The organism is Sphingopyxis sp. 550A, assembly GCF_053569535.1.
Genome location: NZ_CM131615.1, coordinates 1,441,571 through 1,497,119 on the forward strand (window position 1 = coordinate 1,441,571; position 55,549 = coordinate 1,497,119).

General features: G+C 66.1%; 57 protein-coding genes, 1 tRNA gene and 1 pseudogene (2 of these 59 cut by a window edge). 37 read left to right on the forward strand and 22 right to left on the reverse strand.

From position 1 onward, the window contains the following. The 5 genes in view from ACVENA_RS06940 to ACVENA_RS06960 are tightly spaced (at most 17 nt apart) and all read left to right on the forward strand, a layout consistent with a single transcriptional unit that may run on beyond the window. Positions 1-507: the end of an alpha/beta hydrolase gene (locus tag ACVENA_RS06940; RefSeq protein WP_449328174.1), read on the forward strand. The gene continues 525 nt to the left of window position 1, outside the view; 507 of the gene's 1,032 nt are visible here — the last part of the coding sequence; the start codon falls outside the window, past its left edge; it ends in the stop codon at positions 505-507. Beyond that, a complete protein-coding gene (locus tag ACVENA_RS06945; protein WP_449328175.1) occupies positions 507-1,724 on the forward strand; it encodes an MFS transporter in 1,218 nt (405 codons plus the stop codon). Before ACVENA_RS06940 ends, ACVENA_RS06945 begins: the two co-directional genes overlap by 1 nt. Next, entirely contained in the window at positions 1,721-3,244 is a 1,524-nt protein-coding gene (gene treA, locus ACVENA_RS06950; RefSeq protein ID WP_449328176.1) for an alpha,alpha-trehalase TreA, read from the forward strand. Before ACVENA_RS06945 ends, treA begins: the two co-directional genes overlap by 4 nt. Then, positions 3,234-4,607, forward strand: coding sequence for an alpha/beta hydrolase family protein (locus tag ACVENA_RS06955; protein ID WP_449328177.1), 1,374 nt, complete (start codon positions 3,234-3,236; stop codon positions 4,605-4,607). The genes treA and ACVENA_RS06955 overlap by 11 nt, the downstream gene beginning before the upstream one ends. Before the next feature lie 17 nt (positions 4,608-4,624). Continuing rightward, the gene (locus ACVENA_RS06960) at positions 4,625-6,838 is read left to right on the forward strand and encodes a glycoside hydrolase family 3 N-terminal domain-containing protein (RefSeq protein ID WP_449328178.1); all 2,214 of its coding nucleotides are present in this window, start codon (positions 4,625-4,627) and stop codon (positions 6,836-6,838) included. 8 nt (positions 6,839-6,846) lie between these two features. Here ACVENA_RS06960 and rodA read toward each other — a convergent pair whose 3' ends face one another. From rodA to ACVENA_RS06985, 5 genes are read right to left on the reverse strand one after another with little or no spacing between them, the layout of a single operon-like run. Next, positions 6,847-7,953 (reverse strand): rod shape-determining protein RodA, encoded by a 1,107-nt coding sequence (gene rodA, locus ACVENA_RS06965; protein WP_257549508.1) that lies wholly within the window; start codon positions 7,951-7,953, stop codon positions 6,847-6,849. After that, positions 7,950-9,857 (reverse strand): penicillin-binding protein 2, encoded by a 1,908-nt coding sequence (gene mrdA, locus ACVENA_RS06970; protein WP_257549510.1) that lies wholly within the window; start codon positions 9,855-9,857, stop codon positions 7,950-7,952. The genes rodA and mrdA overlap by 4 nt, the downstream gene beginning before the upstream one ends. Before the next feature lie 9 nt (positions 9,858-9,866). Continuing rightward, positions 9,867-10,388 carry a rod shape-determining protein MreD gene (locus ACVENA_RS06975; protein ID WP_257549513.1) on the reverse strand — a complete coding sequence of 174 codons (522 nt, stop codon included), beginning with the start codon at positions 10,386-10,388 and terminating at the stop codon, positions 9,867-9,869. Then, entirely contained in the window at positions 10,385-11,290 is a 906-nt protein-coding gene (mreC, locus tag ACVENA_RS06980) for a rod shape-determining protein MreC (protein ID WP_449328179.1), read from the reverse strand. Before mreC ends, ACVENA_RS06975 begins: the two co-directional genes overlap by 4 nt. A gap of 17 nt (positions 11,291-11,307) precedes the next feature. Further along, a complete protein-coding gene (locus tag ACVENA_RS06985) occupies positions 11,308-12,354 on the reverse strand; it encodes a rod shape-determining protein (protein ID WP_093508848.1) in 1,047 nt (348 codons plus the stop codon). A 196-nt stretch (positions 12,355-12,550) separates the two neighbouring features. Here ACVENA_RS06985 and mutL point away from each other — a divergent pair, with 196 nt between their 5' ends. Further along, positions 12,551-14,368, forward strand: a complete 1,818-nt coding sequence (mutL, locus tag ACVENA_RS06990) for a DNA mismatch repair endonuclease MutL (RefSeq protein WP_449328180.1) — start codon at positions 12,551-12,553, stop codon at positions 14,366-14,368. Between the two features lie 340 nt (positions 14,369-14,708). Here the strand turns inward: mutL and ACVENA_RS06995 are convergent, their stop codons facing one another. Further along, the gene (locus tag ACVENA_RS06995) at positions 14,709-15,035 is read right to left on the reverse strand and encodes a nuclear transport factor 2 family protein (RefSeq protein WP_449328181.1); all 327 of its coding nucleotides are present in this window, start codon (positions 15,033-15,035) and stop codon (positions 14,709-14,711) included. A 109-nt stretch (positions 15,036-15,144) separates the two neighbouring features. On the opposite strand from ACVENA_RS06995, the gene ACVENA_RS07000 reads away from it, so the two are divergent. Further along, a complete protein-coding gene (locus ACVENA_RS07000) occupies positions 15,145-15,462 on the forward strand; it encodes a winged helix-turn-helix transcriptional regulator (RefSeq protein ID WP_449328182.1) in 318 nt (105 codons plus the stop codon). A gap of 4 nt (positions 15,463-15,466) precedes the next feature. After that, a complete protein-coding gene (locus ACVENA_RS07005) occupies positions 15,467-16,000 on the forward strand; it encodes a hypothetical protein (RefSeq protein ID WP_449328183.1) in 534 nt (177 codons plus the stop codon). Positions 16,001-16,057: 57 nt separating this feature from the next. On the opposite strand, the gene ACVENA_RS07010 is transcribed toward ACVENA_RS07005, so the two are convergent. From ACVENA_RS07010 to ACVENA_RS07020, 3 genes are read right to left on the reverse strand one after another with little or no spacing between them, the layout of a single operon-like run. After that, the gene (locus ACVENA_RS07010) at positions 16,058-16,516 is read right to left on the reverse strand and encodes a MaoC family dehydratase (protein ID WP_449328184.1); all 459 of its coding nucleotides are present in this window, start codon (positions 16,514-16,516) and stop codon (positions 16,058-16,060) included. Between the two features lie 13 nt (positions 16,517-16,529). Further along, a complete protein-coding gene (locus tag ACVENA_RS07015; RefSeq protein ID WP_449328185.1) occupies positions 16,530-18,101 on the reverse strand; it encodes an alkaline phosphatase D family protein in 1,572 nt (523 codons plus the stop codon). A gap of 55 nt (positions 18,102-18,156) precedes the next feature. Next, on the reverse strand, positions 18,157-18,894 hold the full coding sequence (locus ACVENA_RS07020; protein ID WP_449328186.1) for a MauE/DoxX family redox-associated membrane protein: 738 nt from the start codon (positions 18,892-18,894) through the stop codon (positions 18,157-18,159). A 41-nt stretch (positions 18,895-18,935) separates the two neighbouring features. Here ACVENA_RS07020 and ACVENA_RS07025 point away from each other — a divergent pair, with 41 nt between their 5' ends. Further along, positions 18,936-19,337: a MerR family transcriptional regulator gene (locus ACVENA_RS07025; RefSeq protein ID WP_449328187.1), complete on the forward strand. Its 402-nt coding sequence runs from the start codon at positions 18,936-18,938 to the stop codon at positions 19,335-19,337. Positions 19,338-19,544: 207 nt separating this feature from the next. Here ACVENA_RS07025 and ACVENA_RS07030 read toward each other — a convergent pair whose 3' ends face one another. The 4 genes from ACVENA_RS07030 to ACVENA_RS07045 all read right to left on the reverse strand — a co-directional run bounded on the left by ACVENA_RS07030 (position 19,545) and on the right by ACVENA_RS07045 (position 22,270). Then, positions 19,545-20,381 (reverse strand): TraB/GumN family protein, encoded by an 837-nt coding sequence (locus tag ACVENA_RS07030; protein WP_449328188.1) that lies wholly within the window; start codon positions 20,379-20,381, stop codon positions 19,545-19,547. Positions 20,382-20,437: 56 nt separating this feature from the next. Next, positions 20,438-21,376, reverse strand: coding sequence for a TraB/GumN family protein (locus ACVENA_RS07035; RefSeq protein ID WP_449328189.1), 939 nt, complete (start codon positions 21,374-21,376; stop codon positions 20,438-20,440). A 62-nt stretch (positions 21,377-21,438) separates the two neighbouring features. Continuing rightward, positions 21,439-22,089, reverse strand: a complete 651-nt coding sequence (locus ACVENA_RS07040; RefSeq protein WP_449328190.1) for a hypothetical protein — start codon at positions 22,087-22,089, stop codon at positions 21,439-21,441. Further along, complete coding sequence (locus tag ACVENA_RS07045) at positions 22,070-22,270, reverse strand: helix-turn-helix transcriptional regulator (RefSeq protein ID WP_257549590.1); 201 nt, start codon at positions 22,268-22,270, stop codon at positions 22,070-22,072. Before ACVENA_RS07045 ends, ACVENA_RS07040 begins: the two co-directional genes overlap by 20 nt. 255 nt (positions 22,271-22,525) lie before the next feature. Between ACVENA_RS07045 and ACVENA_RS07050 the strand changes: the two genes are divergently transcribed. The 6 genes from ACVENA_RS07050 to ACVENA_RS07075 all read left to right on the forward strand — a co-directional run bounded on the left by ACVENA_RS07050 (position 22,526) and on the right by ACVENA_RS07075 (position 29,330). Then, positions 22,526-23,407 carry a glycine--tRNA ligase subunit alpha gene (locus tag ACVENA_RS07050; RefSeq protein WP_449328905.1) on the forward strand — a complete coding sequence of 294 codons (882 nt, stop codon included), beginning with the start codon at positions 22,526-22,528 and terminating at the stop codon, positions 23,405-23,407. Between the two features lie 116 nt (positions 23,408-23,523). Next, the gene (locus ACVENA_RS07055; protein WP_449328191.1) at positions 23,524-23,877 is read left to right on the forward strand and encodes an endonuclease domain-containing protein; all 354 of its coding nucleotides are present in this window, start codon (positions 23,524-23,526) and stop codon (positions 23,875-23,877) included. Then, positions 23,874-26,126, forward strand: a complete 2,253-nt coding sequence (glyS, locus tag ACVENA_RS07060) for a glycine--tRNA ligase subunit beta (RefSeq protein ID WP_449328192.1) — start codon at positions 23,874-23,876, stop codon at positions 26,124-26,126. The genes ACVENA_RS07055 and glyS overlap by 4 nt, the downstream gene beginning before the upstream one ends. 112 nt (positions 26,127-26,238) lie before the next feature. After that, on the forward strand, positions 26,239-28,896 hold the full coding sequence (gene ppdK, locus ACVENA_RS07065) for a pyruvate, phosphate dikinase (RefSeq protein WP_449328906.1): 2,658 nt from the start codon (positions 26,239-26,241) through the stop codon (positions 28,894-28,896). A gap of 54 nt (positions 28,897-28,950) precedes the next feature. Further along, positions 28,951-29,027, forward strand: a tRNA-Arg gene (locus ACVENA_RS07070). Between the two features lie 87 nt (positions 29,028-29,114). Then, positions 29,115-29,330, forward strand: coding sequence for a hypothetical protein (locus tag ACVENA_RS07075; RefSeq protein WP_449328193.1), 216 nt, complete (start codon positions 29,115-29,117; stop codon positions 29,328-29,330). A gap of 273 nt (positions 29,331-29,603) precedes the next feature. On the opposite strand, the pseudogene ACVENA_RS07080 reads toward ACVENA_RS07075, so the two are convergent. From ACVENA_RS07080 to ACVENA_RS07095, 4 genes and pseudogenes are all read right to left on the reverse strand, one after another. Next, positions 29,604-30,683, reverse strand: a pseudogene (locus ACVENA_RS07080) (recombinase family protein); the annotation flags it as partial. A gap of 18 nt (positions 30,684-30,701) precedes the next feature. Then, positions 30,702-30,953 (reverse strand): hypothetical protein, encoded by a 252-nt coding sequence (locus ACVENA_RS07085; RefSeq protein ID WP_449328194.1) that lies wholly within the window; start codon positions 30,951-30,953, stop codon positions 30,702-30,704. 124 nt (positions 30,954-31,077) lie between these two features. Then, the gene (locus ACVENA_RS07090) at positions 31,078-31,371 is read right to left on the reverse strand and encodes a type II toxin-antitoxin system RelE/ParE family toxin (RefSeq protein ID WP_449328195.1); all 294 of its coding nucleotides are present in this window, start codon (positions 31,369-31,371) and stop codon (positions 31,078-31,080) included. Then, the gene (locus tag ACVENA_RS07095) at positions 31,368-31,637 is read right to left on the reverse strand and encodes a CopG family ribbon-helix-helix protein (RefSeq protein ID WP_449328196.1); all 270 of its coding nucleotides are present in this window, start codon (positions 31,635-31,637) and stop codon (positions 31,368-31,370) included. Before ACVENA_RS07095 ends, ACVENA_RS07090 begins: the two co-directional genes overlap by 4 nt. A 332-nt stretch (positions 31,638-31,969) precedes the next feature. On the opposite strand from ACVENA_RS07095, the gene ACVENA_RS07100 reads away from it, so the two are divergent. The 12 genes from ACVENA_RS07100 to ACVENA_RS07155 all read left to right on the forward strand — a co-directional run bounded on the left by ACVENA_RS07100 (position 31,970) and on the right by ACVENA_RS07155 (position 42,064). Beyond that, complete coding sequence (locus ACVENA_RS07100; RefSeq protein ID WP_449328197.1) at positions 31,970-32,641, forward strand: DNA methyltransferase; 672 nt, start codon at positions 31,970-31,972, stop codon at positions 32,639-32,641. Positions 32,642-33,142: 501 nt separating this feature from the next. Continuing rightward, positions 33,143-33,409: a hypothetical protein gene (locus tag ACVENA_RS07105; protein ID WP_449328198.1), complete on the forward strand. Its 267-nt coding sequence runs from the start codon at positions 33,143-33,145 to the stop codon at positions 33,407-33,409. 142 nt (positions 33,410-33,551) lie between these two features. Next, the gene (locus tag ACVENA_RS07110) at positions 33,552-33,770 is read left to right on the forward strand and encodes a transcriptional regulator domain-containing protein (protein WP_449328907.1); all 219 of its coding nucleotides are present in this window, start codon (positions 33,552-33,554) and stop codon (positions 33,768-33,770) included. 61 nt (positions 33,771-33,831) lie between these two features. Further along, positions 33,832-34,329: a DUF2285 domain-containing protein gene (locus ACVENA_RS07115; RefSeq protein WP_449328908.1), complete on the forward strand. Its 498-nt coding sequence runs from the start codon at positions 33,832-33,834 to the stop codon at positions 34,327-34,329. Between the two features lie 130 nt (positions 34,330-34,459). Further along, entirely contained in the window at positions 34,460-34,726 is a 267-nt protein-coding gene (locus ACVENA_RS07120) for a helix-turn-helix transcriptional regulator (protein WP_066519125.1), read from the forward strand. Continuing rightward, the gene (locus ACVENA_RS07125) at positions 34,723-35,619 is read left to right on the forward strand and encodes a replication initiator protein A (protein WP_449328199.1); all 897 of its coding nucleotides are present in this window, start codon (positions 34,723-34,725) and stop codon (positions 35,617-35,619) included. Before ACVENA_RS07120 ends, ACVENA_RS07125 begins: the two co-directional genes overlap by 4 nt. Positions 35,620-35,852: 233 nt before the next feature. Beyond that, positions 35,853-36,371, forward strand: a complete 519-nt coding sequence (locus ACVENA_RS07130; RefSeq protein WP_449328200.1) for a DUF2840 domain-containing protein — start codon at positions 35,853-35,855, stop codon at positions 36,369-36,371. Beyond that, positions 36,368-36,925: a S26 family signal peptidase gene (locus ACVENA_RS07135; RefSeq protein WP_449328201.1), complete on the forward strand. Its 558-nt coding sequence runs from the start codon at positions 36,368-36,370 to the stop codon at positions 36,923-36,925. Before ACVENA_RS07130 ends, ACVENA_RS07135 begins: the two co-directional genes overlap by 4 nt. Beyond that, positions 36,922-37,638 carry a lytic transglycosylase domain-containing protein gene (locus tag ACVENA_RS07140; protein WP_449328202.1) on the forward strand — a complete coding sequence of 239 codons (717 nt, stop codon included), beginning with the start codon at positions 36,922-36,924 and terminating at the stop codon, positions 37,636-37,638. The genes ACVENA_RS07135 and ACVENA_RS07140 overlap by 4 nt, the downstream gene beginning before the upstream one ends. A 238-nt stretch (positions 37,639-37,876) precedes the next feature. Then, positions 37,877-39,637, forward strand: coding sequence for a relaxase/mobilization nuclease domain-containing protein (locus ACVENA_RS07145; RefSeq protein WP_449328203.1), 1,761 nt, complete (start codon positions 37,877-37,879; stop codon positions 39,635-39,637). 15 nt (positions 39,638-39,652) lie between these two features. After that, positions 39,653-41,626, forward strand: a complete 1,974-nt coding sequence (locus tag ACVENA_RS07150) for a conjugal transfer protein TraG (protein WP_449328204.1) — start codon at positions 39,653-39,655, stop codon at positions 41,624-41,626. A 9-nt stretch (positions 41,627-41,635) separates the two neighbouring features. After that, positions 41,636-42,064 carry a ribbon-helix-helix domain-containing protein gene (locus ACVENA_RS07155; RefSeq protein WP_449328205.1) on the forward strand — a complete coding sequence of 143 codons (429 nt, stop codon included), beginning with the start codon at positions 41,636-41,638 and terminating at the stop codon, positions 42,062-42,064. Between the two features lie 43 nt (positions 42,065-42,107). Here the strand turns inward: ACVENA_RS07155 and ACVENA_RS07160 are convergent, their stop codons facing one another. From ACVENA_RS07160 to ACVENA_RS07180, 5 genes are all read right to left on the reverse strand, one after another. Further along, positions 42,108-43,061, reverse strand: coding sequence for an O-methyltransferase (locus tag ACVENA_RS07160; protein WP_449328206.1), 954 nt, complete (start codon positions 43,059-43,061; stop codon positions 42,108-42,110). 1 nt (position 43,062) lies between these two features. Then, positions 43,063-44,412 carry an ATP-binding protein gene (locus ACVENA_RS07165; RefSeq protein ID WP_449328207.1) on the reverse strand — a complete coding sequence of 450 codons (1,350 nt, stop codon included), beginning with the start codon at positions 44,410-44,412 and terminating at the stop codon, positions 43,063-43,065. A 100-nt stretch (positions 44,413-44,512) separates the two neighbouring features. Then, a complete protein-coding gene (locus ACVENA_RS07170) occupies positions 44,513-45,421 on the reverse strand; it encodes an HNH endonuclease (RefSeq protein WP_449328208.1) in 909 nt (302 codons plus the stop codon). Continuing rightward, positions 45,418-45,810, reverse strand: a complete 393-nt coding sequence (locus ACVENA_RS07175) for a very short patch repair endonuclease (protein WP_449328209.1) — start codon at positions 45,808-45,810, stop codon at positions 45,418-45,420. Before ACVENA_RS07175 ends, ACVENA_RS07170 begins: the two co-directional genes overlap by 4 nt. A 44-nt stretch (positions 45,811-45,854) precedes the next feature. Next, a complete protein-coding gene (locus ACVENA_RS07180; protein ID WP_449328210.1) occupies positions 45,855-46,988 on the reverse strand; it encodes a DNA cytosine methyltransferase in 1,134 nt (377 codons plus the stop codon). Between the two features lie 330 nt (positions 46,989-47,318). On the opposite strand from ACVENA_RS07180, the gene trbB reads away from it, so the two are divergent. The 10 genes in view from trbB to ACVENA_RS07230 are tightly spaced (at most 35 nt apart) and all read left to right on the forward strand, a layout consistent with a single transcriptional unit that may run on beyond the window. Continuing rightward, positions 47,319-48,305 carry a P-type conjugative transfer ATPase TrbB gene (gene trbB, locus ACVENA_RS07185; RefSeq protein ID WP_449328211.1) on the forward strand — a complete coding sequence of 329 codons (987 nt, stop codon included), beginning with the start codon at positions 47,319-47,321 and terminating at the stop codon, positions 48,303-48,305. A gap of 35 nt (positions 48,306-48,340) precedes the next feature. Then, positions 48,341-48,652, forward strand: a complete 312-nt coding sequence (locus ACVENA_RS07190; protein WP_449328909.1) for a TrbC/VirB2 family protein — start codon at positions 48,341-48,343, stop codon at positions 48,650-48,652. Next, positions 48,649-48,930 (forward strand): VirB3 family type IV secretion system protein, encoded by a 282-nt coding sequence (locus ACVENA_RS07195; protein WP_449328212.1) that lies wholly within the window; start codon positions 48,649-48,651, stop codon positions 48,928-48,930. Before ACVENA_RS07190 ends, ACVENA_RS07195 begins: the two co-directional genes overlap by 4 nt. Beyond that, positions 48,927-51,371 carry a conjugal transfer protein TrbE gene (trbE, locus tag ACVENA_RS07200; RefSeq protein ID WP_449328213.1) on the forward strand — a complete coding sequence of 815 codons (2,445 nt, stop codon included), beginning with the start codon at positions 48,927-48,929 and terminating at the stop codon, positions 51,369-51,371. Before ACVENA_RS07195 ends, trbE begins: the two co-directional genes overlap by 4 nt. Next, on the forward strand, positions 51,368-52,087 hold the full coding sequence (gene trbJ, locus ACVENA_RS07205) for a P-type conjugative transfer protein TrbJ (protein WP_449328214.1): 720 nt from the start codon (positions 51,368-51,370) through the stop codon (positions 52,085-52,087). The genes trbE and trbJ overlap by 4 nt, the downstream gene beginning before the upstream one ends. Position 52,088: 1 nt before the next feature. Next, positions 52,089-52,331, forward strand: coding sequence for a putative entry exclusion protein TrbK-alt (gene trbK-alt / locus ACVENA_RS07210; protein ID WP_449328215.1), 243 nt, complete (start codon positions 52,089-52,091; stop codon positions 52,329-52,331). Continuing rightward, positions 52,331-53,638: a P-type conjugative transfer protein TrbL gene (gene trbL, locus ACVENA_RS07215; RefSeq protein ID WP_449328216.1), complete on the forward strand. Its 1,308-nt coding sequence runs from the start codon at positions 52,331-52,333 to the stop codon at positions 53,636-53,638. The genes trbK-alt and trbL overlap by 1 nt, the downstream gene beginning before the upstream one ends. A 6-nt stretch (positions 53,639-53,644) precedes the next feature. Further along, the gene (trbF, locus tag ACVENA_RS07220) at positions 53,645-54,328 is read left to right on the forward strand and encodes a conjugal transfer protein TrbF (protein ID WP_449328217.1); all 684 of its coding nucleotides are present in this window, start codon (positions 53,645-53,647) and stop codon (positions 54,326-54,328) included. Next, positions 54,325-55,329, forward strand: coding sequence for a P-type conjugative transfer protein TrbG (gene trbG, locus ACVENA_RS07225; protein ID WP_449328218.1), 1,005 nt, complete (start codon positions 54,325-54,327; stop codon positions 55,327-55,329). Before trbF ends, trbG begins: the two co-directional genes overlap by 4 nt. Further along, positions 55,326-55,549, forward strand: the 5' end (the start) of a protein-coding gene (locus ACVENA_RS07230; RefSeq protein WP_449328219.1) for a TrbI/VirB10 family protein. 1,024 nt of this gene lie beyond the right edge of the window; 224 of the gene's 1,248 nt are visible here — the first part of the coding sequence; its start codon is at positions 55,326-55,328; its stop codon lies off the right edge, out of view. Before trbG ends, ACVENA_RS07230 begins: the two co-directional genes overlap by 4 nt.

Genomic DNA, 55,549 nt, shown 5'->3' on the forward strand with positions numbered 1-55,549 from the left:
GAGAATATCGGCATCTACGGCTGCTCCGCGGGCGGCGTCATCACCGCGCAGGCGACCGCGTGGATACGCCGTCAGGGCTTGCCGCGCCCCGGCGCGATCGGCACCTTCTGCGGCACCGGCGCGCCCTATTCGGGGGATAGTCCCTATCTGGCCGGACCGATCACCGGCGGCGCGGCGCTGTCCGCACCCGCGCTGCCCGACGTGCTGCCGCTGGCCTATATGCAGGATGTCCCGGCGAGCGATGCCGCCGCCTATCCGCTCGCCTCGCCGGACGAGATCAAGGCGATGCCGCCGACGCTGCTGCTCGCGGGCGGACGCGATTTCGCGGTCAGCGCGCTGACGCTCGCCGACCGGCGGCTGACGGCGGCCGGAGTGCCGAGCGAACTTCATCTGTTCGATGGCCTGCCGCACGCCTTCTTCGTCTGGCCCGACATGCCCGAATCGATGGAAGCGTATCGGCTGATCACGTCCTTCTTCGACCGGCATCTGGGACGAAGCGCGCGTTGATGCGAACCCGCACCATCGCCTCGCTCGCGCTCACCTATGCGCTGCTCGGCCTGCTGATGAACAGCGTCGGAACTGTCATTCTGCAATCGATCGCCCAGTTCGGGATCAGCAAGCCAATGGGATCGACGCTCGAGGCGTGCAAGGATCTGTCGGTCGTCGCCGCTTCCTTCCTGCTCGTCGCCGCGGTTCCCGCCTTCGGCTATCGCCGCTCGCTGATTGCGGTGCTCGCGGCGATGGCGGCCGCGTGCCTGCTCGCCTCCTTCGCGACCGGCTTTGCGGCGATGCAGGCGCTGTTCGTGGCGACCGGGCTGGCGTTCGGCATCACCAAGATCGCGACCTATTCGGCGATCGGCCTCGTCGCGCGCGATCCTGCCGATCATGCCAGCATCACCGGCCTGATCGAGGGCGTGTTCATGGGCGGCGTGCTCGCGGGCGCGTGGATCTTCGGCTGGTTCATCGACGCGGGCGACTGGCTGCGCGTCTATTGGCTGCTCGCGGCGGTCTGCGTGCTCGCGGCCGTCCTCTGGCTCGGCGTCCGGCTCGACGAGAGCATGGTTCCCGTCGACAGCGAGGGGGCTTCGGTAACGGCGGGGTGGAAGGCGATGTTCGCGCTCGCCGCGCTTCCCGCGACCGCCGCGGTGCTCGCCGCATTGTTCCTCTATGTGCTGGTCGAGCAGGGGGTCGGCACCTGGCTGCCGACCTTCAACCGCGAGATATTGCATCTGCCCGCCGCGATGAGCGTCCGGATGTCGAGCCTTTTCGTGGCCTCGCTCGCGCTCGGGCGGCTGGCGTCGGGCGTCCTGCTCCGCCGTATCGACTGGCTGCCGGTGCTGCTCGCCTGCCTTGCGGCGCTGGCACTGCTCGTTGTTGCGGCGCTGCCGCTCGCCGAAGGGGTGCGGCCGCGCGCCGGGATCGGCTGGGCCAGCGCGCCCGCCGCCGCCTGGCTCTTTCCGTTGATCGGTTTCTTCCTCGCGCCCATCTATCCGACCGTCTGTTCGGTCGCCCTGAGCGCGCTGCCGCAGCAGCGCCACGCGGCGATGATCGGGCTGATCGTGATCTTCTCCGCGCTCGGCGGCACGATCGGCTCCTTCCTCGTCGGGCTGCTGTTCCAGATGCTGCCGGGGACGACCGCTTTCTATCTGCTGCTGCTCCCGATCGTGCTGGTCGCGCTCGCGCTGCCGCTGGTGCGGCGGCGCGTCGCGGGAGCGGCCGCATGATCGCCGTCGATACCCCCGCCGGATTGTTCGGGCCGCTGTTCGCGGCGGTGCAGGAATGCGGGCTGTTCCCCGATTCCAAGACGTTCGCCGACGCGCGCCCGCGCCGTGCGCCCGCCGCGATCCTCGCCGACTGGCACGCCGAGCGCCCGGAGGGCGGGGAGGGGCTGCGCCGCTTCGTCCTCGCCAATTTCGACCTGCCGCAGGACTGGGCCGACCCGCCGCTCGACCAGCGCCCGCTCGCCGCGCATATCGAAGCGCTGTGGCCGCTGCTGACCCGCGCCGCGAGCGAGCCGGCGCCTGGATCGTCCGAGCTCTGGCTCCCGCACTCCTATGTCGTTCCCGGCGGGCGCTTTCGCGAGCTTTATTATTGGGACAGCTATTTCACCATGCTCGGCCTCGCGCGTTCTGGGCAGCAGCAACTCGTCGAGAATATGATCGCCAATTTCGGCAGCCTGCTCGACCGCATCGGCCATATCCCGAATGGCACGCGCAGCTATTATGTCAGCCGCTCGCACCCGCCCTTCTTTCACCTGATGGCGGCCCTGTCGCGCGACGCCAGCGGCGAGGGCCGTCGCCGCCGGCTCGGCTGGATGGTGCGCGAACATGACTATTGGATGGACGGCGCGGCCGGCCTCGCGCCCGGGGCCGCGGTGCGCCGCGTCGTGCGGCTGGCCGATGGCGCGCTGCTCAACCGCTATTGGGACGACAGCGACCGCCCGCGCGACGAAAGCTGGCGCGAGGATGTCGCGCTCGCCGCCGAAGCCGAAGCGCGCGACGCCGGGATGCTGTGGCGCGACCTCCGCGCTGCGGCCGAAAGCGGCTGGGATTTCAGTTCGCGCTGGCTCGCGGACGGACGGAATCTCGGCTCGATCCGCACGACGCGGCTGGTTCCGGTCGATCTCAACGCGCTGCTTTTCGGGCTCGAACAGGCGATCGCGGCCGAAGCCGAGGGACTGGGCGACCAGGCCATGGCGGCCGATTATACCGCCCGCGCCGACGCCCGTGCGCGTGCCATCGCCGATCATCTGTGGCACGAAACGGGCGGCCATTATGCCGATTTCGACCTCGACAACGGCGCACCGTCGGACCGCCTGACCGCGGCGGCGGCGTTTCCGCTCTTCGCCGGGCTCGCGAGCGGCGAGCGCGCTTCGCGAACCGCAGCGGCGTTGCGGCGCCTGCTCCGGCCCGGCGGTCTGATGACGACGCTGTGCGACAGCGGCCAGCAATGGGATGCGCCGAACGGCTGGGCGCCGCTGCAATGGATCGCGATCACGGGCCTCCGCCGCTATGGCGAGACGGTGCTTGCCGATGCGATCGCCGATCGCTGGATCGCGATGGTCGAGGCGCATTATGCCGCGACCGGCCAGCTTCTCGAAAAATATGACGTCGTCGCCTGTTCGGCGGGTTCGGGCGGCGAATATGGCACCGAAACGGGGTTCGGCTGGACCAACGGGGTGACGCTGGAATTACTAGCGATCCGAGATAGGAAAGCAGGAAGGAGTGGAGGCGATGATGCGTAAAGGGATGGGACTATCGTTCGCGATGCGGTTGGCGCCCGCGCTGCTGGCCTTCGCCGCGCCTATGGCGCTTCATGCGGAGGAGACCCCGGCGGTCACGCTGACATCGGCGCAATCGGCGCTGGTCGCCAAGGCGGCGAAGCTCGGCGCCACCGACCTCAAGACACTTCCCGCACCGGACGGCGGCTTCGTCCTCGCGGGCAAGCTCGCAGACGACCAGTTCTCGGTCGCTTTCCCGGCGGGCTGGAAGGGCGGCGCCCTGCTTTTCGCGCATGGCTATTCGGCGCCGGGGTCGCCGGTCGCGGTGGCCGAGGATCCGCTTTCGCCCGGCGTGGGGACCAACGGCATGATGCTGAAAGTCTATCAGGACGGCTATGCCGCGGGCCACAGCGCCTATGACAAGGCGGGCATGGGGGTCGAGACGGCGACCGAGAACACCCTCCGCCTGCGCGATTTCCTGACCCGGCTCGGTGCGAAGCGCGTGCTCGTCGCGGGCGGATCGATGGGCGGCAATATCGTCATGTCGCTGATCGAACAGCATCCGAAGGCTTTTGCCGGCGCGATTTCGGCGTGCGGCGTCACCGACGGCTGGGAAAGCCTGTTCGCGCAGCTTATCGACATGCGCGCCGCCTATAATGTGCTGACCGAAGGCACGCCCTATGCCTTGCCCGGCGAGCACGACCTGCTCAAGTCGGCCTTCCCGATGGACCCGCCCGCGGGTGAGGCGGCGAGCAGCGACGCTTTCCGTAACGGGCGCATCGTGCAGATCGCCATGCCGGTGCTGATGCTGGCGCAGGCGGCCGCGGCGAATCCCGAGGGGCGCGAAGCGCGCATCCTGAAGCAGGTCGCCTCGATCGGCGGCTTCGAGCCCGAAGTGGCATCGATCGCCTATCCGCTCGTCACCGTGACGCTCGGCATGGACGATCTGGGCGCGACGCTCGGCGGCAATATCTATGGCAACGCCGGCAAAGTCTATGCGAGCCCCGAGATGACGGCTGAGGAGGCCGCCGCCTTCAACACCAAGGTCCAGCGGATCACGGCGGACCCGGCTGCGGTCGCCAACGCGCGCCGCTGGCATCAGGCGACGGGCCGGTTCGACGTGCCGCTGGTGACGATCCACAACCGCATCGACTCGCTCGTCCCCTATGCCCAGTCGGAGGCGCTGGGGCGCATCGTCGCGGCAGCGGGCAACGAAAAGCGGCTCGTCCAATATACGGTGCCGGGGACGAAGGCGGCGCTGCCGGTCGGCGGGGTCGAGGGCTATACGCATTGCGGCTTCTCGCCCGAACAGATGACCGCGACGTGGGAGGCGCTGAAGGGTTGGGTCGAGACCGGCAAGCGCCCCGCCGCCGACGCGGTTCGATAAGGCGCGAAGGGCAGGGCGTGTCCGACCCCTCCGGCCTCAACCGCCGCGAGTTTCTCGGTGCCGGTGCGTTCGCCGCCGCCGTCCTCGCGAGCGCGGGGGCGAAGGCGGCGGAGCGCATCGCCGCGGTGGACATCGACGCACTGCTCGCGCGAATGACGCTCGCCGAAAAGCTCGGCCAGCTCGCGCAGGCGCGCGGCGAGCGCAACGACACCGGCCCCTATGTTCCCGCGGGCAGCGAGGCCGATGTGCGCGCGGGCCGCATCGGCTCCTTCCTCAGCGTCTATGGCGCTGACACCACCCGGCGGCTCCAGCGTATCGCGGTCGAGGAAACGCGGCTCGGCATTCCGCTGCTTTTCGCCGACGATGTGATCCACGGCTTCCGCACCATCTTCCCGGTCCCGCTCGGCGAGGCGGCGAGCTTCGATCCGGCCGCCGCCGAACAGGCGGCAAGGATCGCGGCGGTCGAGGCGACCGCCAACGGCCTCCACTGGACCTATGCCCCGATGGTCGACATGGCGCGCGATCCGCGCTGGGGCCGCGTCGTCGAGGGCGCGGGCGAGGATGTCGAGCTTGCCTGCCGCTTCGCCGAAGCGCGGGTGCGCGGCTTTCAGGGCCGGACGCTGTCGGACCCCGACGCGATGATGGCGACCGCCAAGCATTTCGTCGCCTATGGTGCGGCCGAGGGCGGGCGCGACTATGACGTCGCCGACGTGTCGCCGCGGCGCCTCGCCGAATATTATTATCCCCCTTTTCAGGCTGCGATCGCCGCGGGCGCGGCGAGCGTGATGGCCGCGTTCAACGAGGTCAACGGCGTCCCGATGCACGCCAACCGCGAGCTATTGCGCGGTGTGTTGCGCGGGGCGTGGAAATTCGACGGCCTGATCGTCAGCGACTATACCGGCATCCGCGAACTCGTCGCGCACGGCGTAGCCGCCGACGATGCCGAAGCCGGGCGGCTCGCGATGGAGGCCGGGATCGACATCGATATGGTCAGCGGCATCTATGCTGACCTGCTGCCCGCCGAAGTGGAGGCGGGCAAGCTCGATATCGCGCTCGTCGATGCGGCGGTGCGCCGACTGCTCGAGGCGAAGGCGGCGCTAGGGCTGTTCGCCGACCCCTATCGCAACTGCGACCCCGCGCGCGCGAAGCGCGAGACGCTGCGCCGCGAGCATCGCGCCGCCGCCCGCGACCTTGCGCGCAAGAGCATGGTCCTGCTGCGGAACGAAGGACAGGTGCTGCCGCTGTCCACGGCCCTGCGCAGTGTCGCTGTCATCGGCCCGCTCGCCGACGACCGCCGCTCGATGCTGGGAAGCTGGGCGCCGACCGGGGTCGCCGCCGATGCAATCACGCCGCGCGAAGGGATCGCCGCGGCGCTCGGCTCGGCCACGCGAGTGATTCATGCCGCGGGCGGTGAGGTGGCGCTGGCGGCGGCGCGCGACGCCGATGCGGTCATCCTCTGCCTCGGCGAGGATTGGGACATGAGCGGCGAGGCGCGCAGCCGCGTCGCGCTCGACCTCGCGTCCGACCAGCAGGCGCTCGCCGACGCCGTCCTCGCGCTCGGCAAGCCGGTGGCGACGGTGATTTTCGCGGGCCGTCCGCTGACGATCGGCGCGCTTGCCGAGCGCGCCCCGGCGATCCTCTGGGCCTGGCATCCGGGGGTCGAGGCGGGGCCCGCGCTCGCCGATCTGCTCTTCGGCGACGTCAGCCCGTCGGGCCGCCTGCCGATCAGCTTCCCGCGCCACGTCGGGCAGATCCCGATCCACTACGACCACCGCAGCACCGGCCGTCCGGCGAGCGAGACCGAACGCAACAGCGCCAAATATGTCGACGCCCCCTGGACCCCGCTCTATCCCTTCGGCCACGGCCTGACATATGCGCCCGTCCGTTACGAGGGGTTGACCCTGTCGTCCGAACGGGTCGCGCCCGGCGCCGCGCTTGATGTCGCCTTCCGGATCGCGAACGAAGGCCGGTTCGCGGTCGAGGAAGTCGTCCAGCTTTATCTGCACGACGAGGTCGCGAGTACGACCCGCCCGGCCAAGGTGCTCAAGCGTTTCGCCCGCATCGCGCTCGCGCCCGGCGAGCGCAAACAGGTCCGCTTCACGCTCGCGGCCGCCGATTTCGCGTTGCTCGATGCCGGTCTTGCGCCCGTGGTCGAACCGGGCGGCTTCTCGCTGTTCGTCGGCGGCAGTTCGGAAACGGCGCTGGAGGCGCGTTTCACCGTCGAGAGTTGAGCCGCGCCTCAGTGAAAGCGGCGGCTGCCCGTCTTGCTGTCGTTCTCGACCGCCAGGATGATGCCGATGCAGGTCATGATCGTCAGCATCGACGATCCGCCATAGGAAAAGAGCGGCAGCGGAATGCCGACGACCGGCGCCAGGCCCATCACCATCGACAGGTTGATCGCGATATAGAAAAAGATCGTCATCGTCAGGCCGGCGGCGGTCAATTGGCCGAAGCGCGTGCGGGCGCGCAGCGCGACGCGCGTGCCCCAGCGGATCAGCAGGAAAAAGGCGAAGAGCAGGCCGATCCCGCCGATCAGCCCCCATTCCTCGGCCATCGTCGCGAAGATGAAGTCGGTATGCCCCTCGGGCAGATAGTCGAGATGGCTCTGCGACCCGTTGAGGAAGCCCTTGCCGCCGATTCCGCCCGATCCGATCGCGATCTTCGATTGGCTGATATGATAGCCGGCGCCGAGGGGATCGCTCTCGGGGTCGAGGAAGATCAGGATTCGCTTCTGCTGATAATCGTGAAGCATCGAGAAAAGCACCGGCAGCGCCGCGGCGCCCGCGCCGGCAGCGCTGCCGAACCACCAGAAGGGCAGCCCGGCGACGAACATCACGACCACGCCGCCGATGCTGATCGCGAGCGCGGTGCCGAGGTCGGGTTGCAGCATGACGAGCGCGGCTGGGAGCCCGATGGCAACCAGCGCGGGCCAGAGCGCGGTGAAGGTGCGCGTGTTGCCCGGCGGCAATTGGGCATAGAAGCGCGCAAGCGCGAGGACGATCGCGACCTTCATCAGTTCCGAGGGTTGAAGGTTCATGAAGCCGAGGTTGAGCCATCGCTGGCTGCCGCCGCCGACGAAGCCCAAAAGCTCCACTGCGAGGAGTAGCAGCAGCACGCCAAGATAGCCCAGATAGGAGAAATCCTCGAAGATCCGGAGGGGCATCCGGCTGATGCCGAGCATGATGCCGAGGAAGACGAGGAAACGCACCCCCTGTTGCCACGCCCAGGGCGACCAGTTTCCGCCCGCCGCCGAATAAAGGACGAGCAGGTCGAAAGTGATGATCGAGCCGAGCAGCGCGATCAGCTTCCACGGAATGCGCTGGATGGCGGGCGGGACGGGGATCATTGCGCGAGCCCCGGATCGGGCGCGGCGATACCGGCCTTCCAGGCCGCATAATTGCGATCCATGCGCTCCTTGATCGTGCCGCCCCAGCCGGTCTCGAACGCATCGAGCGCTTCCATCGCCTTTTCGCGGTCGTAGAGGAAGGTGAGAATGTCCTTGGCGACGGGGGCTGCGGCGCGGCTGCCGCCCATGCCATGCTCGATGATGACCGATATGGCATAGCGCGGATCGCCGACAGGCGCGAAGCCGATGAACAGGCCGTGGTCGCGAAACTTCCACGTCCCGCCCTTGCCGTTGCCGGTGTTGAGCCCGCGTACCTGCGCGGTGCCGGTCTTGCCGGCCATGGTGATTCCGTCGAGCGGCAGGCGGCTGCGCCCGGCGGTGCCGCCCGGCCCGTTGACGACGAGGTCCATGCCCAGGCGCGCGGTCCCGAGCGCTTCGGCGGAGAAGGGCAGGGGGTCGTTCTTGAACTGCCGGTTGACGAGGCGGGGATAGAGGCGGCGCCCCGAGGCGATGCGCGACGCCATCACCGCGAGCTGAAGCGGGTTCACGCTGACATAGCCCTGTCCGATCACCGCGTTCAGCGAATCCGATGCCGACCAGGGCTGGCCATATTTCTTCATCTTCCACGCGCTGTCGGGGATGGTGCCGAAGCGCTGGTTGCTGCCCGCGAGCTGGAACTCCTCGCCGAGCCCCATCAGGCGCGCCGTCGGGGCGATCGCATCATAACCGAGCCGGTCCGCAACCCAGTAGAAATAGCTGTTGCAGCTTTTCATGATCGCGTGCGGCATATCGAGGCTGCCGTGCGTGCCGAGGCAGCGGAAGAAACGGTTGCCGAGGCGATAGCCCCCGATGCACGTATGGCGCTCGCTGGGATCGATGCCATGCTCGATGGCGGCGATCGCGGCCATCGGTTTCAGCGTCGAACCGGGCGGATAGAGGCCGCGCGTCGCCTTGTTGATCAGCGGCTGGTGATCGTCGGCGCGCAGCCAGCTATATTCCGAATTGCTGATGCCGTCCGAAAAGCTGTTCGGATCGAAGCTGGGCATCGAGACGAAGGCGAGGATGTCGCCGGTCAGCGTGTCGATGACCACCGCTGCGCCCGATTCGGGGCCCAGGCGCCGCGCGGCATAGTCCTGCAGGTCGGCGTCGATCGTCAGGTGGACGGTCTTGCCCTGCGTGTCGGGCTGGGTGCTGAGCTCGCGCACCACCTTGCCGCGCGCGGTGACCTCGACGCGCTTGGCGCCGGGCTTGCCGCGCAGCATGTCCTGGAAATATTTTTCGAGCCCGTCCTTGCCCGTCTTGTAGCCGGGCGTGATGTAGAGCGGATCCTTGACCTTCTCATATTCCTCGGCGGTCGGCGCCCCGACATATCCGATCAGATGGCCGACCGCGGCGCCGGTCGGATAGTTGCGCGCAAAGCCGCGCTGTGGCGCGATGCCCGGCAGTTCGGGCAGATGGACAAGCACCGAGGCATAATCCTGCTCCGTGACGTCTTCCGCGACCGCCACCGGCTGAAATCCCGACGCGGCCTTCAGGTCGCGCTCGATCCGCTCCATCGTGTCGCCATCGAGGCGGAGCAGCGTCTTGAGCTGTCCGAGCACCAGATCCTTGTTGTGCAGGCGATCGGGAATGATGTCGACGCGCAAGGAGACGCGATTGTTCGCCAGCGCCTTGCCCTGCCGGTCGACGATCCAGCCGCGCCGCGGCGGGATGAGCGTCAGATTGACGCGATTGCTTTCCGATTCAAGGACGTAGCGTTCGTTGTCGATGATCGAAATATAGGCCATGCGCGCCGCGAGCGTGCCGAACAGCGCCGCCTGCGCGCCGCCGACAACGATCGCGCGGCGGGTGAAGGTGATGCCTCTCCAGGCTTCGGTGATGGGCGGGCTTTTCTTGCCGAACATGAGCGGGATTTATCTGCGCCTGAGACGGAAATTGTCAAACTTGCCGGTCAGACGAAGAAACAGCGGCATGAGCAGGACCGAAACGATGATTTGGGGCACCACGAGCCCGAGGACATGTCCCGGCGCGGCGTGGGGGTGAGTGATCAGCGCGGCGATTGACTGAATGACCGCGACGAGCAAGGCGCCGATCGCCCAGTCGTGCAGAAAGCCGCGCCAATAGATGCGCTGCGAGATATAGGCGATCACGATGCTCGCGATCGTCCACAGCCCGATCGCGGTGCCGATCGGCGCGCCGCTGAACAGATCGTCCCACAGACCGAGCGGCAGGCCGATCCACACCGGCCACATCTCGGTGCGCAGCAGCTGCCAGCTCAAAAAGAACAGCAGTCCGAGCGGCGGCAGCACCGGCGAACTGGCGACGAGCGGCAGCATCAGCGGCAGCGCCGAGGCGAACAGCACGGTCGCGATCGGCACGATCCGCATCCGCCACAGCGACGCCGGCTCGCCGAGGCGCGGTCCGCGCGGGTTCATGGCGCTTTCGCGGACGGAGGAGCGGGGGCGGGCGCGGGGACCGCCAGCGCCTCGATATTGTCGGGGGTATAGGCGCGCAGCACCGACACGGCATCGACCTTCGCGGGGTCGGCGAGCGGGCGGGCGAGCGCGCCGTCATCCTGGCGGCGCGCGACGATCGCGACCGGGATGTTCGGCGGATAAAGGCCGCCGGTTCCCGAGGTGACCAGAATGTCGCCGGGCTTGAACGGATTGTTCGCGATGTTGAGCGTACGGATGTCGAGATCGCCGTTGCCGCGGCCATAGGCGAGCGCGGGCAGTCCGTCGCGCGCGCGGCGGACGGGAACGATATTGTCGACGTCGGTAAGCAGCAGCACCTGCGATACCGAGGGGCCCGAACTCAGCACGCGTCCGATGAGCCCGTCGGCGCCGCGCACCGGCTGCCCTGCCGCGATGCCGACGTTGCGGCCGATGCTGAGCAGCGCGATGCGCTTGCTGCTCGTCGAGGTCGAGGTGAGGAGATAGCCGTTGGCGATCGCCGCCTTGTCGGTCTGCTGCAATTCGAGCAGCGCCTTCAATTGGCGATTTTCCTCCTGGAGCGAACTGGTCGCGACAAGCTGGCGGCGCGTCGCGGCCAGCTCCTTGCGCAGCCGCCGGTTCTGCGACCCCGCCTGAACATAGGCCGACACGGCGTCGTCGATCCCCGAGATCGAGCCGATCGCCGCACGGCTGGCGCGCGCGATCGGCGCGGTCACTTCCTGGCTCGCGATGCGAAGCTGGGCAAAGCCCACGGGATCGACAACCGACAGCACAGCCAGCAGCAAACCCGCCACCGCCCCCGTCACCGCAATGACATAGGCAGCGAACAGGCTGTACTGGGCCTTTCGGGATTGCCCCGGACGCCGATGTGCCGGGCGGACCATGATGCGAGCCTAGACGATCAGGCTTGCTGCAGCACGCCGCGGAAGGCCGGATCCTCCATCGCGCGGCCGGTGCCGATCGCGACGCAGGTCAGCGGATCCTCGGCCACCGTGACCGGCAGGCCGGTCGCGTCGCGCAGCAGTTCGTCAAGCTCGGCGATCAGCGCGCCGCCGCCGGTCAGGACGATACCCTGGTCGACGATGTCGGCGGCGAGTTCGGGCGCCGTGTTTTCGAGCGCGATGCGCACGCCCTCGACGATCGTACCGATCGGTTCGGACAACGCCTCTGCGATCTGCGCCTGGTTGATCGAGATTTCCTTGGGCACCCCGTTGACGAGGTCGCGGCCCTTGATGTGGATGGTAAGGCCGACGCCGTCAGCGGGGATGCGCGCGATGCCGAAATCCTTCTTGATCCGCTCGGCGGTCGCTTCGCCGATCAACAGATTATGGTGTCGGCGGACATAGGAGACGATCGCTTCGTCCATCTTGTCGCCGCCCGCGCGGACCGAGGTGGTGTAGGCGAGGCCGCGGAGCGACAGCACCGCGACTTCGGTCGTGCCGCCGCCGATGTCGACGACCATCGATCCGATCGGTTCGGTCACCGGCATGTCGGCGCCGATCGCAGCCGCCATCGGTTCCTCGATCAGCCACACTTCGCTCGCGCCCGCGTTCGAGGCGGCGTCGCGGATCGCGCGGCGCTCGACGCTGGTCGAGCCCGAGGGCACGCAGATCACGATTTCGGGGCTGCGGAACGCGTTGGGCTTGCCGCCATGGACCTTGGTGATGAAATGCTTGATCATCTGTTCGGCGACGTCGATGTCGGCGATGACGCCGTCGCGCAGCGGGCGGATCGCCTCGATGCTGTCGGGGGTCTTGCCCATCATCAGCTTGGCGTCGTCGCCGACCGCCTTCACGCGTTTGATGCCGTTCAGCGTCTCGACCGCGACCACCGAAGGCTCGTTGAGGACGATCCCCTTGCCGCGCACATAGACCACCGTGTTCGCGGTGCCGAGGTCGATTGCCATGTCTTGGGAGTTGAATTTAAGCCAGCGAGAAAAGAAGGACATCGATACTGCTTCCTGTCATCGAAGCCGCGTCCCTGACGGACACGCCCCTGTCGTGATTTCACCCGCGCGCCCCGGGGCCGGCGACAGCTACAATCAGGGGGAGATTCCGGCTCGTCCTTTTGGGGTGGCTGGACAAAATGATCAGGGCTGTGCGGGTGGGTCGCGATTTGCGTCCGACTGCGCTACGAGAGGCCCCATGTCAATACGTCGCCTGCCGGAAACGCTCGTAAATCGGATCGCAGCCGGTGAAGTGGTCGAAAGACCCGCCGCAGCGCTGAAAGAACTGGTTGAAAACGCCATCGACGCGCGCGCGACTCGCATTTCGGTGCGAATCGTCGAGGGCGGGATTTCGCGGCTGGAGGTCGAAGATGACGGCTGCGGTATGACCGCCGCCGAGATGGCGCTCGCGCTCGAACGCCATGCGACCTCGAAACTCCCCGACGACGCGATCGAGGATGTGACGACGCTGGGATTCCGCGGTGAGGCGCTGCCTTCGATTGCCAGCGTCGCGCGGCTGACCCTCGAAAGCCGGGTCTCGGGCGGCGACGGCTGGAAGCGCGTCGTCGACAATGGCGCGCTTGCGGCGGAGGGGCCGGCGGCACTGGCGAAGGGCACCCGCGTCCTCGTCGAGGATCTGTTCGCGCGCGTCCCCGCGCGGCGCAAGTTCCTACGCAGCGGCCGCAGCGAATATGCCGCCTGCCTCGACGTCGTGAAGCGGCTCGCGATGGCGCGCCCCGACATTGCGTTCGTCGTCGAGCATGACGGCCGCCGTGTCCTCGACGTCCAGGGCGGGCAGGACCGGCTCGCGCGCGTCGCGGCGCTGACCCAGCGCGAGCTGGCCGCGAACAGCATCGGCGTCGATCTCGACCGCGGCGAGGTGCATCTCGGCGGCGTAATCAGCTTGCCGACCTACAATCGCGGCATCGCCGATCATCAATATCTGTTCGTCAACGGCCGCCCGGTGAAGGACCGGCTGCTCGTCGGGGCCTTGCGCGGGGCTTATGCCGACCTGCTCGCGCGCGACCGCCATCCGGTCGTAGCGTTGTTCCTCGACGTGCCGACGAGCGAGGTCGACGTCAACGTCCACCCGGCGAAGACCGAGGTGCGCTTCCGCGACCCGCAGCTCATTCGCGGGATGATCGTCGGGGGCTTGCGCCGCGCGCTCGACGAGCATGGCTTCCGCAGCGTCCAGCGCCCGGCCGAAGCGGCGCTGGCGGCGTGGCAACAGGAACCGGTGCCGCCGCCCGAGCCCGCAACCGGCTTTCTCTTCGGCCGCCGCACCGAGCCCGCGGTGCATCTTTTCGGCACCGACACGCCGCCCGCGAACGAGGCGGTCGCGCGCGTCTACGATCGGCTCGTTCCCTTCGCGAGCGCATCTGCGCCGCTCGCGGGCCGCGCCGAGGTCGCCGAAATGGCGCCGCCCGAGGCCGACGAGCACCCGCTCGGCATCGCGCGTGGCCAGATCGCGAAAACCTATATCGTCGCCGAGGCCGGGGACGGTCTTGTCATCGTCGACCAGCACGCCGCGCACGAACGGCTCGTGCTCGAACAATTGCGGCGCGGGATGAGCGGGCAGGCGGTGCCGTCGCAGGGCCTGCTGCTGCCCGAGGTCGTCGAGCTCGACGAGCCCGCGTGCGACCGGCTCGAGGCCGCGGCGCCGCAGCTTGCCGCGCTCGGCGTCGAACTCGAACGCTTCGGTCCCGCCGCGGTGATGGTGCGCGCGACCCCGGCGATGCTGGGGGCGATCGACTGCCACAAGCTCGTCACCGACATCGCCGACGATCTCGCGGGCTACGACGCCGCGCTCGGCCTGTCGGAAAGGCTCGAACTGGTCGCGGCGACGATGGCGTGCCACGGCTCGGTGCGCGCGGGGCGGACGCTGAATGTCGCCGAGATGAACGCGTTGCTCCGGCAGATGGAGATCACGCCGCACTCGGGCCAGTGCAACCATGGTCGTCCGACGTGGGTAAAATTACAAATGGCTGATGTTGAGCGGTTGTTCGGGCGAAAATGAATAGGTTAAGGCATTGATATTATAATTTATTTTTGTCGATAGCTCGGACGGCCATGGTTGATGGCTGCTAACGACCGGGAGCCGACCTGTCTTCTCCCCTCCCTGCAAGGGAGGGGGCGGGGGTGGGTGGCCGCCGAAGGCGGCGCTCTTCTTCCGGCTCGCTACGCTCGCTACCCACCCCTAATCCCTCCCTTGCAGGGAGGGGAATATCCGCTCACCACCCCCAAAGCTGTCGTTCTCACTTCAGTTTGGCGGAAAAGCTGGCCCCTCTTAAGGGGTTGACCTTGGTCAAGCTCGCGATGGACGATGTCGAGCGGCTGTTTGGAAGAAAATAGGTCACCTAGACGGTGATGTGCAGGAAGGCGATCCTGCCATCCTCGATCGCGAAGATATGGCGCAGATCGACTTCACCACCGGGAAAATTGCCCACGAGATGGCATGTAACCACGATCTTGCCATTCTCCTCGGTCACCGCGACGGGTGTGCCGGTATAGCTGTATTTGCTTGAGGTTTCGGCCTTCCACGCGATGATTTCGCTCTTGCCGCGATGTGTTTTCCCTTCGTCTTTGACGACGGCTTCGCCGGTGAAGCATGCGGCGACCGCGGCCGCGTCGGCGCGGTCGGCGGCGAAATAGGCGGCGATGGGGCGGGGCAGATCGATGGACATGGGGGCTCCTTGGATTGCTTCGCCGCCAAGATGTTTCTAAACTGCGAAAATCGCAAGAACGCACAAAAAAGTAAGGTACTTACCTATGAGTAAGATAGGGCATACGGCGATGACAGCCGCCGATGGTGTCGAACAGGCGTTCCGGATGCTGGAGGGGCGCTGGAAGCTGGTAATCCTGTTCCATCTGTTCGGTGGTCCTTTGAGGCGCTTTTCGGACCTCGAACGGGCAATTCCCGGCATATCGCAAAAGATGCTGATCCAGCAGTTGCGCCAGATGGAAAGCGACGGCATCGTGCGCCGGATCGTGCACCATCAGGTGCCGCCCAAGGTCGAATATGGCGTGACCGAATGGGGGCAGGCATTATGTCCCGCGCTCGACGCCATGCTAAGCTGGGCCGAGGCGCGGTCGGGCCACGCGGAGGAGTGATGGAATGAAACTCGGAATATTCCTTGCCGCCGGTCTTTTTGCCCTTGAGGCGAATGCGGGCGCTGCCGCCGAACCGGCCAAACCGGTACAGGCCTGTCCCGCAAACCCCGTGCTCCCGCCCGAGCTTTCCGACTGGTCGCGCGCGGCGGCGAGCAAGACCATCTATGCCTATGGCGAACCGCGCGAGGCGAGTTGGCCGTCGCTCGGCGCGGCGCGGACGACGCTGGGGTTGCATCGTTTCGAAAGCCTGCGCTTCGAGATCGCGCCCGAACGCAAGCCCGACCCCTTCAAATATGGCGGCATGGTGCCGATCGAGGTCAAGACGCCCGGCCGGCTGGTCGTCGCGCTCGGCGCGGGGGCGTGGATCGACCTCGTTCGCGACGGCAAGTTCCTGAAATCGGCCGCGCACGGCCACGGCCCGGACTGCTCGGGCATCCGCAAGATGGTCGAATATGACGTCGAACCGGGCCGCTACCTGCTCCAGATATCGAGCGCCCCTACCGCGTCGATCGACGCGATGGCGATCCTGCGCGATTGAACGATCCTCTTCGTCACCCCAGACTTGATCCGGGGTGACGGGTGAGGGGCGTCGTAATCAATCGGTGCCACCCACGTCCCGCACCCGGATCAAACCCGCCGAGCGCATCGTCATCACCGGCTCGTCATGCTGGTTGAACACGGTCATCCGCGACTGGATGATCCCCATTTCGGGGCGGCTCCCCGACCGCCGCTTTTCGAGTATTTCGCTCTCGCAGCGCAGCGTGTCGCCCGGATAGACGGGCTTCAGCCAGCGCAGATCCTCGATCCCCGGCGAACCGAGCCCGGCCTGCTCGTGCTGCTTCATGTCGTCGACCATCATCCGCATCATCATCGCGCCGGTATGCCAGCCGCTCGCCGACAGCCGCCCGAAATAGGTCTGCGCCGCCGCTTCGTCGTCGAGATGAAAGGGCTGCGGGTCATATTTGGACGCGAAGTCGATCACTTCCTCACGCACCACCTGTTTGCTGCCGAAACGCCGGACGACGCCGACCTCGATATCTTCGTAGTAAAGCAAGATAATTCCCCGATCAGGCCGACATCTTGATCCCGGCGACGCCATTTTCGACGATCCCCGTCGCGCGCTTCGACAGCGTGTTCACCGGCGTCGTCACCTTGTCGACGGTCATGAAGTGCGTCTGCCACGCCTCGCGCCCGACCTCGCAGACCATATAGCCGCGCAGATCGTTGGCGAATTTGAGTTCGGGGTTGAGCTTCAGGAAGACGTCGGTGCCCTTGCGCAGGTCGCTGCCGTCGCCGCCGCTGGTGATCGAGGTGCCGACGAACTCCGCGCCGACGACCTTGTCCTTGAGGATCAGGTCGCCGCAGAAGTTCTGATGCTCGTCGCCGGTGATGACGACGGCATTCTTGAGACCCGCGAGGCGCGAGAGCATCCGCTCGCGCGGCGCTTCATAGCCCGCCCAGCTATCAAGGTTCAGAATCTTCTTCGGCTCGCTTTCGTCGCGGCGGCGATCGAGCGACATCATCGTCACCTGCTGCGCGATGCCGTTCCAGGTCGCGCCGCCCTTTGCCAGATTCTTCGCGAGCCAATCGTCCTGCGCCTTGCCCAATACGTCGGCATTCTTGGCGAAGACGTCGGGGCAGGCGGGCTTGAAGCCGTCGCCGCACGGCTGGTTGTCGCGATATTGGCGCGTGTCGAGGATCTGCATCGACAGGAGGTCGCCATAGCGCAGCTCGCGGTTCGCGGCGATGAAGCCGCCCTTGGGGAGCAGCGCCTTGCGCACCGGCATATGCTCGTACCACGCCTGAAACGCCGCCTGCCGGCGCAGCATGAAAACCTCGGGCGGTGGCGCGTCGGGGTTGTTTTCGTCGAGCCCCATCTTCCAGTCGTCATAGACCGATACCCAGTCGTTGCGGATCTCGTGATCGTCGAAGGAGGAGATGAAGGCGTGGACCGATCGCGCCGCCTGCATGTCGATGTCGAGCAGGGTCTGGGTGTAGGAGGTGCGGAAATCGCTCAGATCCTGCAATCCGCGTAGCGCATATTTGCGCACCGGCCGCACCGGAAGCCCGTCGGGGAAGAGATAGTCCTGCTGATATTCATAGATGAAGTCGCCGTAGTGATAGACAAAGGCGAGATCCTCGCGCGCGAGGTGGCGATAGGCGCCGTAAAAGCCCGATTCATAATGCTGGCAGCCGCAGACCCCGAATTTCAGCGCGTCGGTGCGGGCGCCGACCATGGGAAGCGTGCGCGCGCGACCGCGCAGGCTGCGCTCGCCGCCTGCGGTGAAGCGGTAATAATAGGGGCGGTCGGGCTTCAGCCCCGCGACCTCGACATGGACGCTGTGGCCGAGTTCGGGGCGCGCGAGTTCGGTGCCCTTCGCCGCGATGGTGCGAAAACCGCCGTCCTCGGCGACCTCCCATTCGACCGGCACATTGACCAGCGGCATCCCGCCGTGCGGCTCCATCGGGTCGGGCGCGAGCCGCGTCCAGATAACGAAGCCGTCGCTCGCCGGATCGCCCGCCGCGACGCCCAGGCTGAACGGAAAGTCGCGAAAAAAGCCTGCTTCCGCGCGCAGGATCGCGGGGGCGGACAGGCCCGCGAGCGTCGCGGTGGCGAGGAAATGGCGGCGGTTCAGCATGGGCACTCCACGGGCAAGGACGACTCAATGCCAGCGGCATAGCCCAGCTATCCGATCAGAACCACATGCGCGCCATCCATAGCGCCATCGCGATCATCATGACATTTTCGGTCAGCGAGACGAAGCCGAGCGGCACCTTGCTGCTGCCGCCGACGCAGGCGCATTTGATGTCGCGCTTGTCGATATAAACCGCCTTGAACACCGACACCGCGCCGATGCCGCCGATAAAAAGCGCGACCGGGATCGACAGCCAGGGCAGGGCGTGCGCGGTCATCAGCACCCCCGCCAGCCCCTCGGCGAAAGGGTAGATGCTCGCATAGGGCACCCAGCGCCGCGCGAGCAGATCGTAATTCAGGAACATCGTCGCGAACTTGTCGACGTCCTGCAATTTGAGCAGCGCGAGCACGATCATGCTGAACGAGATGAACCATTCGGCCGCGCGCAGCGTGAAAGGCGTGCCGTCGACGGCAAAGCCCGCCGCGAGCGCCATCAGCGCGGTCATCGCGAACAGCGCGATCACGGGCGTGTAGCTGGTCGCGTCGGGGTCGGCGACCTTCAGCCCGAAATGGCGGCGCAGATCGTCGTAACCACCGATGCGCACCCCGTCGATGAAAGTCTGCGGCGTCGTCTTGACGCCATGCTCGGCCTTGAACGCGTCGGTCTCCTCGCGCGTCGTCAGCCAGCGGTCGTCGACCGCGAAGCCGCGGCTTTTCAGAAGATGTTTTGCCTTGAGGCCATAGGGGCAGATATGCCCCGGCATGACCATGCGATGGAGGATTGCCTGTTTCGTCATGCGCCCCATATAGGATCCGTACCATGGTACGGAGTCAAGTGATGCAACTCACGATCGGAAAATTGGCCGCCGCGGGCGGGGTCGGGGTCGAGACGGTGCGCTATTACCAGCGCCGCGGCTTGATAGGCACGCCGGTGCGCAGCGGCGGCGACGGCTGGGGCGGCGGCGTCCGCCGCTATGGCAAGGACGATGTGCGGCGGCTGAAATTCATCCGCGCGGCACAGGCATCAGGGTTTACGCTCGAGGAGATTTCGGAACTGCTCGCGCTGGAGGAAAGCGACGACCGCATCCGCGTGCGGGCGCTGGCGCGCCAGCGGATCGACGCGCTCGACGAAAAGATCGCGCAAATGACCGAAACGCGCGGGGCGCTCGCCAGGCTCGCCGACCAATGCGCGGCAAGCGATGTGGGGCCATGCCCGATACTAACGGCGTTCGAGCCGTAAGGCTTGGAGGCTGAAACGGATTCGCCACTAACGACCGGTTGCGGACCTATCCTCTCCCCTCCCTGCAAGGGAGGGGACGGGGGTGGGTGGCCGCCGAAGGCGGCGCTCTTCCTTCCGGCTCGCTACGCTCGCTACCCACCCCTAACCCCTCCCTTTCAAGGAGGGGGATATCCGCTCACCACCCCAAAGCCGACATCACCCGCCCACTCACTGCACCCGCACCACCTTATACCCCTCGGCCGCCAGCATGGCCGGCACGCCGTCATCGCCCACCAGATGCCCCGCGCCGACCGCCATCAGCACCGTGCCCGGCCGGTTCAGGCGCTGCTCGACCCACGCGCTCCAGCGCCGGTTGCGGTCGGTGAGGAGCGCCTTGCGCGCGGCGGGAACGCGGTCGACGTCCTCGTTGACGATCTTCGCCAGCGCATCGACGTCGCCGCGTGACCAGGCAGCCGCCATCGCGATCACGTCCCGTTCGGCGCGATCGGCGTTCGCGGCCGCACGGACAAGCAGCGCGCGCTGGGTGGCGGAGTCGAGCGTCTCGAACAGCATCAGTTGCGCTTTCGCGCTTTCGAGCCCGCGAACCGGCTTGCCCGCGTGCCGAAAGGCAGTAGTCAGCCCTGCCTCTACGCCATCGGCGGGCGACAGCTCGGCGCGCGCCGCGACGCGCTGCCCCATCAGCACCAGCACCGCCCAATCGTCGAGGCCGTCGCCGCCGAGCGGTTCGTCTCCCTCGATCGCGCGATAGCCCGCGAACGCCTTTGCGGGCAAGCGCGCGCGCATCGCCAGCGGTGCGACGCGCGGTGCAAGCTCCTGAAATACCGCGCCGGCGTCCGCGAGTTGCTCCGGCGACAGCTCGAGCATCAACTCGTCGGCTTTGCCGATCGCTCCGGCGACCTTGCCCTCGTCCCAATCGGTCCCGGCGGGCAGCGCGTGCATCGTGCCGAGCATATAGATGCGCGTGTCGTCATCGGCGACCAGCCACATCGCCGGCCGCGCCTTGACCGCCGGCTCCGCCTGGCACGCGATCAGAAGTAGCGGCAAAAGGGCCGCCGCAAGGCGGCGACCCCTTCTTATCGGGATATCGGTCCCGATCCGCGTCACTGAACGCGCGTCGCTTTCAGTCCGCGTTCTTTCAGATAGTCCTGAACGCTCTTCTGTCCCGCGAGGTGGCCCGCGCCGACCGCGACGAAGACCGTGCCGGGCTTGTCCATCCGCGCCTTGATCTGGTCGGCCCAGCGGGCATTGCGGTCCCACAGCAGGATCTTGGTCAACTCGGGCGTCGCGGCCATGCTTTCGTTCATCGTCGCGGCCAGCTTGTCGGTGTCGCCCTTGCTCCACTGTCCGACCATCGTGTCGAGGGTGGGGGCGAGCTTGTCGATATCCTTCACCGTCGCGTTGAGGAAAGCGATCTGCCCGTCCTCGGGGATCGAATCGAAGAAACCGAGCTGTTCCTCGAGCGTTTCGAAGCCGGAAATCGGCTTGGTCGCCGTCTTGGCGGCTGCGGTGAGCTGCATTTCGGCACCCTGCGTCGGATCATAGCCGAGCTTGGTCAGCGGCAGAACCGACAACGTAACGGCTGCGAACCACGGCTTGAACGCGTCGAAGGCGGCGACCGGCACGCCGAGGCCTGTCAGCGCGGCCTGATAGGCCTTCAGCGCGTCGGGGTCGAGCTTGGCCGACAGGGTCGTGCCGCTCTGGTCCATCGCCAGCGGCATGGTGACTTTCGCCGCCTCGGCCTGATCCTCGGGCAGTACCATTTCGAGGACGAGTTCGTCCGATTTGTCGAACGCCTGCTTCACGGCGCCGTCGAACCAGCCGAGGCCGGGCTTCAGCACATGGACGGTGCCGAACAGATAGATGGTCGTGTCGGCGTCCTTGACCGCCCACAGGCCCGGCTTGGCGGCGACCGTCGCGGTTGCCGGGGCCGTGGCGACGGCGGCTTCTTGGGCAAAGGCGACGTTGCCGGGAGTCAGCGCGCAGGCGGCAAAGGGAACCACCGCGCAGCTTGCAACGAGCGTCTTGAACCAGCTTTTCATCAAAAACACCTTTCAGTCATGGCCTTGTGGCCGGATGGAAATAGGGGAGGGGAAAGCGAAAGTCAGCGGAATTTGAGCCAGAGATAGACGATGGCGTTCGCGACCATCGACAGCAGGAACAACAGCATCGCATCGGCTGGCGGAGCAAGGCCGGCGCGGTGGAGCACCCACCAGACGGGGGCTGGAAAGATGAAGGCATACCAGCCCGCAAGCCCGGCCCACAGCCAGGCACGCTCCTCATGATCGTCGATCGAGCGGTGATAGATGACCATCGACACGAGCAGCCCGATCACCCACAGGATCGACGCGCCGATCGCGAACTTCGCGCTGAGCGCCCCGGTGAACGCCATCTCGATCGCGCCGCGATTGGCCGGCTGATCGAACGAGGCCCAGACGCCGACGATTCCGCCGATCACCGCGGCAAGGCCCAGCGCCGTCCAATAGCGGCGGCGGCGACGCGACAAGGCGCGGAACCAGTCCGCGTGACGGCGGAAATAGAAGAAGAGGCCCGCTATGCCGAGCGTGGCGGCGATCAGCGGTCCGGCCCAGGGGGCGAGCGTCGCCTTGCCCGCTTCCGCGGCGGCCTTGCTATAGCCGGCGAAGATGCCGGCGAGGAAGATCGCGCCAAAGCAGATCAGCGTCGGCCAGATGAATCCCGGCGCGCGCGGTTCCTGAGGCTCCGTGACCATCATCCTATCCTTCATGGCCGTCATCGAAAATCTCCTCGATCGGCATGGCGAACAGTCGGGCCAGCTTGAAGGCGAGCGGCAGCGACGGGTCGTATTTGCCCGTTTCGATCGCGTTCACCGCTTGCCGCGACACGTCGAGCCGGTCGGCAAGTTCCGCCTGGCTCCAGTTGCGCATCGCGCGCAGCACCTTCAGCTTGTTGTTCACACGCCGTATCCGTCATGCGTCCCTGACCGAATGTCAGGTATTGTTGACTAAATGACATGATTCGCTGACCATGTCAACAAGACCTGACATCGGCGGTCGGGAACCAGCGCTCCGCGGCACTTTCGCCAACTTCCACCGCCCTCCCTTGACCCTGCGCCGCCGCTGCGCCAAGGGCGGCGGGGATTGTTGCACCTGCGAAAGGCGGAAAATCGGGTGGCCGACGCGGCGGAAAAGAAAGTCCTCAGCTTTCAGGACATGATCCTGACGCTCCATGCCTATTGGGCGGCGCGCGGCTGCGCGATTCTCCAGCCCTACGACATGCGCGTCGGGGCGGGGACCTTTCACCCCGCGACGACGCTGCGCAGCCTTGGCCCCGAGCCGTGGAACGTCGCCTATGTCCAGCCGAGCCGTCGCCCGACCGACGGCCGCTATGGCGAGAATCCGAACCGCCTCCAGCATTATTACCAGTATCAGGTGATCCTGAAGCCGTCGCCCGCCGACCTGCAGGAACAATATCTGGGCTCGCTCGCCGCGATCGGCATCGACCCGCTGCTCCACGACATCCGCTTCGTCGAGGATGATTGGGAATCGCCGACGCTCGGCGCCTGGGGGCTGGGCTGGGAGGTCTGGTGCGACGGGATGGAGGTGACCCAGTTCACTTACTTCCAGCAGATGGGCGGCTATGACTGCAAGCCCGTCGCGGGCGAACTCACCTACGGGCTCGAACGTCTCGCCATGTATATCCAGAATGTCGACAATGTGTACGACCTGCGTTTCTCCGACGCCGTCGGCGACGTCGCGGCGGTCAGCTATGGCGATGTGTTTCTGGAAAATGAGCGGCAATTCTCGAAATGGAATTTCGAGGTCGCCGACACCGACACGCTCTTCGCGGGCTTCAAGGCCGCCGAGGCCGAATGCCAGCGCGCGATCGCCGCGAACGTCCCGCTCGCCGCCTATGATCAGGCGATCGAGGCAAGCCACCTCTTCAACCTCTTGCAGGCACGCGGTGTGATCAGCGTGCAGGAACGCGCCAATTACATGGCGCGCGTCCGCGACCTTGCGAAGGGAAGCTGCAAGGCGTGGATCGACAGCCAGTCCGAACGCTGGACCGCACAATATCCGGGGTGGACGCTATGATGGTCGTCCAAAATCCTCCCCGAAACGGGGAGGGGGACCACGCGAAGCGTGGTGGAGGGGGCTCGCGGAGCCTGCAACGCCCGCAGGTCTATGCCGCCCGCAAACTCCGCCGCGAAATGACCTTGCCCGAGGTTCTCCTGTGGGAGCAACTGCGCGGCCAGAAACTGGGCGCGAAATTCCGTCGTCAACACCCGGTCGGTCCCTATGTTGCGGATTTCTGCTGCATGGCTGCAAGACTGATCGTCGAAATCGACGGCGAGGCGCATGATCGCGGGATGGCGCCGGCTCGTGACGCCGCGCGTGACGCACGCCTGACAGCGCAAGGATTTGAGGTCGTTCGCGTGACGGCAAAGGATGTGCTGGAAAATATGGACGGCGTCGTCGCGCTGCTTCGGCTCAAGGCCGATAGCCCCCTCCACCATGCCTCCGGCATGGTCCCCCTCCCCGCGAGCGGGGAGGATTTTGCATGACCGATTTCCTTCTCGAACTGCGTAGCGAGGAAATTCCGGCGCGGATGCAGGCCGGCGCGCGCGCCGAGCTCGAAAAGCTGTTCCGCGCCCAACTCGCCGTCGCGGGCCTCGAAGCGGGCGACATCATCGTCTGGTCGACCCCGCGCCGCCTCGCGCTGATCGCGAAAGGCCTCCCCGACGCGACCGCCGCGGTCAGCGAGGAACTCAAGGGTCCGCGCACCAGCGCGCCGCCGCAGGCGCTCGAAGGTTTTCTCCGCAAGACCGGCCTGACGCAGGACCAGCTCGAAGACCGCGACGGCGTCTGGTTCGCGGTGATCGACAAGCCCGGTCGCGCGACCGCCGATGTCCTCGCCGAGGCGATCCCCGCGATCGTCCGCGGCTTCGCCTGGCCCAAGTCGATGCGCTGGGGCAAGGAAAGCGCGAGCAGCGAGAGCCTACGCTGGGTGCGCCCTCTGTCGGGCATTGTCGCGATCTTCGGCGAAGCGTTGATTGCGTGTGAAGTTGGCGGGATTTCCGCCGGTTTCGCGACGCGCGGCCATCGCTTCCATTGCCCCGGCGAGATCACCATCGGTTCGGCGACCGACTATGCCGACAAGCTGCGCGCCTGCCACGTCATCGTCGCCCATGAAGAGCGGCAGGCGATCATCCGCGACGGCGCCGCCAAGGCCGCCGCCGACGCCGGCCTGACGCTCGTCGAAGACGAGGGACTGGTGATCGAGAATGCGGGGCTCACCGAATGGCCGGTGCCTTTGCTCGGCCGCTTCGACGAGGCGTTTCTGGAGGTGCCGCCCGAGGTCATCCAGCTCACCGCGCGCGTGAACCAGAAATATTTCGTCGTGAACGGTGCCGACGGCAAGCTCGCCAACGGCTTCGTCTGCACCGCGAACATCGACGCGGTCGACGGCGGTGCGGAGATCGTCGCGGGCAACCGCAAGGTCCTCGCCGCGCGCCTCTCCGACGCGCGCTTCTTCTGGGAACAGGACCAGAAGAAGACGCTCGAGCAGCACGCCGAAAAGCTCGCGAACATCACCTTCCACGAAAAGCTCGGCACCGTCGCCGACAAGGTCGAGCGCGTCGCCAAGCTCGCCGAATGGCTGGCGAGCGAAGGCATCGTCCCGAACTGCGACCCCGCACTCGCGCGACAGGCGGCCGAACTGGCAAAGGCTGATCTCGTCACCGAGATGGTCGGTGAGTTTCCCGAACTGCAGGGCCTGATGGGCGGCTATTACGCCCGCGCCGAGGGCCTGCCCGACGCCGTCGCCGACGCGATCCGCGACCATTACAAGCCGGTCGGGCAGGGCGATGTCGTCCCGACGGCGCCGGTAACCGTGGCTGTGGCGTTGGCGGATAAGCTGGACACGTTGACGGCCTTTTTCGCGATTGATGAACGGCCTACTGGCTCGAAGGATCCGTTTGCCCTTCGACGTGCGGCGATTGCAATTATTAGGCTCATTGTTGATAGTAATTTGCGGTTCGGAATGAACCGGGCGCTGCTGATAAGCAGTGCTACACCAGTTGCTAAGATTCGCTTTTTTGACCAGTTGGGCGACTTTTCTGCAGCGCTGGACAAGCTGCTAGAGATGGAATCAAAGGGTCAGCATGTCGAAGGTGTTTCCGGCCCTATGGGTGAGTTCTTGGAGTCCAAGGAGGCAGGAATAAAGGAATCTGCCGTTGACTTGGCGCTCTCGACAATATCCAGCGCTCTCGACTTCATCATCGACCGCCTAAAGGTCCAGCAGCGCGAAGCTGGCGTCCGCCACGACCTGATCGACGCGGTGTTCGCGCTCGGGGGTGAGGATGATCTCGTTCGCCTGCTCGCGCGCGTGAAAGCGCTGCAGGCCTTCATGGCGACCGAGGACGGCACCAACCTGCTCGCGGGCTACAAGCGCGCGGCGAATATTCTGAAGCAGGCGGGCAAAGATAGCGTCATCCCAGCGGAAGCTGGGATCGCTGGCGATGGTGGTACGACGATGGCGGCCCCAGCTTTCGCTGGGGCGACGGAGATGGACAAGGCCCTGCTCGCCGCGCTCGACGCCGCCGAACCCGCTGCCTCCGCTGCCGTCGCTGACGAACGCTTTACCGACGCCATGGCCGCGCTCGCGAGCCTGCGCGCACCGATCGACGCCTTTTTCGAGGGCGTGATGGTCAACGATCCCGACGAGGCGGTTCGCGCCTGGCGCCTCGGCCTGCTCGCGCGATTTACCGGCGCGGTGCATGGCGTCGCAGATTTCTCAAAGATCGAAGGCTGACGCTACGGCTATGCGCCGCAGCTTATAACGAACGAAGTAAAACTGAATCGACCAACCCGGATTGCATACCTATCCAGCCGCAACCTCCTCCCCGGGGCAGCAGGAGCATATGATGACGAAGATGGTGCATTTGTTCGGCGGCGCGGCCACCACGGCCGAGCGCTCGAAGGAATTGCTGGGCGGCAAGGGGTCGAACCTTGCCGAAATGGCCTCGATCGGCCTGCCGGTCCCGCCGGGCTTTACGATCACCACCGACGTCTGCACCGCTTATTATGCCAATGGTGAGCAATTCCCCGCCGGATTGGTCGAGGATGTCGCCGCGGGGATCGCGCATATCGAAGGCATCACCGGCAAGACATTCGGCGACGCGGCCGATCCGCTGCTCGTCTCGGTCCGCTCGGGCGCGCGCGTGTCGATGCCGGGGATGATGGACACCGTCCTTAACCTTGGGCTCAACGACAGCACCGTCGCCGGCCTGTCGCAGGCGTCGGGCGACCCGCGCTTCGCGTGGGACAGCTATCGCCGCTTCATCCAGATGTACGCCGACGTCGTCATGGGCCTCGACCATGCGGCGTTCGAAGAGGCGTTGGAAATCGCGAAGGAAGACAAGGGCTTCTATCTCGACACCGAAATGTCCGCCGAGGACTGGCAGGCGCTGGTCAAGGAATATCAGGCAATCGTCGCGCGCGAGACCGGCGCGCCTTTCCCGCAGGAGCCGAAGGACCAGCTCTGGGGTGCGATCGGCGCCGTCTTCGCGAGCTGGGAAAGCGACCGCGCGAAAGTCTATCGCCGCCTGAATTCGATCCCCGGCGAATGGGGCACCGCGGTCAATGTGCAGGCGATGGTGTTCGGCAATATGGGCGACACCTCGGCGACCGGCGTCGCCTTCACCCGCGACCCCGCGACCGGCGAGCGCGCCTGGTACGGCGAATGGTTGATCAACGCGCAGGGCGAGGACGTCGTCGCCGGCATCCGCACGCCGCAGTATCTGACCAAGATCGCGCGCGAAAAGGCGGGCGCCAAGCCGCTGTCGATGGAAGAGGCGATGCCCGAAACCTTCGGCGAGCTCGGCCGTGTCTTCGACACGCTCGAAAATCATTACCGCGACATGCAGGACATCGAGTTCACCGTCGAACGCGGGACGCTCTGGATGCTGCAAACCCGCTCGGGCAAGCGCACCGCCAAGGCGGCGCTGCGCATCGCGGTCGAAATGGCGGCCGAAGGGCTGATCAGCGAAGAGGAAGCCGTCGGCCGCGTCGACCCCGGCGCGCTCGACCAGCTTCTCCACCCGACGCTCGATCCCAAGGCGCCGCGCGATGTGCTCACCAAGGGGCTCCCGGCGAGCCCCGGCGCCGCGTCGGGCAAGATCATGTTCGACGCCGACAGCGCCGAAAAGGCCGCAGGCATGGGCGAGGCGGTGATCCTCGTCCGCGTCGAGACGTCGCCCGAGGACATCCACGGTATGCACGCGGCAAAGGGCATCCTGACCGCGCGCGGCGGGATGACCAGCCACGCGGCGGTCGTCGCGCGCGGCATGGGGCGTCCCTGCGTCTCGGGCGCGGGCGGGCTCGCCATCGACGGCCATGCGCGCGTGCTGCGCGTCGCGGGCCGCGAACTGCGCGAAGGCGATATCCTGACCCTCGACGGCTCGACCGGCGAAGTGATGGCGGGCGAGGTTCCGACGCTGCTCCCCGAGCTGGTCGGCGATTTCGGCACGCTGATGGGCTGGGCCGACAAGGTCCGCCGCATGAAGGTGCGCACCAACGCCGAAACCCCCGCCGACGCGCAGGTCGCGCGCGATTTCGGGGCTGAGGGCATCGGCCTCTGCCGCACCGAGCATATGTTTTTCGACGCCGCGCGCATCACCGCGGTGCGCGAGATGATCCTGGCCGACAGCGAGGACGGCCGCCGCGCCGCGCTCGCCAAGCTGCTGCCCGAACAGCGCGGCGATTTTGCCGCGATCTTCGGCGTGATGGCGGGGCTGCCCGTGACGATCCGCCTGCTCGATCCGCCGCTGCACGAATTCCTGCCGACGCGCGAGGAGGATTTCGCCGAGGTCGCAGCAGCAGCGGGGGTGGGCATCGAGGCGCTCAAGGCGCGCGCCAACGAGCTCCATGAATTTAACCCGATGCTCGGCCACCGCGGCTGCCGCCTCGGCGTGACCTATCCCGAAATCTACGAGATGCAGGCGCGCGCGATCTTCGAGGCAGCGTGCGACGTCGCCGCCGAAACCGGCGCGGCGCCGATTCCTGAGGTAATGATCCCGCTGGTGGCCACGCGCCGCGAATTCGACCTGATGAAGGCGGTCGTCGATACGGCGGCGAAGGCGGTGTTCGCCGAAAAGGGACGCGAGATCGCCTATCTTGTCGGCACGATGATCGAACTGCCGCGCGCCGCGCTGATGGCAGGCGAGATCGCGCAGTCGGCCGAATTCTTCAGCTTCGGCACCAACGACCTCACCCAGACAACGATCGGCATCAGCCGCGACGACGCGGGCCGCTTCCTGACCCAATATGTCGACAAGGGCATCTTCGTCACCGACCCGTTCGTCAGCCTTGATGTCGAGGGCGTCGGCCAGCTCATCGAGCTTGCCGCCGAACGCGGCCGGGGCGCTCGCGCGGGGATCAAGCTCGGCATCTGCGGCGAGCATGGCGGCGACGCGCCGAGCATCCATTTCTGCGAAAAGACCGGCCTCGATTACGTCAGCGCCTCGCCCTATCGCGTGCCGATCGCGCGGCTTGCAGCGGCGCAGGCGGCCTTGCAAAAATAATCGCTGAAAGGGGGTTGCGCGACTCCGCGCTGCCCCCTAAAGGCACCGCTCCACGCACCCGTAGCTCAGCTGGATAGAGCACCAGACTACGAATCTGGGGGTCGGACGTTCGAATCGTTCCGGGTGCGCCATTTCAGAACAGAACTGCGAACGCCTAGCACCGCCGCCTCTACGCCAGAGGCGGCGGCTAGGGTCCGCAGCAGCTCCGAGCGGGTGCCGTGGATAGCCGCTTCCGTCTTGCTGGACACGACGACCTTTTGCGCGACGGCGCGCAGGTAGGCCCGCGCGAAACTGCCATCGTCATTCCGCAGCTTGCGGCGGGCCTCATTGGCGAACGCGCGCAGGCTATCCGGTGTGATGGCGGGACCGACACGCTCGATGTGCGCAAGTGCGCGGTCGGCATCGCCCCGCGCCTGATCCCGAACGGCCTTTAGCTCGGCGATTCGTTCTTTGAGGGACGGATCGCTCATATCGACCACGCCATTCTCGATCGCGTCATAGAGCCGCTTCAACTTTGCTTCGGCCTCGGTCGCCCGCCGCTCCATTTCGGCGACGTGCTGCCGGCGTTGTCCGGCCCATTCGTCCCGCCGTTCAAGGAGCTGGTCCATGAGGTCTTCCAACCTGGCAGGATCGAGCAGCCGGGTTTCGAGATGATCCACCACCGCCCGGTCGAGCCGGTCCATCGGCACGGTGATGCCAGGGCAGCCTTTCTCGCCCTGCCGCGCCTTGGTGGAGCAGGTGTAATAGCGATATTCGACGCCCATGCTGCCCTTGCCGGTGCGCAGCGTCATCGCGCCGCCGCAGCAGGCGCAGAAGCAGATGCCAGTCAGCAGGATCGGCCCGCTTACGGCACGCGAGGGCATGACGCGGGGGTGGCGCGACTTGAGCGCGCGCTGGACGGCCTCGAACTCCGCCACCGAAATGATCGGCGGCACTTCCATGACCGCGTGCTCGGCCTCGGGCTTGGCCGTGCGCGTCTTGTGATCGCGCGTGTTGAACCGATGCTGGCCGATATAGGTGGTGCGGGTAAGCACCTGATGGATCGACGCCAGACCCCACCGCCCGCCGTCGCGCGTGCGGATATTGTTGTCGTTGAGCCAAGTGGCGATCCGCTTGAGGCCCATCGGCCCCCGATCATCGACGCCGTTCAGCGCCATCCGATAGATTCGCCGCACCGTCTCGGCTTGGATGGGGTCGATCTCCAGCTTCTTCTTGATCTTGGAACCGCGCTGTTCGGCCGCAACGATGCGATAGCCGATCGGAGGACGCGCGCCGTTCCAGAAGCCTTGCCGGGCGTTTTCGTTCATGGCGCGCAGCGTGTGCTTGGCATTTTCCTTCGACTGATATTCGTCGAACAGCGTCATGATCTGGCGCATCATCACGCTCATCGGATCGTCACCCAGGTCTTGCGTGATGGAGACAAGCTTCACGCCGTTCTTCGCCAGCTTGCGGACGTAGAACTCGAACTGGAATTGGTCGCGGAAGAAGCGCGAGAAGCTATGGACGACGATAACGTTAAATGCTGGCGGCTTCTCCATCGCCGCGTCGATCATCGCCTGGAATGAAGGCCGGCGATCATCGGTCGCGGTGTTGCCCGGCTCGACGAACTCGGCCGCGACTTCCCAGCCTTTGCTCAGGCAATGGCCTTCCATCTGCCGACGCTGATCGGGGATCGACAGATCATGCTCGGCCTGGCGGCTGGTCGAGACGCGCATGTAGAGAGCGGCGCGGGCCGTCACCACGACCGGCGCCTCATCCTCATATCGTTGCACGGCGGCGCTGGTCATGACGCTTCACTCCTTACTTCATGGCAAGGGACCGAGCAGCGCGTCCAATTCCTTGCGTAGATGGCCTTCGATGACGCGCAACTCCGCGTCACTGATCGGAACTTGCTCGGGCCAGTCATCGGTGACGACGATCGGGCCGTTATCCTCGACCGCATGAGCGCGGGTTGGTAGGCGCCGTTGCGGTGGCACGCGCATATAGTCGTGCAGGTCGTCGAGACTTTCCGACCATTGGCGGGGCGCACGGCGGCGACGTTTGCGAGGTAGGGCCATGCGCCAACGGTGGCTCGCGGCGGCGATCGGCGCAAATGGCGAACCGTAGCGTAGTAGAGATAAGTGCTTACGGCGGTTCCGGGCCGCCTATCTCCGCCGATCATGGTTGCCCGCGCCATCGCCATCAATCCTCCGAATCGAAGCTGCGGTTCTCGCGGCAATGCCAGAGGCGCAGGATGAAGATGGTCGCAGACGCGATCTCGTAACGCATCTCATAGTCGCCCACGATGATCCGCCGAACCTCGCGCGGCTCGTAGGCTTCCAGTTTCTCGCCAATCCTCGGGTAGTCGAGCAGCCGATCCGGCGCATGGGCGAGTTGCTGGACCACGCGCGCCGCCGCGTCGGGCGCGACCGGGCTCAGGTGGTCATGCAACCGCACAAGGTCCGAGGACGCCTTGCTGGTCCACTGGATTCTCATTTGACGGGGGGCGGCAGCGGCTTGTCCGTTCCAAGGCTGTCGGCCCATGCCTGGATCGCCTGATGGTCGATCACGCGCCCCGCATCCACATCGGCCAGGGCTTCGAGCGTCATCCGGTGACGTTCTTCCTCCAGATCGACCCAGGCGGCGAGCGCCTGCTTCATCACCCAACCGCGCGAGCGTTCGAGCCGCGAGGCCATTGCATCCACCTTGTCCGCGAGGCCGAGCGGCACATGTGCGGTCAGGACTTTTGTTTCAGTCGCCATGAAAATCACCTCAAATCAGGACGATTAAAAAATAATCAAAAATGGGCTTCAAAGCAACGCAAATCGCAGGAGAGAGGGCGGAATCGCCGTCCTTTCGTCTGGCGCCGCAGGCGGCGCGCGGGAGTTGCTAAGGACTTCGCCCTCGCGCCGGCAAGGTAAGTGAAACCGTCCGGGGCGGTATCCCCAGCCTTCCGCGCTTCGCTTGTGCAGGCCGGGTGATCCCCCTCCGCCCCGGCCGCCCTTGCTCGTTGCTACCCCTGGCTCGCCGCCGGGCAGAAGGTCAGGCGCGGCGTTCCGCTTCGCTGACCTTCAGACCCCAAAGGATTTGAGACATGAGCACCAATTCCAGCGTCCCCCGCAACGTCATTTTCAATGGGGATTGCATCGACGTGATGCAGGCTTTCGATACCGGCACGGTGGATTTCATCCTGACAGACCCGCCCTATGTGACCCGCTACCGGGACCGCCAGGGACGCAAGGTGGCCAATGACGATAACGGCCGGTGGCTGCGTCCGGCTTTCCGCGAGATGCACCGCGTCTTGAAGGATGGCGGCTTTGCGGTTTCCTTCTATGGCTGGAACAAGGTGGATTTGTTCATGGACGCATGGAAGGCGGCAGGCTTTCGCGTCGTCGGCCATCTCGTATTTCGCAAGCGTTATGCGTCGTCGGCCCGTTTCCTTCGCTACGAGCACGAACAGGCTTATTTGCTGGCGAAGGGCAATCCCATCCGTCCGGCACGGCCTATCCCCGACGTGCTAGATTTTCCTTACAGCGGGAACCGCCTCCACCCCACGCAGAAGCCGATTGAGGCGCTGGCGCCGTTGATTGAGGCTTTCACGCAGCCGGGCGAGTTGGTGCTGGACCCGTTCAGCGGCAGCGGCTCGACACTGGCGGCGGCGCAGCAGCTCGGCCGAGACTGGACTGGCATCGAACTGGATAACCGCCACTATCACACTGCCTGCAAGCGCCTGGTCTCACAACGGTATCACCGGGCGGCCGCATAGGTCGCCCCATGTCGCCATCGTCGCCGACAGACCGCCGACCGGATAACCCGGCCGGCGGTAGCCGCGCGTCTCCGCGCGGCCCGATTGCGCGCGCTCGCCGGGCATGGCCCGGCTCGCGCGAGACAGTAGCCAAAACCGACCCTTCGCCCTAAGAAGGGCGCGGGCTGCTACGCGGCGGCCTGGGGCGTGGAAACCCCTAGATTAACCGGACTGGCGTCGGCCGAGATGGCGCCGCGAATCCTTGACCATGCGGTCGGGGAGCCTGCGACGCATGTCCAGGCGCCTCGGTGCTAAAGGTCTCAGGAACCGAGTTAATCCGGTTGTTTCCACCTCCCCGATCATGGGTCAGGAGTGATGTTTGCGGGGGCGCACCGCAGACAAATCGCTTCTTGCCCAGGAGTTAGGCCGTTGCGGATGGCGGGCGGAACCATGTCGGCCCCGCGCGTAGCATTGTCATCGTTTCGGTCTAGTAAGTTAACGAGGATGAAGGTCGGGAACATCATGAGCGGCAAGCAATTCGAGGATCGCGCGCCCGACGCGCCGCGCCTCACCGCCTATGACGAGGATCATCTGGAGGACTATCTGCGCCTGCTCGACGAAGACGACGCGGGCACCGACTGGCCCGACGTCGCCGCGTTTGTTTTCGGCATAGACCCCGCCGCAGAGCCCGATCGTGCGAAGGCGATGCACGCCAGCCATCTCGCCCGCGCGCGGTGGATGACCGAAGTCGGTTACGCCTATCTGCTCGGCCCACGCGCCACCGAATAGCGTTAACGCTCAGTCCAGATTGGACTTTTCGGCCGTGCAACCCCGGCATGTATGGGAGCAGCCTTCGCGCTGTCGCCGACGCGTCCGCTTGTCGATCCTGGTCGTCCAGAGTCCGCGTAAAAAGCGCGGCGGGGAGGATGCTATGCCGACGCCGCCACGACGGCCCCGGCGTGCCGGCCTACGGCCGGACACGCTCGGTCGGGCCGAGTTCGCCGCCAAGTTCCTGCGGCGCAACCGCCGCTATCGTGCAGATCACGCCAGCATGGTCCACCGCATCGCGGAGGACGCGGCGAGCGAGGAAGCCGCACAGTCGGCGCTCGCCCGCCGATGGGGGTTGTCTTTTCGCCTATGCGCCGGATGACCTGTTGGACACGGTAATCTGGCGGCCCGAACTGACCGCCGTCACCGTGATCCTCGACGCCGTGCCCGATGACTTCACCGGCGCGGCGATCGACCCGCTCGCACTCGGCGCCCTGCTCGCCGACCAGGCTGGGCTCGACGGCCGTCATGTCATCATCGCGGACCCGGCCGGCGAACATCGGCTATGGTTGCGCGATCCGACGCCCGGCCGGCCGCTCGCCGCGATCATCCCGCTGGACAAGGATTTCGTTACCCGCATCGCCAGCCTGTTGCGCTTCCATCGTCTGATGTTCGGCAAGCGGACTGGACCTTTGCCGCGCGGCTGGCCGCTCACCGCCTATCGGCGCACGCGCATGGACGCCATGCTGCGCGCGCTTGGCCTGCACCTTGCCGGCGCCACCTACCGCGAGATCGCCATCGCGTTCGGCAAGGATGAGGCCACGCACCTCTCGGCGGCCGAATTTAAGGCTTCAAGCGCCCGGTCCTTCGCTTATCGCCTGGTGCGCGACGCCACCGCGATGATGAACGGCGACTACCGCAAGCTGCTGCGCATCCGCTGACCGCGCCCGCCCGGCCGCCTGCCCGCAGGGGGTGGGCACATCGGCGCGGTTACGAATCTTCGTTCCCTACAGCACCGCACATAGTTCGTCATGTTCGCCTCCTGCCGCCACATTCCGCAGGAGACACCCCTTGACCCATTCGCCCGTCAATCTGCCACCGCGCTTCCTGCGGACGCCGGAGGCGGCGCGCTTCCTGGGACTGTCTGGTCGCACGCTGGAGAAGCATCGCTATTTCGGCACCGGCCCGGCCTATCGGCGCATCGGCGGCCGGGTGGTCTATTCGGTGGACGACCTTCGCGCCTGGGCCGATCTCGGCACCAAATACTCGACATCCGATCCCGGCCAGGACGATCTCATGCCTCGCCGGGATTCGGCGCTGGCGCAGAGCCGCCGATGAGCCCGGCGGCGTCGCCCATGCGCCGCAGGCGGGCCAGCGCGGAGCGCGCGCAGCTCGACCTGTTCCACTCCATTCCCGGCGACCTGGCCGCGCGCGACGCACAGGACTTGATGGCCTGGCCGTTTTTCAGCCTCGCCAAGTCGAAGCGCGTGACGCCGATCGACTTCCGCATGGGGCCGACCTGGATTTCCGTCGAGGCCGTCCCCGAACACGGCATGGCAACGATATGGGACGCCGATGTCCTGATATGGGCGGCCAGCCAGCTCGTGGAAGCGCGCGATGCCGGCCGCCCGACCTCGCGGCTGATGGCGGCCACGCCGCACGAGATACTGACATTCATCGGACGGGGCACGTCCGTCCGTGACTATGAGCGGCTGCGCGCCGCGCTCGACCGGCTGCAATCCACCACGGTCGCCACGTCGATCCGCCAGCAGCACCAGCGCCGCCGTCATCGCTTCTCGTGGATCAACGAATGGCAGGAACGGCTCGACGGCGCCGGCCGGCCGCTCGGGCTGGAGCTGATCGTCCCCGATTGGTTCTATGCGGGCGTCATTAACCAGGCGCTCGTGCTGACCATCGACCGCGCCTATTTCGATCTCACCGGCGGGCTCGAACGCTGGCTCTACCGCATCGTGCGCAAGCACGGCGGGCGGCAAAGCGGCGGCTGGAGCTTCGACGTTCCGCACCTTCATCTCAAGTCCGGCGCGCTCTCGCCGCTCAAGCATTTCGCGCATGACCTGCGCCGGATCGTCCAGCGCCAGCCGCTCCCCGGCTACGTCCTCACGCTTGAACATGCGCTCGGCCGCGAACGGCTCAACTTCGTCCCGATCCCCGTCGATCCATTCGACGCCGCCATGCGCCGCGTTGGCATCCGGCTTGTGGATAAGCGGTGATGGCGCTCGTGCTATCAGGGACCGCCGGACTCGTGCCATCAGGGACCGGAGAGTCGTGCTATCGGGGACCGAAACCGGCCCTAAACCCTTGCCGGCTCGCGGAAATCCCGCCCCTTAACCTTCCTAACAAAGAATCCTTCCGATTCTTGCTAACGCCGCCGGCTGTTGTGGACGGCTCGCCGTGGCGACCGCTCGCCGGCATCGCGCCGAGCGCCAATCCCCGGAGACAAGCGATGAACGACAACAACGCCGTGGGCGTGCGCGTCGGCGGCACGCCTACGCCGCTGCGCCCACATCTCACCGAGGTCGAACTGATCTGGATCGAGAAGAAGCTGGAGCACTGGATACGCTTCGGCCGGGTCGCGCAGGAGCGCATCGTCACACGCCGCACGCGCGTCATGAGCTTCCGGCCGGGCGCGATCTTCGCCTTCGTCCGCTGGGCGTCCAACGACTTCGGCACGATCAGCTCACGCATCGACGTGGTGCGCGCGGTTGGCACAGGCGAAGCCTATACGACGCTGCCGTTCGTGCGGCCGGGCGGCGACATCCTGCTCCATATCGAAGGCTGGCCGAAGGTCTCCCAGGTGCTCGCCGCGATCGACGCGGTGGAGCTGGCGGGCGTCGATCCGTGCGATGCCGCGCCCGACCATTGGCGGCATGTCCACAACCGTATCGCCGCCGGCCACCAGCCTCGGCCCTACACGATGGAGCGGCATCGCGCCTGGCTCAAGCGCCGGGAGATCGAGGGATGACGCGCTTCGGCTATGTCATGGTGACGGTCGTCGCCGCGCAGCTATTCGCCGTTCTGTTCGTTGCGGTCGACTTGCTCGATCCGAACCCGCGCCTGGTCTGGAACCCGAGCGCGAGCGCGCCGATCGGGCTCTACCGGATCGCGCCCGAGGACGATCCGCCGGTCGGCGCGCTGGTCGCGGTGACGCCGCCCGAACGGCTCGCCCGTTGGCTTTCGGCGCGGGCATATCTGCCCGAGGGCGTGCCGCTGTTGAAGCACGTTGCCGCCAAGGCCGGGCAACGCGCCTGCCGCATCGGCGACGTGGTGAGCGTCGATGCCGTGCCGGTCGCCGTCGCTCTTGCGCGTGACGGCCAGGGCCGTCCGCTGCCGGTCTGGCAGGGCTGCCGGACGCTCGCACCGGACGAAATGCTGCTGCTCAATGTGGCCGTCCCCGGCAGCATGGACGGCCGCTATTTCGGGCCGCTGCCGGCTTCCACCGTGCTCGGACGGGCGATCCCGATCCTCACCCGCGACACGCCCGACGCGCCGCTTACCTGGCGGGGGATCGGAGCGTGAAGCGCCGGGCCTTCATCTTCGCGCTGGCGCTCGGGATGCAGCCGGCTTGCGCCAACGTCGCAGCCGCGCAGCAAGCGGCCGACACGCGCGCCGCCCATCCTTACGCGCCCCATGTTACGGAGGCCACCCGACGCTTCGGCATCCCCGAACGCTGGATATGGGCGGTCATGCGCGTCGAGAGCAACGGCGATTCCCGCGCGGTTTCAACGGCCGGAGCGCGGGGGCTGATGCAGATCATGCCCGCGACCTGGGCGACGCTGCGCGCCCGCTATGGGCTGGGGGCCGACCCCTTTGACGTGCGCGACAACATACTGGCGGGCGCGGCCTACCTGCGGGCGATGCACGACCGCTATGGCGACGTGACCGCGATGCTGGCCGCCTACAATGCGGGGCCGGGCCGCTACGACGAATATCTGTCGCGCGGCCGTCCGCTTCCATCCGAGACGCGCGCCTATCTGGCGAAGCTGGCACCGATGATCGGCGGCGCGGGCGACGTGCAGCTTGCCGCCGCTTCGCCGCTGCCCGATCCGTTCGCCTGGCGTCGTTCCGCGCTGTTCGTGCGCACCGCGAGCGATACCGCCGCGCCGCCCGGTGACGACGATGCCGACGCCGAAACCACCAAAGCCGCGCCGATGGAGCGTCGTTCGAGCGACAGCGAAACCGCCGCCGAAACGCTGTTCGTGTCCCGCGCTGGCGCGGCCCGACCGCAATGACCGTCCCCGGTTTCAGAGCGCCGGTTGCAGTCAGAAAAGGGGCTGGAGGGGCAGGAGTAAGCCGAAGAAAGGGACGGCAAGATATAAGTCGCACCCCATTTTCCCGAAAAGCCGAGGCTTTTCATGGGGTTCATGCGGGTGCGTCGGTCGGCGAGCGTGCCGCTCGGAAGGAAAAAGCAAGCAAAATCAAAGTGCCGAATGGCACCATAGGCCATTTTCGGCGGAAAGCGCGCTGGCCGTGACCGAGGACAGCGATTTCCGCGTCCGGCCGGGGAAGGCCAAGCGCAGCGCGGCCCAGGGCCGTAACGCGCGCGGCCTGATTGCCGAGGTGCTGCGCGTCGCCGCTCGCAGCGGTGGAGGCCGGCGCCCTGGCTGGGGCGGAGCGCGCCGACGCGGACAATCGAACTTCGGCCGGGGGCGCACTGCGTTCGCGCGCAGCCGCCTGTTCGGATCGGGCCGGCGCGTGGTGGTCAAGATGGTGCCCGTCACCCGCTTCCACCGGGACGGGCGGCCCAGGGCGCCGCTGTCCGCGCACATCACCTACCTCAAACGTGAGGGCGTCACCCGCGACGGATCGCCCGCGCAGATGTTCGACGCCAATGGCGATGGCGCCGACGGTCGCGCGTTCGCGGATCGCTGCAAGGACGACCGGCACCATTTCAGAATCATCGTCTCGCCCGAGGACGCGGCGGACCTCACCGACCTTCGCGAATATACGCGCGATCTCGTTCGCCAGATGGAGGCCGATCTCGGCACCAGGCTGGATTGGGTCGCGGTCGATCACTGGAACACCGACAATCCGCACGTCCATCTGCTGGTGCGCGGCGTCAACGACCAGGGTGCCGACCTCGTAATCAACCGCGACTATATCAGCCACAACCTGCGCTCGCGAGCCGAGGAACTGGCGCAGGCCGAGCTTGGCCCGAAGCCGGAGCATGAAGTCGTCCGCGCGCTCGAACGCGAGGTGACGGCGGAACGCTGGACCAAGCTGGACGCCGAGATCGGCCGCACGGCGGATGAACTCGGCATCATCGACTTGCGCCCCCAGCACCCCGGACCCAACGATCCCCAGGTCCGCCGCCTGATGATCGGCCGCTTGCAGCATCTTGAGACGATGGGGCTCGCGGACGAGGCCGCGCCCGGCCAGTGGGCGGTCGCGCCGGACGCGAAAGCAAAGCTGCGCGAACTGGGCGCGCGCGGCGACATCATCCGCACCATCGGCAAGGCGCTAAACGATCGCGGCCTGCAGCGCCCCCTCGACACCTACGAGATCGTCAGCGCGGCGCCGCAAACGCCGATCGTCGGACGGCTGATCGACAAGGGTCTGCACGACGAGCTGTATGGTTCAGCCTATGCCGTGATCGACGGCATCGACGGCCGCACCCACCATGTCCAACTGCCCGGCATCGAGGCGCTGGAAAACAGCCCGGAGCTGGGCGGCATCGTCGAGCTGCGCGCCATCGGCAGGCCAGGCGATCCGAAGCCGACGATGTTCCTCGCCACGCGATCCGACCTGGACCTCGCCGCCCAGGTGAAGGCGAGAGGCGCGACCTGGCTCGATCATCGTCTCATCGAGCGCGGCGCGGGCGTGACGGCCGCCGGTTTCGGATCGGAGGTGCAGCGGGCGCTCGACCAGCGCACCGATCATCTCGTGCGCGAAGGGCTTGCCCGCCGCTTCGGCAACCGCGTGGTTCTGCAACGCAACCTGCTCGACACGCTGCGGCGCCGTGAGCTGGACGCGGTAGGTGCCGAGATCGCAGGCCGGACGGGGCTCGCCTACCAGCCGACCAATGTCGGCGACAAGATCACCGGCACTTGCCGCCAGCGCCTCGCGCTCGCTTCCGGTCGCTTCGCCATGATCGACAACGGCTTGGGATTTCGGCTCGTGCCCTGGTCGAACGACCTTGAGCGCCAGCTCGGCCGGCAGATCGCCGGTATCGCCCGCAACGGCGGCGGCATCGATTGGTCACTCGGTCGCAGGCGCGGCCTCACCCCCTGAAAGAAGGAGACTCCCATGTCCGCCACCAAAATCCTTTGGGGACAGATTGCCGCCGTGTTCCTGATCGCGCTCGTAGCGATATGGAGTGCGACCCAATGGACGGCCGCCGCGCTGGCCTATCAACCCGAGCTTGGCCCGCCCTGGTTCACGGCTTTCGGCTGGCCTGTCTATCCGCCGCCAGCCTTCTTCTGGTGGTGGTTCTCGTTCGACGCATACGCGCCCGCGATATTCGAGACCGGCGCGTTCATCGCCGCGTCCGGCGGCGTCATCTCGATCATCGTCGCCATCGGCATGTCGGTCTGGCGGGCGCGCGAATTGAAGAACGCAGAGACCTATGGCTCGGCGCGCTGGGCGAGCGTGACAGAGGTCCGCACCGCCGGCCTGCTGGGTGACAATGGTGTGGTGCTGGGCAAGCTCGGCATCCACTATCTGCGTCATGATGGGCCGGAGCATGTCTTGTGCTTTGCCCCCACCCGAAGCGGCAAGGGCGTCGGCCTCGTGGTCCCGTCGCTGCTGACCTGGCCGGCATCCGCCATCGTCCATGACATCAAGGGGGAGAACTGGACGCTCACCGCCGGTTTCCGCGCTCGCCACGGTCGCGTCCTGCTGTTCGATCCGACCAATGTGGAATCGGCCGCCTACAACCCGCTGCTGGAGGTGCGGCGCGGCCAATGGGAAGTCCGTGACGTGCAGAACGTCGCCGACGTGCTGGTCGATCCCGAGGGCAGTCTGGAGAAGCGGAACCATTGGGAGAAGACCAGCCATGCGCTGCTGGTCGGCGCGATCCTGCATGTGCTCTATGCCGAGCCCGACAAGACGCTGGCCGGCGTTGCGGCCTTCCTGTCCGACCCGTCGCGCACGATCGAGCAGACGCTGGCCGCGATGATGGCGACCCCGCATTTGGGCGAGGCGGGCGTCCATCCCGTCGTCGCTTCGACCGCCCGCGAGCTGCTGAACAAATCGGAGAACGAACGCTCGGGCGTGCTTTCCACCGCCATGTCCTTTTTAGGGCTGTATCGCGACCCCGTCGTCGCGCAGGTCACACGCGCCTGCCATTGGCGTATCGCCGATCTGGTCGAGGGCGAGCGGCCGGCGACGCTCTACCTGGTCGTGCCGCCATCCGACATCTCGCGCACCAAGCCGCTCATTCGCCTCGTGCTCAATCAGATCGGCCGCAGGCTCACCGAGGAATTGAACCCATCGGGCAAGCGCCATCGCGTGCTGCTGATGCTCGACGAGTTTCCCGCGCTGGGCCGCCTGGACTTCTTCGAGTCGGCGTTGGCGTTCATGGCGGGATACGGATTGAAGTCGTTTCTGATCGCCCAATCGCTCAATCAGATCGAACGTGCCTATGGCCCCAACAACGCCATTCTCGACAACTGCCATGTCAGGGTGAGCTTCGCCACCAACGACGAACGCACCGCCAAGCGCGTATCGGATGCGCTCGGCACCGCGACCGAGATGCGGGCGATGAAGAATTACGCCGGGCATCGGCTCTCGCCCTGGTTGGGGCATCTGATGGTCTCGCGTTCCGAGACCGCCCGCCAGCTTCTCACCCCCGGCGAGGTGATGCAGCTCCCGCCCGACGACGAGATTGTCATGGTCGCGGGCGTTCATCCGATCCGCGCGAAGAAGGCGCGCTACTTTCAAGACCACCGGCTCTCCGAACGGATTGCGACGCCGCCGGTCGCGGCTGGCGGCGAGGCCCGGCCGGACGATTGGACCGGGCTGGCCGTCGTCGCCGATCCCAAAGCGGTCGCCGCGATCGTCCGCGCGCAGGAGGACGCCGCCAATGGCGGGCTGCGCCGCGAGCCGGAGCTGCCCGATCATGTCGCCATCGTGAAAAAGACCGCGCCGCCGCCCGCGCAGGAGTTTTCCATCGTCGAGGACGAGCCCGAGGACGTCGCGCGGCAGGCGGCGGTGCGGCGCCGGATGCAGGGCGTCGCCCGGCAGGCGTCGCTCGATCCCGGCGACGGTATCGAGCTGTAGGAGCGGATTATGCGCGTTCGGCTCAACGTCTATTTCCCGCCCGAGCTGGCCCGCCAGGTGAGCGAGCTGGCGATCCGGCGGCGCATCTCGCGCTCGGCGATCGTGGAGGCGGCGGTCGCCTCCTATATGTCGCCGGACGGCTCTGACCGGATGGAGGCGGCCTTCGCGCGCCGGCTCGATCGCCTCTCGCGCCAGGTCCAGCGGCTTGAGCGCAACACCGGCCTCACTACCGAGGCGCTGGCGCTGTTCGTGCGCTTCTGGCTTTCGGTGACACCGCCGCTTCCCGACGAGGACCAGGCCACCGCACAGGTGAAGGGCCGCAAACGCTATGAGGGCTTCGTCGAAACGCTCGGCCGGCGCTACGCCAGCGGCAAGAGTCTGCTCGATGAGATCGCCAAGGACATAGGCCCGGACGAGCCCGCAGTAGAAATGGATTAGCTGCAGGGGGCTGACAGCCCGATCACGGAATCCGTCCGCCCGATCAGACCTGCTCGACCACTGAGAACTGCGGTAGATATCGGTAAATGCTCCCGAAATTCTTGCGTTGGTCCTCGGGAATCCAATCGAGATCGGTTGCGGCTGCAAGGTCCGGCAGCTTGCGTTCCATTTCCCGAACTTCCATCGGCGTGACGAGCGGAATCTTGATGCGAAAGGTGGTCGATCCGGTTCGGACGAACGGGAGCGCGTCGAAATGGCAAGCTTCAAAAATAGGAAGATCCGCCTCGGCAACGATGATCCAGCCGACCGTGACCATCGACGCACCGTCCTTGTATTTGAAGAAACAAAGTTGGCGAACGCTACGTTTCCGGCTGGCATCCTGCAAGCCAGCATCGGCATCCGCGACAGCCTTTGCCAACAACGCCCCTAAAGCTGATCTGCCAAACTCGGCGAATTTGGCACCGTCAAAATCGACAGCTTTCGTATCATCGGCGAGAAAATCCGGAAAATCCTCTTTGAGCCTCTTCAGTTCCTTCTCGCGATCCGGGTTGACGGTCGGAAATGCGGTCGTGAAGGTCACTCCAACGAAACTGCCGCTCTGCGCATGACGCCCGACCGTCGCCAGATCGTTCGCCATCGAGCGGGAAAGCGACCCGTCGTAGTCGAGCCAGATCAGCGAACGCTTGGTCAGGTCGAGGGTGGGAAGAATCGCGCTTGAATGTCCGAAATGAAGTGTCAGGCCAGCATAGGGATTGTTGTGCCGAAAGCGCGCCTGTTCGTCGGGATCGTCGGTAGCCTCGATACTCACTAGATCTTTGATTCCTAGGCCCTTGTGGACCATCCGGAAGTCGACGAACGCAACGGAGCCGAAACCGATATACTGATACGTTTCGATCGGTGCGAACCGCATACGCTTGAAGAGGTCGATCAACATGACGCGCTCGGCGTGCTTGGCGGGTCGAAGTCGATAGTCGATTTTTTTGAACGAGCCGGCCACCTCAATCGTCCTCGACTAAGTTCGAGAAGGCATAATCGAACGACTTTTCGCCTAAGTCCTTGTTGTTTTGGGCACCGAGCGCGTCCTTCAACTTATCCACTTCGGCTTGGGGCTTCTGGTAACTGATACGCGCAAGAGATGGGCCTCTCTTCGGGACCGACGTGTAGGTGAATACCGGCCGCTCGGCGATTTTTTCCAACGCGATGGCTGGAGCTCTCGTTATCGCCAGACTCAGAACCTTGTCCGTGTCTTCGAGGTCTTTTTCGGCATCAAGGCTGTTGAGGAAGTCGATCACCGGGCGCGTGATTTCGATCAAACGCCCCTGGAGGCGTCGATAGGCATCGGATTCGAGGTCGAGGCCGGTCTTGGTGGTGTTCCAGGGGAGAATGCTCGAATCCTCGGAATCGAGGAACGCATATCCCCGGAACCTTGCGAACTGGCCATGATATTTCGGGACGTTCACGCCGTCTTCGGTCACTTCGCTCCAGCCCGTTGTGGCCTCCTGATCTGCCTCGAGGATGCACCGGCCATTGCAGAAGACATACCAACCGGCGTGGGCGCGGCTGGAATCGCCCACGCCGGCGTATAAGCGCGTGACGAGAGGCGACTCTGCCCCGAGATCGTCCTCGAACCGGCGATAGGCCGGGGCGATTCCCTCGCCTTCCTTCAATTGCCATTCGGTCGGAATAATCGCTTCGCCGTTGAGCGAGATGCTAAGCCCCATACGCATCGGGTGCTGCTGAACCACGCGGATATCGTGGCGAAGCTTTCGGGCGAAAGCCTCCTGACCGAAGGTAGACGCCACGGCGGGGTCCAGCGCATCGACCTCTATACGGGTGCCCGTCGCTTCGACCGGATGCGGTCCCGCAACCAGATCCTTGATGTCGAAATCCCAATTCAGGTCGTCGTTGGCCCAGGCCGGCACGTCAACGTCGACTCGAAAGCTGTATGCCGGTTCGACGGAGATGACGTTGAAGCGGTCCCCCATCTTGAACAGCGCGCGTTTCATGCCGACGCCGAACTGGCCAACGGAATGGGAAGTGCGCTGGAAGCCTTTGGCCCGACCGAACTTGAAAGCATATTTCCGGGCGACATCGAGAGGGATGCCGCCGCAATTGTCCTCGATCCGAAAGCCGTTCGGCCCGACTTCCAGTGTAACTGTCAGTCCGTTATAGTCGGCATCCGGTCCAGGTCTCAGCCTTTTCGCGCCGTCGATACAGTTATCGACAAGGTCTTGGATAGCTTCGTCGAGCTGGATGTCTTTCGTGATGATCTCGACGAAGAAGGCTTTGGTGGGAGATGCATCGACCTTCGTAAGATCGTTTTCATCGGTCGGAACTAGTTGCGCCATTCCATCCCCCTTAAATCTCGAACGTCTCCTATCGCCTCGGCGGCGTTATCCAAAGCTAAAGCCAATAGGGATCGGCACATTTTTTCATACAGCTTCATGGTTAGGAGCCGCCGAAGCGCTCTCGATGCGCGGCTAGGTAGCTTTGGCGCGGCCACAATCGAAGATCGGCAGGAAGGAGCACCCGATCGAATTGCGGAGCGAATAGCGCCTTCAGTTCGGACGGTATTTTGTTGTGAGAGATCAGTAGTCTATAGTCTTCGCCGATCGAAATCAGATGCCTGTCGAACAGCCAATGGGCGGTCGCCGAGAGTGCGATGCCATTCTGAACGACGTCCGGTCCTCCCAGTGCCACCGGCAAAATGTGCGCTGCCTGCACCTCCGATCGCCCACCGCCATTCACGATCCTGATCCCGCTCACGGCGCATCGATCCCCATAGGCCCGACACACGGCCCGCCTGAAACTGGCGTCGCGAATCTTTCGATTGAGAAGGATGGAAGCTGTCCGCCGCTCAATCGCGTCGGGCGCATGGAGGACGTCCCATGTCGCGGTATCGATATCGGTCGCATCCAGGCCAAGCATCTTGGCATTTGCAGGATCGAGTGTGTCGGAAAGACCGGCATCGACGATGGCCGCAAAGTCCGCTTCCTCTAGCTCTCGGACCGATTTGCCTCGGAGATACAGCCCGACTTGGGGGACATTCTCGATCGCTCTCAGAGCAGCTTCGGCATATCGGCCATCGATGCGCCAGGCGACGGGTCTGTCGAACATCAGAAAATCGCTGATCGACGCATAGTGATAGCCGGCAATCGCAGGATCGGGAGCGATGCCTATAACGCGCCCGACCGCGAAATAAGCGATGCCTTCGCCGCCAGCTCGGGGACGTCGGAATACCACCCAGTCGCCGACACATTTTCGCATTAGCGTGAGATAGCGCGGCGGAAAATGATATCGGCTGGCGATTTCGTCGTCGTAGGCGGATTCGGGTTTAGTATCGAGGACGGCTTTCATGGCTCGTTCGTCCCGTTGGAAAGACCGAATATCCGATCCAGACGGGCTCCCAAAATCTCAGGCGATTTTGTCTCGCATTCCCAGACGATTTCGGTTCGCCACCCCTTGGCTTGCAGCGCCTTTTCGTTCTCGCGGTCGCGCTGCACGTTCCGGTTGAACTTTTCCTGCCAGAACTCCTCGCGGCTCTTGGGAGTCGATGCCTTTTTGCAGTCCGGATGCCGGTGCCAGAAGCATCCATGCACGAATATCGCTATGCCCCATTTGGCAAAAACGAGGTCGGGCGTGCCTGGTAAGTCCTTGCGATGGATACGGAACCGCAGCTTACGCCTATGAGCCGCAGATCGGACGCGTATTTCGGCGCTCGTGTTTTTCGAGGGCACTCGCGACATTAACCACGATCTTCGCTCGGGCGACAACCGATCCGTCACCGACTCTACTCTGCAGCTTCGGCGAAGATCTCCAGGTCCTCGGAAATCTGCTCTGCCTCGATCGCAGGTGCATCGGCAAGCAGGTTCAGATGGGTTCCGATGGCGGTGAAGATCGCGGCCCCGATGATCGGTGACACGGAATTGCCGATCATGCGGAAGCTATGCCAAACGGTCGGATGGAAGAGATGGTTGTCGGGAAATCCTTGCAGTCGCGCAGCCTCGCGAACGGTGATGACGCGATTTTCTTCGGGGTGGATTGGGCGCACCGCCTGGTAGGACCCCTTGTCCGATCCTGTCCCCGCGCGCAGCGTCGGACATTGGCCCTTCCATTTCAGCCTGGGGTGGCGGCCGACTGGATCGACCTGGCCTGGCTTGACCGACGCGAACCGTTCGACAACTTGCGGGGTATGCTCCGTCGGCCGATGCCCCGTAAATACATTGTTGTCGGCCCGAAGCGGCCAAGCGTAATCGGAGGGCAGGCCCTTGCGACAGATTTTCCATCGGTCGTAGCCGGGAAGAGAAGGGCAGTCCGGCAGTGCCCGCGCGTCCGACAGGTCCGCAATGGCTGCTTTCACCGTCGCTGCTGGCTGTTTATGCGCATCGATCACAGCGTGGTCGAGCGGCGCCTCCAAGTCCTTTCGAATTCCAATCACGAACATGCGCTTCCGCTTGGTCGCCGCACCGAAATCGGAAGCATCCCAAATATGAGGCCCCAATATGTCGTAGCGTGGCCGCACCTTCTCCAAGGCTTCGTCCAGCACTGGACGCGCATCCGCATAGGCAAGCCCCCGGACGTTCTCCATCACAAAGAATGACGGCTCGACCTCGGCAACGATCCGGAAAAAATGGCCCAACAGTTCTCGCCTCGGATCGGACTTTGAGCGGCGCCCGATGTCGCTGAAACCCTGACATGGCGGCCCACCGAAGATTCCGGCGATCTCGCCGTCAACGTCGGCAAGAATTTCTCCGCCCGAAAGGGTGGCGACGTCTCGATGAAAGAGCTTTGTGTTGGGGAAATTGACGGGATACGAAGAAGTTAGGATTTCGTCATTGTCATAGGCGGCAGCGACTTCGAAACCGGCACTATGGGCGCCAAGGGAAAAACCTCCGCCACCACAAAATAAATCGACCAATTTCATCGCATCGATGCCTGCCCCTATTCCATCGACGCACACCTGTCGACAAGATGGCACCTCATTGCAAGCATATATTGTCGGGCCGGTCACGGCAAGCGCCGCAGAGGCGCTTCGCCGGATGGTGGCCGCGAGATCGGGCGAACTTGGGTCGAATCAATTCGGAGCGCGCACCGGTCCTAGATGTGTCCGTGTCGGATTTTCGCACTGGATAAGTATCTGCCGCCGCCTCTACTACGCCGCGACGTAACTGTTGCCCTGCTCGATTTCCTGGCTCTCTTGATGAGCCCCTGACGCCGGGCGGTTGGTCGCCCGGCCCATTTCAGGGGCCGTTTCTTGTCCGTCCAACCGATCCGATCCGAAGGCTTCACGCGCGGCGCGCGGATGCTGCGCACGGCGCTGGGGCCTTCGATCGCATCCTGGCTCAAAGACCCTGCCGTCATCGAGGTGATGCTGAACCCGGACGGCCGGCTCTGGATCGACCGGCTGGGCGAAGGGATTTCCGACACCGGCATGACGATGGGCGCGGCGGACGGCGAGCGCATCGTTCGCCTGGTCGCCCACCACGTCGGCGCCGAGGTTCACGCGGGCAGCCCCCGCGTCTCGGCCGAGCTGCCCGAAGGCGGTGAGAGGTTCGAGGGACTGCTGCCCCCGATCGTCGCGGCGCCGGCCTTCGCCATCCGCAAGCCCGCCGTCGCCATCTTCACGCTCGACGATTATGCGGCGGCCGGGATCATGTCGCCGGCCGAGGCCGGCGCGCTGCGTGGGGCCGTGGCGTCGCGCGCCAACATCCTTGTCGCGGGCGGCACCGGCGCCGGCAAGACGACGCTGGTCAATGCGCTCCTGGCGGAGATTGCCCGCACGCCAGACCGGATCGTGCTGATCGAGGACACGCGCGAGCTGCAATGCGCGGCGCCCAACCTTGTCGCCATGCGGACCAAGGATGGCGTCGCCTCGCTGTCCGATCTTGTCCGATCCTCGCTGCGCCTGCGCCCCGACCGCATCCCCATCGGTGAGGTGCGGGGCGCCGAGGCGCTGGACCTCATCAAAGCCTGGGGAACGGGACACCCCGGCGGTGTCGGCACGATCCACGCCGGAACCGCGCTCGGGGCGCTCCGCCGCATGGAGCAGCTCATTCAGGAAGCCGTCGTCACGGTCCCCCGCGCGCTGGTGGCCGAGACCATCGACCTGATCGCCGTGCTGGTCCGCGACGGACACGGCCGTCGGCTGTCCGAGCTGGCCCGCGTCGCGGGGCTCGATCCCGCGACCGGCGACTACCGCCTCGCGCCCCTTTCCACCACCGAACCGGGAGACTTGCCATGAAGAAGAACACCAAGCGCCGCCTGCTGGGCGGAACCATGCTCGACCGCCTCGGCCACGCCGGGATCACCGCCGCCGGGCTGCTATACGCGCTGCCGGCGCACGCGGCCGGATCGTCGATGCCGTGGGAAGCGCCGCTCCAGTCGATCCTCGAAAGCATCGAGGGGCCGGTCGCCAAGATCATCGCCGTCATCATCATCATCGTGACCGGCCTGACCCTGGCCTTCGGCGACACGAACGGCGGGTCGCGGCGAATGATCCAGATCGTGTTCGGCCTCAGCATCGCTTTCGCGGCCAGCTCCTTCTTCCTCACCTTCTTCTCGTTCGGCGGCGGGGCGTTGATCGCATGACCGGCGCGGCCGATCAGGGCGAACGGATCGCGGGTTATTTTGCGCCGGTTCACCGGGCGCTGACCGAGCAGATATTGCTCGGCGGCGCCCCGCGCTCGCTCGCCATCGTCAACGGGACGCTGGCAGGCGCGATCGGGCTCGGCCTGCGCCTCTGGATCGCGGGCCTCGCTATCTGGGCGATCGGCCATGTGTTTGCTGTATGGGCCGCGCGCCGCGATCCGCAATTCGTGGACGTGGCCCGGCGCCACATCCGCTATCCGACGTGGATGCGGCCATGATGAGCTTGCGCGAATATCGCAACGGGGCGGCCAACCTCGCCGACTTCCTGCCCTGGGCCGCGCTGGTCGGGGAAGGCGTCGTGCTCAACAAGGACGGCAGCTTTCAAAGGACCGCATGTTTTCGTGGCCCCGATCTCGACAGCGCCACGCCGGCCGAGCTGGTCGCCACCACGGCGCGGCTGAACAATGCGCTGCGCCGTCTCGGATCAGGCTGGGCGATCTTCGTCGAGGCGCAGCGCACGCCCGCGCTCGACTATCCCGAATCCGATTTTCCCGATCCGGTCTCGGCGCTCGTGGACATGGAGCGCCGCGAACAGTTCCGCGAGGAAGGCGCGCATTTCGAGAGCCACTATTTCCTCACCCTGCTCTGGATGCCGCCGGCCGAGGACGCCGCCCGCGCCGAAACCTGGCTGTATGAGGGCCGTTCCGGCGCGGGCGTCGATCCGTGGGAGTTGCAGGCCAGCTTCACGGATCGCAGCGACCGCGTTCTCAATCTGGTCGAAGGCTTCGTGCCCGAGGTTCGCTGGCTCGATGACTCCGAGACGCTGACCTATCTGCACAGCACGATTTCGACGCGGCGCCAGCGCGTGCGCGTCCCCGAGACGCCGATGCATCTCGATGCACTGCTCGCCGACGAGCCTCTTACTGGCGGGCTAGAGCCGAAGCTGGGCGAGCATCATCTGCGCACGCTCACCGTCATCGGATTCCCGAGTGTCACATTCCCCGGACTGCTCGACGAGCTGAACCGGCTCGCCTTCGCCTATCGCTGGTCCACCCGCGCGATCATGCTCGACAAGACCAACGCGACGAAGCTGCTCACCCGAATCCGCCGTCAGTGGTTTGCCAAGCGCAAGAGCGTCGCTGCGATCTTGAAGGAGGTGATGACCAACGAGGCGAGCACGCTGCTCGACAGCGACGCTTCGAACAAAGCGGCCGATGCCGACACCGCCCTGCAGGAGCTTGGCGCGGACTATGCGGGCATGGCCTATGTGACGGCGACCGTGACGGTGTGGGACCGCGATCCCGCCACAGCGGCCGAGAAGCTGCGGCTGGTCGAGAAGGTCATCCAGGGCCGCGACTTCACCGTCATCCCCGAGGGGATGAACGCGATCGAGGCATGGCTGGGGAGTCTCCCCGGCCACACCTACGCAAATGTTCGGCAACCGCCGATCTCCACCCTCAATCTTGCCCACCTGATCCCCCTGTCAGCGGTATGGGCGGGACCGGAACGGGATGAACATTTCGGTGCGCCACCTTTGCTCTATGGCAAGACCGAAGGAAGCACCCCGTTCCGGTTTTCCCTTCATGTCGGCGACGTCGGACACACGCTGATCGTCGGTCCGACCGGGGCGGGCAAGAGTGTCCTGCTCGCGCTGATGGCGATGCAGTTCCGCCGATACGAGAACGGGCAGGTCTTCGCGTTCGATTTCGGCGGCAGCATCCGCGCCGCCGTGCTCGGCATGGGCGGCGACTGGCAGGATTTAGGCGGCGGGCTGTCCGACGAGGACGCGACCGTCGCCATGCAGCCGCTCGCCCGGATCGACGAGGCGGCCGAACGCGCCTGGGCCGCCGAATGGCTGGCGGCCATCCTCGACACCGAGAACGTCACGGTCGATCCGCAGGCGAAGGAACATATCTGGACGGCGCTAACTTCGCTCGCCAGTGCGCCGCCCACCGAACGCACCCTGACCGGCCTCGCCGTTCTGCTCCAGAGCCAAGAGCTCAAGCAGGCGCTCGCGCCCTGGTGCGTCGGCGGCCCCTGGGGACGCTTGCTCGACGCCGAATCCGAGCGGCTGGGCGAGGCGGCGATCCAGGCGTTCGAGACCGAAGGGCTGATGGAGAGCGGCGCGGCGGCGGCCGTGCTGTCCTACCTGTTCCACCGCATCGGCGGCCGGCTCGACGGGAGCCCGACGCTCATCATCATCGACGAAGGCTGGCTCGCGCTCAAATCGCCGGCCTTTGCAAAGCAGCTTTCGGAATGGCTGGTGACGCTGCGCAAGAAGAACGCCAGCGTCGTCTTCGCCACCCAATCGCTCGCGCAGATCAAGGACAGCGCGGTCGCGCCCGCGATCGTGGAGAGCTGCCAGACGCGCATCCTGCTTCCCAACGAGCGCGCCGTCGAGCCCCAGATCGCGGAGATTTACGAACGCTTCGGGCTCAATGCCCGGCAGATCGAAATCCTCAGCCGAGCGACGCCCAAGCGCGACTATTACTGCCAGTCCCGGCGAGGAAACCGCCTGTTCGAGTTGGGGCTGGGCGAGGTCGCGCTGGCCTTCGCCGCCGCCTCGGCCAAGACCGACCAGCTCGCCATCGCCGACATCATAGCCGTCCACGGCCAGGCCGCGTTCGCCGCCGAATGGCTGCGGCATCGCGGGCTCGCCTGGGCCGCCGACCTTCTTCCCCCCGATCCCGATCAACCGCAGCAGGAGTTTCCCCTATGACCCGCTTCTCCCTGCGCCGCGCCATCCTGGCCGGCGCCGTCGCCGCCTCGGTCATCGTGCCCGTCGTCGCGCCGATGCCGGCCTACGCGCAGTTCGGCGGTATCGTCTATGACCCGACCAACTACGCTTCCAACGTCTTGCAGGCGGCCCGCGCGCTCCAGCAGATCAACAATCAGATCACTCAAATCCAGAACCAGGCGACGAGCCTCATCAACGAGGCGCGCAATCTCGCCAATCTGCCGTTCAGCTCGCTCCAGCAGTTGCAGCAGCAGGTGCAGCGCACCCAGCAGCTTCTCGGCGAGGCGCAGCGCATCGCCTACGACGTGCAGAATATCCAGCAGGCGTTCACCGACCGCTACAAGGGCGCGGCGCTGACCGGCAACCACGCGCAGATGGTCGCCAACGCGAACGCTCGCTGGGAGGATAGCGTGGGCGCGCTGGAGGACGCGCTGCGCGTGCAGGCGGGCGTCGTCGGCAACATCGACGGCGCCCGCACCACGATGGACAGCCTGGTCTCGGCCAGTCAGTCGGCGACCGGCGCGCTCCAGGCGACGCAGGCGGGCAACCAGCTTCTCGCCCTGCAATCGCAGCAGCTCGCTGACCTTACCGCCGCCGTTGCGGCGCAGGGCCGGGCGCAGGCGCTAGAATCGGCGCGCAACGCGGCCGTCGAGGCCGAGGCGCGCGAACGCTTCCGCCGCTTCCGCAACCGCGACTGACATGAGCCGCACGGCGAAAATCGCGGGCGGCGCGGCGCTGGCCGGCATGATGATGACGGTGGCCGTCGTTTCGGCTTCCCGCCGTCCCGAACCGGCCGCGCCGCCGCCGGCCGCGCGCGAAAGCGCGGCTAACCCGATCACCGTCGATATGCGCCGCTGCCGGACGCTCACCATGCCCGACAGCGGTTGCGAAGCCGCCTGGGAAGCAAAGCGCCGCCGCTTCTTCGGCAAGGACGAGCAGTGATGGAAGACACCGGCGTCATCGACACCTTCCTGGGCGTCTTCACCAGCTACATAGATTCGGGTTTTGGCCTCCTGGGCGGCGAGGTCGGCTTCCTGTCCACGACGCTTATAGCGATCGACGTGACGATCGCTGCCCTGTTTTGGGCGTGGGGCGCCGACGAGGACGTGATCCAGCGCCTCGTGAAGAAGACGCTCTACATCGGCGCCTTCGCTTTCATCATCGGCAATTTCCAGTCGCTTGCGACCATCGTGTTCGAGAGCTTCGCGGGGCTGGGGCTCAAGGCGAGTGGTGACGCCCTCAGCCTCGCAGAGTTCATGAAGCCGGGCAGCATCGCGGCGACCGGCCTCGACGCCGGAGCGCCGCTGCTCGACGCGACCGAGGACTTGATGGGGCCGGTCGGCCTGTTCGCCAACTTCGCGCAGATTCTCATCCTGCTCGTGGCCTGGCTGATCGTCGTCCTCGCCTTCTTCATCATCGCCGTGCAGGTCTTCATCGTCCTGATCGAGTTCAAGTTGGTCACGCTGGCGGGGTTCGTGCTGCTGCCCTTCGCGTTTTTCAGCAAGACCGCCTTCATGGCCGAAAAGGTCTTGGGGCATATCGTCTCGACCGGAATCAAGGTGCTGGTCCTGGCCGTCATCACCGGGATCGGCACGACGCTGTTCAGCCAGTTCACCGACACGCCCGTCGTGGTCGAGCCGGATATGGAGCAGGTCATGGCGATCGCACTCGCCGCGCTGACCTTGCTCGGCCTCGCCATCTTCGGGCCGTCCATCGCCAACGGCATCGTCTCGGGCGGCCCGGCGCTCGGCGCGGGCGCCGCGGCCGGGACCGCGCTCGCCGCGGGCGGCGCGCTGGTCGGAGGCGCAGCCGCAACCCGTCTCGGCGCTGGCGCGGCAGCCGGCGCCATCGGCGGAACGGCCAGGGGCGCAGCGTTCACGTCCGGCGCGGCATCGAGCGCCTATGCGCTCGGTTCGGCCGGCAAGACCGGCGCGGCGGCCGTCGCCGGAGGCGCGGGCGGCGTCGGCAGGGCGGCGGTCGGCGCCGCCATGTCGCCGCTGCGCAAGGCCGCCGCATCCTTGAAGGACAGCTATCGCTCGGGCGGCCGCGCGGCCGTCACCGCGACCGGCGGCACGATCACCGGCGGCGCCACGCCGCCCGCATCATCGACCGCCGGGCCGCCGGCCTGGGCCGCCGCCATGAAGCAACGCCAGACCATGACCCACGGCGCCACGGTCGCCGCCCACACGCTGCGCGGCGGCGACGGCGGAGGCGGAGGCGCGTCCGTCGATCTCAGCCAGAAGGATTGATCCGCAATGTTCCGACGCCCCACTATCCGCTACGGCCAGACTCCCGAACCCGTCACCCCCTATCAGCGCGCGGCGCAGGTATGGGACGACCGCATGGGCGCCGCCCGCGTGCAGGCGAAGAACTGGCGCCTTGCCTTCTTCAGCGCGCTTGCCCTCTCGGGCGGGCTTACGGTTGGCCTGGTCTGGCAATCGGCGCGGGGGCACATCGTCCCCTGGGTGGTGCAGGTCGATCGGCTCGGCGAAGCGCAGGCGGTCGCACCGGCCGAGGCGAGCTACCGGCCGACCGATCCGCAGATCGCGTTCCACCTGGCCCGCTTCATCGAGCAGGTCAGGAGCATCCCGGCCGACCCCATCATCGTGCGCCAGAACTGGCTCCGCGCCTACGACTTCACGACCGATCGCGGCGCGCTGGCGCTGAACGACTATGCCCGCGCCAATGACCCGTTCGCCAATGTCGGGCGGGTGCAAGTCGCGGTGGACGTATCGAGCGTGATCCGCGCCTCTGGCGACAGCTTCCGCATCGCATGGACCGAGCGGCGCTATCAGGATGGCAGTCTCGCCGAAACGACGCGCTGGTCGGCGATCCTCACCGTCGCGGTGCAGACCCCGCGCACGCCCGACGCGCTGCGCAAGAACCCGCTCGGTCTGTTCGTGAACGCAATCAACTGGTCGAAGGAGCTGGCCCAATGAGACATCCCCGATTCCGCAAGGCCGCCATGCCAGTCTTGCTTATGTCCGCGTCCGCTCTCGGCGCTTGCGCCACCACGTCGGCCAAGACGGCCAACGTGCCGCCGGCCGAGATCGCCGCGACGCCGGCCCCGGAACCGCCGCGCGCCGTCGAGGTGGTGACGATCCCCGAGCCCCTGCCGCTCCCCGGCCAGTTGAAGCCGGTAGAGGCCGGCGCGCGGCCGTCCGAGCCGTCCGATCCGCGCCAGCGCGTCGGCGCGGCCAACGCCGCCGCTCGCATCCAGCCTACCCGTGACGGCTATGTGAACGCCATCCAGCAGTATCCCTGGACCGAAGGCGCGCTCTATCAGGTCTATACCGCGCCCGGCCAGGTGACGGACATCGCCTTGCAGGAAGGCGAGCATCTCGTGGGGCCGGGGCCGGTTGCGGCCGGCGATACCGTGCGCTGGATCATCGGCGACACCGTGAGCGGCAGCGGCCAAACGGCGCGTGTCCATATCCTCGTAAAGCCCACCCGGTCCGACATCGGCACGAACTTGGTCGTCAACACCTCGCGGCGCACCTATCATCTGGAACTGCGCGCGACGCCTTCGACCTACATGGCGTCGGTGAGCTGGACCTATCCCCAAGACCGCCTCATCGCGCTGCGCGGCGCCAACGCCGCCGCTGCATCATCCGCTCCGATCGCTACCGGCCTCGACATCGCCGCGCTCAATTTCCGTTACCGGATCGAAGGCGACCGCGTGGCCTGGCGTCCGGCCCGCGCGTTCGACGACGGCCGGCAGGTGTTCATCGAGTTCGCGGCCGAGATCTCGCAGGGCGAGATGCCGCCGCTGTTCGTGACCGGCGCGGCCGGCGATGCCGAGCTGGTCAACTACCGCGTCCAGGGCCGCTACATGGTGGTGGACCGGCTGTTTGCCAGCGCCGAGTTGCGTCTGGGCGACCGGCGCACAGAGCGGCGCGTGCATATCCTGCGCGATGAAGCACGCCGGGGGCGGCCGTGAGCGATCCCGCCGGCACGCCCGCACAACCTGTTCCGCAGCAGCCCGCGCCGGCCGCACCGCAGGCAGCGCCGCAGCCTGCGCCTGCCGATCCTCGCGCGTTCCAGCTTCGCGGTGATCCGCCGCGCGTCATGCGCCTGTCGAGGAAGGCGCTCGCCGCGCTCGGCGCCGCCGCCGGTCTCGGCATCGGCGGCGCGCTGCTCTACGCGCTGAATCCTCCCGA

Coding starts and splice junctions, on each gene's coding strand:
- treA (WP_449328176.1), top strand. CDS start 1,721: ATGATCGCCGTCGATACCCCCGCCGGATTGTTCGGGCCGCTGTTCGCG.
- mrdA (WP_257549510.1), bottom strand. CDS start 9,857: ATGTTCGGCAAGAAAAGCCCGCCCATCACCGAAGCCTGGAGAGGCATC.
- rodA (WP_257549508.1), bottom strand. CDS start 7,953: ATGATCCCCGTCCCGCCCGCCATCCAGCGCATTCCGTGGAAGCTGATC.
- ACVENA_RS07195 (WP_449328212.1), top strand. CDS start 48,649: ATGACCGGCGCGGCCGATCAGGGCGAACGGATCGCGGGTTATTTTGCG.
- trbK-alt (WP_449328215.1), top strand. CDS start 52,089: ATGAGCCGCACGGCGAAAATCGCGGGCGGCGCGGCGCTGGCCGGCATG.
- ACVENA_RS07175 (WP_449328209.1), bottom strand. CDS start 45,810: ATGTCGCGAGTGCCCTCGAAAAACACGAGCGCCGAAATACGCGTCCGA.
- ACVENA_RS07090 (WP_449328195.1), bottom strand. CDS start 31,371: ATGAGAATCCAGTGGACCAGCAAGGCGTCCTCGGACCTTGTGCGGTTG.
- ACVENA_RS07190 (WP_449328909.1), top strand. CDS start 48,341: ATGCTCGACCGCCTCGGCCACGCCGGGATCACCGCCGCCGGGCTGCTA.
- trbJ (WP_449328214.1), top strand. CDS start 51,368: ATGACCCGCTTCTCCCTGCGCCGCGCCATCCTGGCCGGCGCCGTCGCC.
- mreC (WP_449328179.1), bottom strand. CDS start 11,290: ATGGTCCGCCCGGCACATCGGCGTCCGGGGCAATCCCGAAAGGCCCAG.
- trbG (WP_449328218.1), top strand. CDS start 54,325: ATGAGACATCCCCGATTCCGCAAGGCCGCCATGCCAGTCTTGCTTATG.
- ACVENA_RS06955 (WP_449328177.1), top strand. CDS start 3,234: ATGATGCGTAAAGGGATGGGACTATCGTTCGCGATGCGGTTGGCGCCC.
- ACVENA_RS07050 (WP_449328905.1), top strand. CDS start 22,526: ATGATCCTGACGCTCCATGCCTATTGGGCGGCGCGCGGCTGCGCGATT.
- ACVENA_RS07000 (WP_449328182.1), top strand. CDS start 15,145: ATGACAGCCGCCGATGGTGTCGAACAGGCGTTCCGGATGCTGGAGGGG.
- ACVENA_RS07005 (WP_449328183.1), top strand. CDS start 15,467: ATGAAACTCGGAATATTCCTTGCCGCCGGTCTTTTTGCCCTTGAGGCG.
- ACVENA_RS07150 (WP_449328204.1), top strand. CDS start 39,653: ATGTCCGCCACCAAAATCCTTTGGGGACAGATTGCCGCCGTGTTCCTG.
- ACVENA_RS07020 (WP_449328186.1), bottom strand. CDS start 18,894: ATGACGAAACAGGCAATCCTCCATCGCATGGTCATGCCGGGGCATATC.
- ACVENA_RS07165 (WP_449328207.1), bottom strand. CDS start 44,412: ATGGCGCAACTAGTTCCGACCGATGAAAACGATCTTACGAAGGTCGAT.
- trbE (WP_449328213.1), top strand. CDS start 48,927: ATGATGAGCTTGCGCGAATATCGCAACGGGGCGGCCAACCTCGCCGAC.
- ACVENA_RS07105 (WP_449328198.1), top strand. CDS start 33,143: ATGAGCGGCAAGCAATTCGAGGATCGCGCGCCCGACGCGCCGCGCCTC.
- ACVENA_RS07110 (WP_449328907.1), top strand. CDS start 33,552: ATGCCGACGCCGCCACGACGGCCCCGGCGTGCCGGCCTACGGCCGGAC.
- ACVENA_RS07130 (WP_449328200.1), top strand. CDS start 35,853: ATGAACGACAACAACGCCGTGGGCGTGCGCGTCGGCGGCACGCCTACG.
- ACVENA_RS07035 (WP_449328189.1), bottom strand. CDS start 21,376: ATGAAAAGCTGGTTCAAGACGCTCGTTGCAAGCTGCGCGGTGGTTCCC.
- ACVENA_RS06995 (WP_449328181.1), bottom strand. CDS start 15,035: ATGTCCATCGATCTGCCCCGCCCCATCGCCGCCTATTTCGCCGCCGAC.
- ppdK (WP_449328906.1), top strand. CDS start 26,239: ATGACGAAGATGGTGCATTTGTTCGGCGGCGCGGCCACCACGGCCGAG.
- ACVENA_RS06985 (WP_093508848.1), bottom strand. CDS start 12,354: ATGTCCTTCTTTTCTCGCTGGCTTAAATTCAACTCCCAAGACATGGCA.
- trbL (WP_449328216.1), top strand. CDS start 52,331: ATGGAAGACACCGGCGTCATCGACACCTTCCTGGGCGTCTTCACCAGC.
- glyS (WP_449328192.1), top strand. CDS start 23,874: ATGACCGATTTCCTTCTCGAACTGCGTAGCGAGGAAATTCCGGCGCGG.
- ACVENA_RS07100 (WP_449328197.1), top strand. CDS start 31,970: ATGAGCACCAATTCCAGCGTCCCCCGCAACGTCATTTTCAATGGGGAT.
- ACVENA_RS07025 (WP_449328187.1), top strand. CDS start 18,936: ATGCAACTCACGATCGGAAAATTGGCCGCCGCGGGCGGGGTCGGGGTC.
- ACVENA_RS07180 (WP_449328210.1), bottom strand. CDS start 46,988: ATGAAATTGGTCGATTTATTTTGTGGTGGCGGAGGTTTTTCCCTTGGC.
- ACVENA_RS07095 (WP_449328196.1), bottom strand. CDS start 31,637: ATGGCGACTGAAACAAAAGTCCTGACCGCACATGTGCCGCTCGGCCTC.
- trbF (WP_449328217.1), top strand. CDS start 53,645: ATGTTCCGACGCCCCACTATCCGCTACGGCCAGACTCCCGAACCCGTC.
- ACVENA_RS06945 (WP_449328175.1), top strand. CDS start 507: ATGCGAACCCGCACCATCGCCTCGCTCGCGCTCACCTATGCGCTGCTC.
- ACVENA_RS07135 (WP_449328201.1), top strand. CDS start 36,368: ATGACGCGCTTCGGCTATGTCATGGTGACGGTCGTCGCCGCGCAGCTA.
- ACVENA_RS06975 (WP_257549513.1), bottom strand. CDS start 10,388: ATGAACCCGCGCGGACCGCGCCTCGGCGAGCCGGCGTCGCTGTGGCGG.
- ACVENA_RS07155 (WP_449328205.1), top strand. CDS start 41,636: ATGCGCGTTCGGCTCAACGTCTATTTCCCGCCCGAGCTGGCCCGCCAG.
- ACVENA_RS07015 (WP_449328185.1), bottom strand. CDS start 18,101: ATGCTGAACCGCCGCCATTTCCTCGCCACCGCGACGCTCGCGGGCCTG.
- ACVENA_RS07085 (WP_449328194.1), bottom strand. CDS start 30,953: ATGGCCCTACCTCGCAAACGTCGCCGCCGTGCGCCCCGCCAATGGTCG.
- ACVENA_RS07125 (WP_449328199.1), top strand. CDS start 34,723: ATGAGCCCGGCGGCGTCGCCCATGCGCCGCAGGCGGGCCAGCGCGGAG.
- ACVENA_RS07170 (WP_449328208.1), bottom strand. CDS start 45,421: ATGAAAGCCGTCCTCGATACTAAACCCGAATCCGCCTACGACGACGAA.
- ACVENA_RS07040 (WP_449328190.1), bottom strand. CDS start 22,089: ATGACGGCCATGAAGGATAGGATGATGGTCACGGAGCCTCAGGAACCG.
- mutL (WP_449328180.1), top strand. CDS start 12,551: ATGTCAATACGTCGCCTGCCGGAAACGCTCGTAAATCGGATCGCAGCC.
- ACVENA_RS07055 (WP_449328191.1), top strand. CDS start 23,524: ATGACCTTGCCCGAGGTTCTCCTGTGGGAGCAACTGCGCGGCCAGAAA.